Here is a 48,301-nt window from a genome sequence, read left to right on the forward strand (position 1 = left end):
CGGCCGGGGGGCTGCTACGCCAATGTTACGTTTGTGTGGCCCACGCCGGGGCCCCGGGCCGCCACCGGCCGCGCCTTGGGGGCCCGGTGCAGGCTGCATAAACGTTTTAGCGGAATGATACGGGGTAAATTCGCAATTTTCTGTACCTTCCGCCTCGAAATTGTCCTTTCTTCTCCTCTTTCCCTCCCCTCCTATCCCCGCCCACTTATGAGCCAGGTTCCCGAAGCGCCGTCCCGGCGCGATTTTGTTAAGAAAAGTACGTTGGCCGCGGCCTCCTTTTTCATTGTGCCGCGCTTCGTGCTGGGCGGCAAGGGCTACACCGCCCCCAGCGACCAGCTACTAGTGGCCGGCATCGGCGTGGGGGGCAAGGGCGAAAGCGACATTGCCATGTTTGCCAAAACCGGCAAGGCCCGCATCGCCTTCCTCTGCGACGTGGACGACCGCCGCGCGGCCAACTCGCGCAAGGCGTTTCCGCAGGCCAAGTACTACAAGGACTGGCGGAAGATGCTGGAGAAGGAGCACAAGCACATCGACGCGGTGTCGGTGTCGACGCCCGACCACAACCACGCTATGCCGGCCCTGGCGGCCATGCAAATGGGTAAGCACGTGTACGTGCAAAAGCCACTGACCCACGACATTGCCGAGGCGCGCGCCCTCACCGACGCGGCCAAGCGCTACCCCAAAGTAGTGACCCAGATGGGCAATCAGGGCTCCTCCAACGACGGCGTGCGCCAGCTGATGGAGTGGTACGACGCCGGCACCATTGGCGATGTGCACACCGTGTACTGCTGGACAGATCGGCCCGTCTGGCCCCAGGGCATTGCCTGGCCCACCACCACGGCCACCCCGCCCGCCGAGCTCGACTGGGACTTGTGGCTGGGCACGGCCCCCAAGCGCGATTATGTGGACCACCTCATTCCCTTCAACTGGCGCGGCTGGTGGCCCTACGGCACGGGGGCCCTCGGCGACATGGGCTGCCACCTGATGGAGGCCCCCTTCCGGGTGCTCGACCTGGAGTACGCCAACGCGGTGCAGGCCAGCGTGGGCAGCGTGTACGTGGACGAGTTTAAGCGCGGCTACTTCCCCGAGAGCTGCCCGCCCAGCAGCCACGTCACGCTCACGTTTCCCAAAACCGCCAAAACCAAGCAGGACATCACCATGCATTGGATGGACGGCGGCATCCAGCCCGAGCGCCCCGACGAGCTGGGCGCCAACGAGCTGTTTGGCGACGGCGGCAACGGCATCCTCTTCATCGGCGACAAGGGCAAGATGATGGCCAGCACCTACGCCGAAAACCCGCGCCTGCTGCCCCTCTCCCGCAACCAGGAGGTGAGCGTGCCCCAGACCCTGGCCCGCGTGCCGGGCCAGGCCAACGGCCACTACGGCCAGTGGGTGGAAGCCTGCCTGGCCGGCGCCGGCAAAACGAAGCTCAGCTCGCCCTTCGCGCTGGCGGGCCCCCTCACCGAGGCCCTGCTGATGGCCAACCTGGCCGTGCGCGGCTACGACCTGCAAAAGCCTAAGGCCGCGGGCCAGGGCTTCGACTACCCCGGCCGCGGTCGCAAGCTGCTCTGGGACAACCAGCAAATGCGCATCACCAACCTCGACGAAGTAAACCAGTTCGTGAAGCGCGATTACCGCACCGGTTGGTAAGCCCGCGGCGCGCCGCGGGGCCCCAGCGCGGGGCGTTTGCGGCGGCCGCCGTATGTTTGCCAGCACTTGGGGGATTAGCTCAGCTGGCTAGAGCGGTTGCTCCGCAAGCAACAGGTCATCGGTTCGACTCCGATATTCTCCACTGAAAAAGCCCCGGCCGGTTGGTCGGGGCTTTTTTGTGAGCGGCGGGCCCGCAGCGCGCTGAATACTAACGATCTATCATTAACGTTGCTTCCCCATGAAGCACTTGTTACTCCTGCCGCTGGCCCTCGCCAGCCTGACTGATGCGGCCGCTCAGAGCGCACCGCCCGCCGTGCTATACCCCCGGCTCAGCAAGACGCTCGATAGCCTGGCCTACGCCGACCAGTGGCCCATGCAGCAGATGTTCAAGCAGCAGCCCGACAGCGCCGGCCGGGACTTGGTAGAAGTTGAAAAGGAGAACTTTGCCCGCCACCAGCCCATCCTGGAAAGAATTGTGCGCCAGTACGGATACCCCGGTTTCCGACAGGTAGGCCCCAAAAGCGCCAACAATTTCTGGCTGCTGGTGCAGCACGCCGACGCGCACCCCGACTTCCAGCGCCAAGTGCTTCACCTGATGCTGCCCGAAGTAAAGCACAAAAACGCGGCCCCTTCCAATTACGCCTACCTCACCGACCGGGTAGCGGTAAACGCGGGCCAACCCGAGGAATACGGCACCCAGGTTGAGTACCAGGGTCCTGGCCTGGGCAAAGCAGTGCCCAAGTCCCTGCGCGACCCCGCCCACGTCAACCAGCGCCGCGCCGCCATCGGCATGGAACCGTTGGAAGAGTACCTGAGCAGCATGACCAAGATGCACGTGGAAATGAATACACCGAAAGTACCAGGCGTCTAATTACGGCCTCACGCACTTGCAGCCCCGGAGGGGCGGCCTGAAATAGGGGCCCAGGCCCGCGCTGGGGGCCCTATTTCTCCACGTAGTAGCGCAGGTTTTCCTTGGTGATGATGTCGAGCGGGAGGTACTTCAGCGGGGGGACTTCCTTTTTGAAAACCAGCTGGTCGGCCAGCGCGAAAACGCCTTGGTAGCCCTGCTCGTGCGGGTTTTGGTTGATGAGGAAATCAATCACGTCCTCGTGGAGGAAGTGGATGTTTTTCTCCAGCAGGTCGTAGCCCACCAGGCGGATGTCCTCGCGGTGGTAGGCTTGCAGGTAGGGCGCAATTTCGTAGGCCTTGGAAGTGCTCACGAAAATGCCGCGCAGGTTCACCGTTTCGTCGTCAAGCAGGCGGTTGAGCTGCCGGGCAAACGACGGGTCGGATGGGTCGGGCAGGTCGATGCTAACCACGGCATCGGGGGCCAGCTGGGGCCCCGGGGCTCCCTCGGCCCGGGCGGCCCGCTGGGCAAAGTAGTCGCGGAAGCCGCGCTCCTTCTGCGTCACGTGCACCGAGTTGGCAATGTCTTCGGCGATGTGCGCGATGAGGTAGGTGCCCGGCTGGGCCTGCCCGAACTGCACCAGCTTGCCCGCCAGAAACCCGCTTTGGTACGAGTCCTGCCCCACGTAGCTCAGCGAGGGCAGCTCGGCGATGTAGGTATTGAAGAGCACGTAGGGAATGCGCTGCGCCTGCCAGCGCTCAAAAAACGCCAGCGACTCGCGGTAGAACAGCGGCGCGACGAGGATGCCGTCGGGCGCGGAGCGCGTGGCCGCCTCGGCCTGCGCCACAAACGAGGCCACCTCCGTCAGCTCGTAGGGGTACATCGTGACGGTGACGCCGTACTGCTTGAGCTCCTTGGCCGCCTTGCCGATGCCGTCCCACGGGGCCTGCCAGTAGGGGTCGATGAGGTGGTCGGGCTGCACCACGGCCAGCTGGTAGGTGCGGTTCGAGCCCAGGGTGCGGGCAATCAGGTTGGGCTCGTAGTCCAGCTCCTGCATCATGAGCAGCACTTTCTGCCGCACTTTTTCCGACACCCGGCCCCGGTTGTGGAGCACCCGATCCACGGTTCCTACCGACACATTGGCCTTGGCGGCAATGTCCTTGATGCGTACCGCAATTTTTTCCATACTCTAACTACTCTCTCTGCACGGCGCGCCAGCTGGTAGACGGCGCCCGGCGCGCGGGTTCGCGCTTACGGGTAAACACCCCAAAGTTATCACGTAACCCCGCGGTAATGCTGCGCTGGGGGCCCTGCCCTACCGCCGCAGTGCCGGGTTAGTCTTACCCGCGGGTGGCAAGCGCTGGCCTAATGACCACGGACTGCCCCTGTGGTTGCCGCGCGTCTATTTTTTCTTCGCTTGGGGGCCTCAGGTGCATGGTGCAGCTTATCACGTCGCGCAAAGTGCCGTGTGTGCGCACACTTCGGACATTTTTTTTTGCGTGTGCGCACACATTTTTTTGTCAAATGCTTGCTTTGCTTGCGCGGCGGACTTAAGTTTGAACCGGACAAACTATTATTTACTACTATTATTCTATTAAGCTGTGCTCGCCCTCGGCTAGTCGGCCCCTATCAAACCCCACGATTATTGCTGCACTAATTCTAGTTTGCCGCTGCGAAAATGGTCCTTGGGGCCCTAATTTCTCACCAGCCGCTCCTTCCTGCTTCGCTTTAAAAATCAGCCATTTTTACGCTCGAAATCCAGCCATGGAAGTACTGAATTACTCGGAAACCACGTTTGAAAAACTGCCGGTCACCGTTTTTGAAACGTCGCAGGAGGGCGCCATTTACGTGGCCCACGAAATTGCCGAGCTGATCCGGGCCAAGCAGGCCAAGGGCAAGCAGGCCGTGCTGGGCCTGGCCACCGGCTCGTCGCCCATTGGCGTGTACCAGGAGCTGGTGCGCTTGCACCGCGAGGAGGGCCTCAGCTTCCAGAACGTGGTCACCTTCAACCTTGACGAGTATTACCCCATGCAGCCCGACGAGCTCCAGAGCTACGTCTACTTCATGCACGAGCAGCTATTCGACCACGTGGACATCCGGCCCGAAAACGTGCACATCCCGGACGGCACGCTGCCCATCGAGCAAGTAAAAGCCTACTGCCAGGCCTACGACAAGCTGATTGAGGCGTGCGGCGGCCTCGACTTGCAGCTGCTCGGCATCGGGCGCACCGGCCACATCGGCTTCAACGAGCCGGGCTCGGCCAGTACCTCGACCACACGCCTGGTAAAGCTTGACCCGCTGACGATTACCGATGCGGCCAAGGACTTCATCAAGGAAGAATACGTGCCGCTCCGGGCCCTCACCATGGGCGTGGGCACCATCACCAAGGCCCGCCAGATCATCCTGCTGGCCTGGGGCGAGGGCAAGGCCAAAATCCTGAAGGAAACGGTGGAGGGCAAGATTTCGGACGCCGTGCCGGCCTCCTTCCTCCAGCAGCACCCCCACACCCGCGTGGTGGTGGACCAGTGGGCCGCCCTGGAACTGACGCGCATCAAAACGCCCTGGCTGGTGGGCATGTGCGCCTGGGACGACGCCCTGATCCGGCGGGCTGTTATCTGGCTGAGCCTCAAGATGCAGAAACCCATCCTCAAGCTCATCGACGAAGACTACAAAGATGGCAGCCTGAGCGACCTGCTCGTAGAATCGGGCAACGCCTACAGCCTCAACATCCGGGTGTTCAACGGCATCCAGCACACCATCACGGGCTGGCCGGGCGGCAAGCCCAACTCGAACGACGACAAGCGGCCCGAGCGGGCCCTGCCGGCCCACAAGCGGGTGCTCATCTTCAGCCCCCACCCCGACGACGACGTGATTTCGATGGGCGGCACGCTGCTGCGCCTCGTGGACCAGGGCCACGACGTGCACGTGGCCTACCAGACCTCGGGCAACATCGCCGTGTTTGACGACGACGCCCGCCGCTTCGCGGACTTTGCCCTGGACTTCGCCGAGAAATCAGACGTGGGCGCCGCCCAGATGCAGCGCGAGCACGCCGAAGTGGTGGATTTCCTCGGCCGCAAAAAGTTGGGCGAGGAAGACAGCCCGCTGGTGCAGGACATCAAGGCCCTGATTCGCAAGGGCGAGGCCGCCGCCGCCTGCCGCTTCTGCGGCGTGCAGGACGCCAACGTGCACTTCATGAACATGCCATTCTACGAAACCGGGCAGGTGAAGAAGAAGCCGCTGGGCGAGGAAGACATCCAGGAGGTGGTGAACATTTTGCAGGAAATCCGGCCCCACCAAATCTTCGCCGCCGGCGATTTGCGCGACCCGCACGGCACGCACAAAGTGTGCCTCGACGCCATTTTTGCCGCCCTCTCGCGCCTCAAGGGCAAAGAAGCCTGGCTCGACGACTGCTACCTGTGGCTGTACCGCGGGGCCTGGCAGGAGTGGGACGTGGAGGACATTGAGATGGCCGTGCCCATCAGCCCCGAGGAGCTGATGCGCAAGCGCCAGGCCATTTTTAAGCACCAGTCGCAGAAGGACAGCGCCGTATTCCCTGGCAACGACAAGCGCGAGTTCTGGCAGCGCTCGGAAGACCGCAACCGCGCCACCGCCGAGCGCTACGACGAGCTCGGCCTGGCCGAGTACGAGGCCATGGAGGCCTTCGTGCGCTACCGGTTTTAGGGCCCCCGGGCCACTGCCGGGGCCCCCGCCCGCGTTCAGGCGCTAGCCGGGGCCCCACCCCGCCCCCGGGCGAACCCTCCCCTATCTTTTCTTGATTATCGCATGAAAGACAGCAAAGCCACCGTCGTTCCGCCCTTGGTCATCATCGGGGCCCTGTTTTTCATCTTTGGGTTCATCACCTGGCTCAACGGCACGCTGATTCCGTTCCTGAAAATTGCCTGCGACCTGACCTACGCGCAGGCATTGCTGGTGACGTTCGCCTTCTACATCGCCTACGTGTTTTTGGCCATCCCCTCGTCGCTGATTTTGCGCCGCACGGGCTTCAAAAACGGCATGGCGCTGGGCTTGGTCGTGATGGCAGCGGGGGCCCTGGTGTTCGTGCCGGCGGCGCAGGCCCGCTCGTTTGGTCTGTTTCTGGCGGGCTTGTTTGTGCAGGGCGCCGGTTTGGCGCTGCTCCAAACCGCCTCCAACCCCTACGCCACCGTGCTGGGGCCCATCGAGAGCGCCGCCAAGCGCATCAGCATCATGGGCATCTGCAACAAGGTGGCCGGGGTGCTGAGTCCGTTCATCATCGGGGCGGTGGTGCTGAAGGGCGCTTCGGAGCTGGAGAGCCAGCTGGCCCGCACCGCGTCGCCGGCCGCCAAAGCCGTGCTGCTCCAGCAGCTGGCCGACCGCGTAATTTTCCCTTACCTCATCATGGCGGGGGCCCTGGTGGTACTCGCTGGCCTGATTAAGATCTCCGGCTTGCCGGAAATTACGACCGAAGAAACCGCACCCACGCCGGCGGCCGGGGCCCCAGCAACCGCCGGAAAGGGCCTTTTCCAGTACCCACACCTGGCCCTGGGCGTGCTGGCACTGTTTTGCTGCGTGGGCGTGGAGGTCATTGCCGGCGACACCATCATCCAGTACGGCCGGGCGCAGGGCATCAGCCTCGACGTGGCCCGGAATTTTACCTCCCTCACGCTGGCGGCCATGCTGGTGGGGTATTTTGTGGGCGTGTGGGCCATTCCGCGCTACGTAACCCAGCAGCGGGCCCTGGCCATTTGCGCCGTGGTGGGGGCCGTGCTCACGGTGGGCATTTTGCTCACGCAGGGCTTCACCTCGGTGCTGCTGGTGGCGCTGCTGGGCCTGGCCAACTCGCTGATGTGGCCGGCCATTTTTCCGCTCAGCATCCGGGGCTTGGGCAGCTACACCGAGCACGGCTCGGCGCTGCTCATCATGGGCATTGGGGGCGGGGCGGTGCTGCCCTACGTGTACGGCAAGCTCAGCGAAGGGCTGGGCTTGCAGCAGGCCTACGTGCTGCTCATTCCCTGCTACTTATACATTTTGTTCTTCGCCCTCAAGGGTCACGCCTACCAACCTAAAACCACGGTAGCCTACGCCGTGCCGGTAGTTTAATTAATTCGTACGGACGCCCCTGTGGTGGGGCCCCGGGCGGGCGCGGCGGGCCCTATTTACCGCAAGCCGCTGGTCACCAAAGCATCTTCTTTACCTTTTTGGCAAGTGGCTTTTAATTAACTCCCGGCAAAATTACTTTCGGCGCTTTGCTTACTGATTAATCAAATTTGACTGATTTGTTAACTAAATAATTAGGTCCTTTTATCGAATTGATTACTTCCCCTGCAAGGCAGAAAATAGCTAACGAAATTCTCTCCCGCGCTCTTTCCCAACCTTTTGCAATTCGATTGACCCTCACCAAAAACCCCTGAATCCATGATGAAAAAAACCTTACACCTAATAGTTTTACTCTTGCTGCTTTGCCGAGGGTATAGCTATGCCCAGGCAACCAAGATTGCGGGCAGAGTAACCGGTTCGGACAGCGCACCCCTCATCGGGGTGAGCATCCAGGTGGGCGGCACCACGCAGGGCACCACCACCGACGTGGACGGCAACTATGCCATCGCGGCCCCGGACAACGCCTCGCTGGTGTTCTCCTACGTGGGCTACTTGCCGCAGACGGTGGCCGTGGGCGGCCGCACGACCATCAACGTGGTGCTGGCCAACGACAACAAGGAGCTGGGCGAAGTCGTGGTGACGGCCCTCGGCATCAAAAAGGACGAGCGCAAGCTGGGCTACTCCGTCACGAAAGTAGACGGGGGCCTGCTCAACGTAGCCCGCGAAACCAACGTGGCCAGCTCGCTGCAAGGCCGCGTGGCGGGCCTGAACGTGGCGGGCGCCAGCGGCGGTCCCGGCTCGTCGGTGCGCCTCAACATTCGCGGGGTTACGTCCTTTTCGGGCACTTCTTCGCCCCTCATCGTCATCAACGGCGTGCCGATGGACAACACCGTGCGGGGCAGCGCCGGCGAATGGGGCGGCTCCGACCTGGGCGACGGCATCAGCAACATCAACCCCGACGACATTGAGAATGTGACGGTGCTTAAAGGCTCGACCGCCTCGGCCCTGTACGGGGCCCGGGCGGCCAACGGCGTGGTGCAGATAACGACCAAGAGCGGCTCGCGCACCAAAACCACGATTGAGTACAACACCAACCTCCAGATGGATCGAGCGGTTGACAACACTGATTTCCAGAGCGAGTACGGCCAGGGCAGCCAGAACCTGCGCCCGACCGACATCGCCTCGGCCATTGTGTCGGGCAACACGGCCTGGGGCCAGCGCCTCGACGGCGCGCCCACCGTCGGCATCGACGGCCAGCAGCACGCCTACTCGAAGGTGAACGGCAACATCAACAACTTCTACCGCACGGCGCCTTCCTGGACCAACACGGTGGCCATTTCGGGTGGCGGCGACAAGGGCACCTACCGCCTGTCGCTGTCGAACCTGGACGGCCAGTCCATCCTGCGCAACAGCGGCCTGACGCGCCGCACGGTCAACTTCAACACGGCTTACGACCTGACCAAGAAGCTGAGCTTCAACCTGACGGCCAGCTACGTCGACCAGAACGATAAGAACCGCGCCCAGCTCAGCGACTCGCCCCTGAACGCCAACAACATCCTGTTCCTGGCGCCCAACATCGACCAGGCCACCCTGAACCCCGGCTTCGACCCGAACAACAACGGCCTGGAAACGGCCTGGAACGTGGATAGCTACGCCACTAACCCCTGGTTTGTGGTGAACCAGTTCGTGAACAACGTGTCGCGCAAGCGCCTCCTCAGCACAATTTCGGGCCGGTACCAGTTCACCGACTACCTCTCCTTCCTGGCGCGCGTGGGCTACGACTACTCCAGCGACCGCCGCTTCGGCGTGACGCCCTACGGTACGCTGTACTCGAACGCCGGCGAGGGGGGCCTGGACAACCTGACGTTGGGCAGCCGCCTGGAAATGAACTCCGACGCCCTCCTGTCGTTCAACAAGCAGCTCAACCCAGACTTCTCCATCAGCGCCAGCCTGGGGGCCAACTACCGCCGCAACACGTTTGAGAGCAGCCGCTTGTACGGGGGCAACTTCATTGTGCCCTACCTGTACACGCCCACCAACCTGCGCACCCGCAACCTGGAGTACCAGTCGACGGAGCTCATCACACCCTCGGCCTACTACACCGCCGACTTCACGTACAAGTTCCTGACCCTGAGCACGACCGGCCGCTACGACCGGTTTTCCACGCTTCCTAACGGCAACCGCAGCATCTTCACGCCGTCGGTGGCGGGCAGCTTCATCTTCTCGGACCTGCTCGACTCGCCGGCCCTGAGCTACGGCAAGCTGCGCGCCTCCTACGCCAAAACCAGCGGCGAGGCCGCCAACCCCTACCTCACGTCGCAGTACTACAACATCGGCAACCCCATCAATGGCGTGCCGCGCGCTTCGTACAGCTCAACGCTGCCCAACGCCAACCTGCGGCCTTACAACCTGCGCGAATTTGAAATCGGCACGGAGCTGAAGTTCCTCAACAACCGCATCGGGGTGGACCTGGCCTACTTCAACCGCAAAACCAGCGGCGAGATTGTGAACGCGGCCCTCTCGGTAGCGACGGGCTACGAGGGCACGACGGTGAACCTGGGCTCGACCCTGAACCGCGGCATCGAGCTCGCCCTGACGGTGGTGCCCGTGAAGCGCGGCGTGTTCACCTGGACCTCGTCGTTCAACTTCACCAAGCTGCACAACGAAGTGCTGGATATTGACGGCGGCGCCAACAACCCGCTGCAAACCGGCACCTACCGCCCCATGAACGGCAACATCGGCATCGTGAAGGGCCTCGCCATTTCCCAAGTGCGGGCCTACGACTACAAGCGCGATGCCAGCGGCAACGTGATTGTGGGCGCCGACGGCATTCCGCTGCGCGGCGACCTGAAGCCGATGGGCTCGGGCATCGCCAACCTGTACGGCGGCTGGAACAACGATTTCACCTTCGGCAACTTCAACTTGTCGGCGCTAATTGACTACAAGTTCAACAACAAGATTCTGTCGGCCACCGAGTACTATTCTTACACCCGCGGCCTCAACAAGGCCACGCTCACCGGCCGCGAAACCGGCGTAGTAGCAGTTGGCGTTACGGAGAGCGGCGCCGTCAACACCGTATCGGTACCGGCCTACACCTACTACCCCACGCTGGCGGCCAACGTGTCGGCCCTGTCGGTGCTCGACGGTAGCTTCATCAAGTTCCGCCAGCTTGCCTTCGGTTACACCTTCAACCAGAAGCTGCTGGCACGCACGCCATTGCAGTCCGTTACCCTGTCGCTGGTGGGCCGCAACCTGTTCACCATCCTGAAGCACACCGACAACATCGACCCCGAAAACACCATCTCGCCCCTGGTGTCCTACGCCGGGGTAGAGGGCGGCTCGCTGCCCTTTGCCCGCACGTACGGCGCTACCCTCAATGTCAAATTCAAATAAGCCAGCACGATGAGAAAGACAATTATTTATGCGGCTTTAACGACCGTTCTGTTCAGCACGTCCTGTTCGGAAAAGTACCTGGACGAGGTAAACACCAACCCCAACGCCGCCTCGGCTGCCAACCTCAACCCCAACTACCTGCTCACCGATGGCCAGGTGACGTTTGCCAACGCGGGCTACGCCCAGCTGTTGTACCCGGCTACTGCCATTCAGGGGCTGGCCAGCACGTTCAACTACTACGGCAACGGCGACAAGTACACCAACTCGGGCGGCTTCACCGGCTACCAGGGCCTCATCTTCGGCCAGGGCTACACGGCGCTCAGCCGCTTGCAGCAGGCCATCGACGTGGCCAACGCCCAGAGCGCGACGCGCTTTGTGAACGTGATTGCCATCAGCAATATCATGAAAGTCATGATATTCCAGCGCATCACCGATACCTACGGCGACATCCCGTACTCGCAGGCGTTGCAGGCGGGGCAGGGCATCAACACGCCGCAGTACGACAAGCAGGAGGATATTTATCCGGCCCTGCTCACGCAGCTCGATGCTGCCATCGCCAGCCTCAGCACTACGGGCCCCACGGCCTCGGGCGACCTGGTGTACGGCGGCGACGTGACCAAGTGGAAAAAGCTGGGCTACTCGCTGATGGTGCGCGTGGCCATGCGCATGACCAAGGCGAACCCCACCCTGGCCAAAACCTACGCCGAGAAAGCCGCCGCCGGCGGCACCATGGCCAGCTACGCCGACAATGCCTTCGTGCGCGGCGACATTGCCTTCGGCGACACCCAAAACGCCACGACCAACGCCCTGCTCACCACCGACGACTTTCGGGAAGTGAAGTGGAGCAAGACCCTGATTGACTACCTGCGCACCACCAACGACCCCCGCCTGGGGGCCATTGCCGAAGTGCCGCAGGCCGGCGCCCTCAACAACGCCAACCAGGCGCTGCCGGGCGACAACACGCCGGCGCTCCAGCGGGGCCTGCCCAACGGCTACGACCTGACGGGCGGCTCGCTTGACATTCGCAAGCGCAGCGACTACCCCGGCGCCACGGGCTCGGGCGCCGACGTGGCCCCGCTCGGCGGCTACTCGCGGCCGCGCCTGGCCGTGTACATTCAGCGCGCCGCGCCCAACTTCTTGCTGACCTACGCCGAAACCGAGCTCTTGCTGGCCGAAGCCGCCAGCCGCGGTTGGAGCGTGGGCGCCAACGCCGCTACGCACTACGCCAACGGCGTGGGTGGCGCCATGCTGTCGCTGTCGCAGATTAACGCGGCGGCCACCATCAGCCAGGCTACCGTCGACGCCTACGTACTGGCCAACCCCCTGGGTGCTACCCCGCTCAAGCAAATTAACGAGCAGTACTGGCTGGAGGCCACCACCACCTTCGACTTCATCGAGGCCTGGAACAACTGGCGCCGCTCGGGCTACCCCGCCCTGACGCCCGTGGTGTACCCCGGCAACGTGACCAACGGCACCATTCCGCGCCGCCTGATCTACCCGGTTACGGAAGTATCGAACAACCCCACCGGCTACGCCTCAGGCGTGGCCAGCCTCACCGGCGGCGACCTGCTGACCTCGCGCGTGTGGTGGGATAAATAATTAATTAAATCAGTAAATAATGGGGGCTTCACACCAAACAGGCTTGGGGTGAAGCCCTTTTTTTGACCGGACGTTCAACCCCACCCAACGCCCCTTCTCCCGGCCTCCGCTGCGCACCAAGCAGGCCGGAGAAGGGGCCCCGGTGGAGGACGATACAAACCACGCACAACCCTTCCTGCACTTCATCGCCACCGCTGCGCTGGGGCCCTAAAAATCAAGTTTTGCTGTACTATGCTGTGCAGCTAATAGGAACTAAGGGGGCCCCGGGCGGGTGTTGTATATTTTAGCCTGTAAAGCCTTTTTTACGGTCTTAATCTATTAATTTCTTGAGCGCCCTCATCACCAATTTATTTGCGCACGTGCGCCAGCTGCGCGCTGGCTACCGGCTGGTGCTCACGCTCCTGGGCCTGGGCAGCGCGCTGAGCAGCCAGGCGCAGCAGCCGTTGTTTAGCCTGCTCAATGCGCAGGAAACGGGCATTGCGTTTAATAATGCCGTGAGCGAAAACGAGGCGCTCAATATTCTATCCTACGAGTATTTTTATAATGGCGGCGGCGTAGCGGTTGGCGACGTTAACAACGACGGCTTGCCGGACCTGATGTTTACCGGCAACATGCGGCCCAACAAGCTGTACCTCAACCTAGGGGGCTGCAAGTTTAAGGACGTTACCGACCAGGCCAGCCCGGCGCTGGGCGGGCGCAAAGACGGCTGGAAAACCGGCGTCACGATGGCCGACGTCAACGGCGACGGCCTGCTGGATATCTACATCTGCTACTCCGGCAAAAAGGCCGACGACGTGCGCCGCAATCAATTATTCATCAACCAGGGCGGTGCCAAATTCAAGGAGGAGGCCAGCCAATATGGCCTCGATGACCCCGGTTACAGCACGCAGGCCGCCTTTTTCGATTATGACAACGACGGCGACCTAGACATGTTTTTGCTCAATCATAACATTAAAAAGATTGACAACATGGAATTTGCCCGCTACAAGGGCGAAGTAGATGCGCTGGCTGGCAATAAATTATTCAAGAACGAAGGCGGCCATTTCACCGACGTTTCCAAAGCCGCCGGCATTGTGCAAAGTCCGCTCACGTTTGGACTGGGCATTGCCGTGGCCGATATTAATAAGGATGGCTGGCAGGACGTGTACGTCACCAACGACTACAACGAGCCCGATTACTTATACCTGAATAATAAGAACGGCACGTTTACCAACCAAGCCCAGCAAATGCTGCGGCACCATTCCCACTTTTCGATGGGCGTGGACATTGCAGATTTCAACAACGATGCGCAGCCGGACATTTTCACCCTCGACATGCTGCCGGCGGATAACCATCGCCAAAAATCGCTGCAATTAGAGGAAAACTACGAGGTATTTGAGTTGATGCAGCAGCAGGGATTATACCCGCAGTACATGCGCAACATGCTGCACCTCAACAACGGCGACGGCACCTTTAGCGAGATTGGGCAGCTGGCGGGCGTGTCGAAAACCGACTGGAGCTGGTGCCCTTTAATTGCCGATTTCGACAACGACGGCTACAAGGACATCTACATCAGCAACGGCTACCTGCGCGATTACACCAACAAGGATTTTTTGCGCTACTGGGGCGATTACAAGATTAAAAAAGCAATGGCGCGGGAGCCGTTTCTGCTGATGGATTTGGTGACGGCCATGCCCGCCACGGCGGTGCCCGACTACATTTTCCGCAACGAGCACAACCTGACGTTTTCCAACAAGCAGCAGGAATGGGGCCTGAACCAAGCCAACATGTCGAACGGCGCCATTTATGCCGACCTGGACAACGACGGCGATTTGGATTTGGTCGTGAATACCCTCAACCAGCCGGCCAGCATTTACCGCAACCACAGCACCGACGCGCACCACACAAATTACCTGGCCCTAAAGCTGAAGGGCCCCGGCCCGAACACCCAGGCGGTGGGGGCCAAGGCCTACGTGTACACGCCCGGCCAGGTGCAGTACCAGGAAGTAAACCCCAACCGGGGCTACCTGTCGTGCGTGTCCACGGTCCTAAATTTTGGCCTGGGGCCCCACCAGCGGGCCGACTCGGTGCGCATCGTCTGGCCCAACCAAACCACGCAGCTGCTCACCAACGTGAAGGCCAACCAGCTGCTCCAATTGACCGGCCAGCCCAAGGACCGGCCGGTGGCCCCAGTTGCCAAGGTCACTAAAACGATGTTTAAGCCCGCCGCGCCGCTGTTTGCCTTTCAGCCGGAGGAAGTGACGCTGAACGACTTCAAGCGCCAGCTGCTCATGCTGTTCATGTACTCCAAAACGGCGCCAGTAATGGTGAAAGCCGACGTGAACAAGGACGGCCGGGAGGACCTGTTTGTGAGCGGCGCGAAGGACGAAGTGGGCCGGCTGTACTTACAGCAGCTGGGCGGCAAGTTTATCGAAGCGCCCCTGGGCCGCGCTACCCCCCGGCCGGCCGGCACCGTGGCGGCGGCCGCTTTCTTCGACGCCAACGGCGATGGGGCCCCCGACCTGTACCTGGCCAAAGGCGGCTACGCGCTGTACGAAGCCGGGCAGGACGAATTGCAGGACGAGCTGTACCTCAACGATGGCAAAGGCCACTTGAGCCTGGCCCCTACCGGCCTCCCCTCCCTCACTGCCGGCAGCAAAAGCTGCGTGCGGGCCGCCGATGCCGACAACGACGGCGATTTGGATCTTTTCGTGGGCGGGCGCGTCATTCCGGGCCGCTACCCGCTGGCTCCGCCCAGCTACCTGTTGCTCAACAATGGCAAGGGCACATTTACGGCCGCCGAGGTGCCATTTGCCCACGCCGGCATGGTGACGGATGCGCAGTGGGTGGACCTGAACCACGACGGCCGCCAGGACTTGGTGCTGTGCGGCGAGATGATGCCGCTGACCGTGTGGACCAACACCCCGCAAGGCTTTAAGGACCAGACCACCGACTACTTCGCCACGCCCCAAACCGGCCTCTGGTTCAGCCTGCACATGGCCGACGTGAACGCCGATGGGCAGCCCGACCTGGTGGCCGGCAACCTCGGCCTGAACAGCCCCCTGCGGGCCACCGCCCAGGAGCCGGCGGCGTTGTACTACGCCGACTTTGACGGCAACGGCTCCATCGATCCGTTTTTCAACTTCTACGTGGATGGCACCAGCTACCCCTTCGTGAGCCGTGACGAGCTGAACGACCTGATTTACCCCATGCGCCGCCGCTTCACCTCCTACAAAGCCTACGCCGACGCTAAAATGGCGGATATTTTCCCCGGCGATGAGCTGAGCAAGGCCAGCAAGCTGGAAGCCACCGAGCTGCGCACCATGCTCTACCTCAACAACAAAGGTAAACTCACGGCCGCGGAACTACCGGTGGAAGCGCAGTTTTCCGTCGTGACCCAGGTTACGAGTGGCGACTACAACCACGACGGCCACCCCGACCTGCTACTGCTCGGTAACCACACCGATAACCGCCTGAAAATGGGCAGTATCGATGCCGGCTACGGCTGCCTGTTGCAAGGCGATGGCCGGGGCCACTTTACTTATGTGAAGCAGCCGGTGGCCGGCATTTGCGTGGTTGGCGACGTGAAATCGGCGAGCGAGATCACGGTGGATAAGCAGCCCTACTTGGTGGTGGGCGTCAGCAACGGGCCCGTACAGTTTTATAAAGAATAATGAGGAGGCTCAAAATTATGCTGGCCGCGCTGGTGGCTGGGCCGCTGACTTACAACCCGGTAGCGGCCAGGGGGCCCCAGCAGGCCCAGCCGCTTGATCCCAGCAAGGCGCTCGATGCCATCAACATGACGATGGTGCACGATGTCATCAGCCCGCCGGCCGCGGCGCGCTACTACGCCTATAGCATGCTGGGGGCCTACAGCATTGTGGCGGCCCACAACAAAAGCCTGCCCCCAGCGCAGCATTTGGTAAAAGGCTTCACCACCAACCTGCGGCTGGATACCGTGAAGGCGGCCTACGACTACCAGGTGGCTGCCTACTACAGCATGCTCGAAACGTCCCGCCGGCTGCTGCCCTCGGGCGAAGACCTGGCCGAGGAAGAAGCCAGCTTTTTGCAGGGACTGGCCAAGCAGGGCATGAAGCCCGGGGTGCTGAGCCAGTCGGTACGAGTAGGCAAGCTGGCGGCGGCAGCCGTAGTTAATTTCTCTAAATCAGACCATTATGCGCAGCTGAGCACGCTCAAGCGCTACACGCCGGTGCGCGCCGAAGGCAGCTGGTACCCCACGCCCCCCGCCTACCTGGAGGCCGTGGAGCCCAACTGGGTAACGATTCGCCCGCTGGTTATCGACGCGGCTAGCGGGTTTCGGCCGGCGCTGCCCTGCGCCTTCAGCAAGGACACGGCCTCGGCCTTTTACCACCAGGTGCAAGCCGTGTACAAAGCCGGCAAGCAGCTGACGAGCGACCAGATCCAGATTGCCCAGTTCTGGGATTGCAACCCGTTTGCCGTCAGCACGGCGGGGCACATGGCCATTGGCTTCAAGAAAATCAGCCCCGGCGGGCACTGGATGAACATTGCCGCCCTGGTGGCGAAGCAGCAGAAAGTGGGGTTCGACAAAACCGCCTACGTACTTCTTGCAGAGGGCATTACGCTGATGGATGCCTTCATCAGCACCTGGGACGCCAAGTACCTGACCAACCGCATTCGTCCCGAAACCTACATCAACAAATACGTGGATGTGAAGTGGCAGCCCTTTTTGCAAACGCCGCCCTTTCCGGAATATACCAGCGGGCACGCCGTGATTTCCAACGCCTCGGCCGAGGTGCTCACCTACCTGCTGGGCGATAAAATCGCCTACGTCGACGACACCGAAATCCCGTTTGGCAGCGGCGAGCGGCCCTTCACCTCGTTCCGGCAAGCGGCGGCGGAGGCGTCCATCTCCCGCTTCTACGGCGGCATTCATTACCTGGACAGCGTGACCGACGGCAACGTGCAGGGGCAAAAAATCGGGCGCTACATCATTGCCAAAATACTGGCCAACAACCCCAAACACTTAACTAAGAAATAGCCTGTGTTCATGAAAAAAGTGACCCTCGCCCTTGCCTTGCTCGCCGCAGCCAGCGCCCTGCCGGCCCGGGCTCAGCAGCAGGGCATCCACCAGCAGTCGACGGAGTACGAAGCGCCCACCGACCCGCTGGTGCAGCAGAAGCTGGACCACTGGCAGGACCAGAAATTCGGGCTGATTTTGCACTGGGGCCTGTACGCCGTGCCAGGCATCATCGAGTCGTGGACCATCTGCTCGGAAGACTGGATTGAGCGCGACAGCACCGTGGCGTACGAGGATTACAAAAAGCACTACTGGGACTACAGCAAGCAGTTCAACCCCACCCAGTTCAACCCCGAGCAGTGGGCCAGCGTGGCAAAAAAAGCGGGCATGCGCTACCTGGTGTTCACCACCAAGCACCACGACGGCTTCAACATGTTCGACACCAAGGAGTCGGATTTTAAGATCAGCAACGGGCCGTTCAAAGACAACCCGCGGGCCGACGTTGCCAAGTACGTGTTCGACGCTTTCCGCAAGCAAGGCTTTATGATCGGGGCCTATTTCTCGAAGCCCGACTGGCACTCGCAGGATTTCTGGTGGTCGAAATACGCCACCCCCAACCGCAACGTCAACTACGACATCAAGAAGTACCCGTGGCGCTGGAAAAAGTACCAGGACTTCACCTACAACCAGATCGGGGAGCTGATGCACAACTACGGGAGCGTGGACATTCTGTGGCTCGACGGCGGCTGGGTGCGGCCCAAGGAAACCGTGAACGCGGAAGTGCGCTCGTGGGGGGCCCCATCCCAGAGTTCAGCCAGGACGTGAACATGCCCCGCATTGCGGCCATGGCGCGCCAGGCCCAGCCCGGCCTGCTGATGGTGGACCGCACCGTGCACGGCCCCTATGAGAACTACCAGACGCCCGAGCAAAAGGTACCCGAGGGCAAAATCGACAACCCCTGGGAGAGCTGCCTCACACTGGCCAACAACTGGGGCTACGTGCCCAACGACGTGTACAAGTCGCCCACCAAAATCATCCACACGCTGGTGGAGGTGGTGGCCAAGGGCGGCAGCCTGCTGCTGGGCGTGGGCCCCCGGCCCGACGGCACCCTCGACAACGAAGCCGTGAGCCGCCTGGCGGCCATTGGCAAGTGGCTGGATGTGAACGGGGCGGCTATTTACAGCACCCGGGCCACGGCGCGCTTCCAGGACGGCACCACCTACTTCACGCAGGGCAAAACCGGCACCCGCTACGCCATTGCCTGCCTGCCCGAAGGCCAGCCCGCCCCCGCCACCGTGGCCTGGACCGGCAACGTGCCCCGCAAAGGCAGCGCCGTGAAGCTGCTCCAAACCGGCAAAACCGTGAAGTGGACCGCCACCGGCGACAAAGTGACGCTGACCCTGCCCGCTACGCTGGCCAAGCAGGCCGGGGCGTACCCGGCGCTGGCTTTCGCCTTCGTGGCCAAGTAGGCTTTTTTATAAAACTGACTCCCTGCATGTTACATTCAACGCTTACCCGGGGCTTGCTGGCCTTGGGCCTGCTGCTGGCGGGGCCCCGGGGCCCAGGCCGAGCAAAAGCACACGTTTGAAATCAGGGACGGGCAGTTTCGCTACGATGGCCAGCCCACCCAGATTCACGCCGGCGAAATGCACTACGCCCGCGTGCCCCAGCAATATTGGCGGCACCGGCTCCGGATGCTCAAGGCCATGGGCCTCAACACGGTAGCCACCTACGTGTTCTGGAACTACCACCACCCCGCGCCCGGCGTGTGGGACTTCAAAACGGGCAGCCACAACCTGGCCGAGTTCCTGAAAACGGCCCAGGAAGAGGGCCTGTTCGTGATTCTGCGGCCGGGGCCCTACGCCTGCGCCGAGTGGGAGTTTGGCGGCTACCCGTGGTGGTTGCAGCAGAATAAGAACCTGGTTATCAGAGCCAATAACCAGCCGTTTTTGGATTCGTGCCGCGGGTATCTGCGCCGGCTGGCCGGCCAGGTGAAGGGCTACCAGGTGAGCCAGGGCGGGCCGATCATCATGACCCAGGTGGAGAACGAGTTTGGCTCGTACGTGTCGCAACGGCCCGATATCCCGCTGGCCGAGCACCGCCAGTACAACGCGGCCATTAAGCAGAGCTTGGTGGACGCGGGCTTCGAAGGGCCGTTTTTCACCTCCGACGGGGCTATGCTGTTTGAGGGCGGGGCGCTGCCGGGCGTGCTGCCCACTGCCAACGGCGAGGGCAACGTGGACAACCTGAAAAAGGCGGTTAACCAGTACCATGGCAACCAGGGGCCCTACATGGTGGCCGAGTTTTACCCCGGCTGGCTCGACCACTGGGGCGAGCCCTTCACCCGCATCAGCCCCGAGCAGACCACCAAACAGGCCGAAACCTACCTCAAAAACGGGGTGAACTTCAATATGTACATGGCCCACGGCGGCACCAACTTCGGCTTCACGGCGGGCGCGAACTATAACGAAGAGCACGAGATTCAGCCCGATATCACGAGCTACGACTACAATGCGCCCATCAGCGAGGCGGGGTGGGCCACGCCCAAGTACACCGCCCTGCGCGAGGTGCTGACGCGCTACGTGAAGTACCCCGTGCCGGCGGTGCCGGCCCCGCTGCCGGTTAGGGCCCTGCCGCCCATTGCGCTCAGCAAAGCCGTGGATTTGTTCGACCTGAAGAAGGACATTAAGCCCGTGACCAACGACGCGCCGCTCTCATTCGAAGCGCTGGGCCAGGGCCACGGCTACGTGCTGTACAGCAAGCGCTTCACGCAGCCCACGCAGGGCAAATTGCAGGTGAAGGGCCTGCGCGACTACGCCACGGTGTACGTGAACGGCAAGCGGGTGGGCGAGCTGAACCGGCAGCAAACCCAGTACGGGCTGGACGTGCAGATTCCCTTCAACGGCACCCTGGAGCTGCTGGTGGAGAACATGGGGCGCATCAACTACGGCGCTGACATTGTGCACAATACCAAGGGCATTATCTCCCCGGTCATCATCAACGGCTTCGAGATTACCGGCGATTGGAGCATGTACAAGCTGCCCTTCGAGCAGGTGCCCGATCTGGCCAAGTACACCGCCAAAAACAAGGTGGGCAAGCCCACTTTGTACACCGCCGCCTTTACGGTAACGCAGCCCGCCGACGTGTTCCTCGACATGCGCGGCTGGGGCAAGGGCATCGTGTTCGTGAACGGCCACCACCTGGGGCGCTACTGGAAAGTGGGGCCTCAGCAAACCCTGTACCTACCCGGCTGCTGGCTGAATAAAGGCCAAAACGAAGTCGTGATTCTGGAGCAGCAGAACGACGTGCTGCACACGGAGCTGAAGACGGCGGATAAGCCGATTTTAGAGGACTTGCAGTAGGTTTTACTCGCTTGCTGGCCTTGGCAAGGCAACTGATTGATAATTGATCTGATTCTTTTCCCATGACAAAATACCTCGCGCTCGGGCTGGGCCTGTTCAGCGCCACCGCCCTGGCACAACCCACCGGCCCGCCGCTCTACAAAAACGCCCGGGCCCCCACCGAGACCCGGGTGCAGGACCTGCTGGGCCGGATGACACGGGAGGAGAAAGTGGGCCAGCTCTCGACCCTGCTTGGGTGGAAAATGTACGACAAGCAGGGGCCCCGGGTGGCCGTCAGCGCGGCGTACCGCAAGGCCGTAGACGAGCGCCACATCGGCATGCTGTGGGCCACGCTGCGCGCCGACCCGTGGACCCAGAAAACGCTCCTCACCGGCCTGAACCCGACCTTGGCGGCGGAGGCCACCAACGCCCTGCAGAAGTACGCCCGGGAGCACACGCGGCTGGGCATTCCGCTGCTGCTGGCCGAGGAGTGCCCGCACGGCCACATGGCAATCGGCACCACGGTATTCCCCACCTCCATCGGTCAAAGCAGCACCTGGGACCCCGCCCTGATCGAGCAAATGGCCGGCGCCATTGCCGCCGAGGCCCGCGCCCAGGGGGCCCACGTGGGCTACGGCCCGGTGCTGGACCTGGCCCGCGAACCGCGCTGGTCGCGGGTGGAGGAAACCTACGGCGAAGACCCCGTGCTGAACAGCGCGATGGGCGTGGCGATGGTGCGCGGCTTCCAGGGCCCCAACCCAGGTCCGGTAAGCGGGCCCCACATCATCTCCACGCTCAAGCACTTCACGGCCTACGGCGTGCCCGAGGGCGGCCACAACGGGGGCAGCATCAGCACGGGGCCCCGCGAGCTGTACCAGAGCTTTTTACCGCCGTTCCGAGCCGCCGTGAAGGCGGGGGCCCTGTCGGTGATGACGGCCTATAACTCCGTGGATGGCGTGCCGTGCTCAGCCAACGAGTTCTTGCTGACGGACTTGCTGCGCAAGCAGTGGGGCTTCCAGGGCTTCACGGTGTCGGATTTGGGCAGTATTTCGGGGCTAGTGGGCGGGCACCGCGTGGCGGCCACCCCGGCGGCGGCGGCGGCGCTGGCCATCAACGCCGGCCTCGACACCGACCTAAGCGGCTACGGCTACGACAAAGACCTGCTGGCAGCTGTGGCCGACGGGTCGGTGTCGGGCGCGGTGCTGGACCGGGCCGTGGGCCGGCTGCTGCGCCAAAAGTTTGAAATGGGCCTGTTTGAAAACCCATACGTGGTGGTAAAAAACGCGGCCAAGCAGGTCCGCACCCCCGCCCACGTGCAGCTGGCGCGCCGCGTGGCGCAGGAATCAGTGGTGCTGCTGAAGAACGAGCGCGACCTGCTACCGCTCAGCAAAACCCTGAAAACCATTGCCGTTATCGGCCCGAACGCCGACAACATTTACAACCAGCTCGGCGACTACACCGCGCCCCAGCCCGACGACAACATCGTGACGGTGCTGGAAGGCATCCGGACCAAGGTAGCGGCCACAACGAAAGTGACGTACGTGAAGGGCTGCGCCATCCGCGACACCACGAGCGCCGATATTGCCGGGGCGGTGGCGGCGGCCCGGGGGGCCCAGGTGGCGGTGGTGGTGGTGGGCGGCTCCAGCGCCCGCGACTTCAAAACCGAGTACCAAAGCACCGGCGCGGCCACCGTGACGGCCGCCGCGGGGGGCCAGGTCGTCAGCGACATGGAGAGCGGCGAGGGGTTCGACCGGGCCACGCTGGATTTGCTGGGCAAGCAGCTCCAGCTGGTGCAGGCCGTGGTGGCCACCGGCACGCCAACGGTAGTGGTGCTCATCAAGGGCCGCCCGCTGAACCTGAACTGGTTGGCCGCCCACGTGCCCGCCGTGCTCGATGCCTGGTACCCGGGCCAGGAAGGAGGCAACGCCGTGGCCGACGTGCTGTTTGGCGACGTGAACCCCGCCGGCCGCCTGCCCATTTCGGTGCCCAAAAGCGTGGGCCAGCTGCCCATCTACTACAACTACAAAACCCCGGCCCGGCACGACTACGTGGAAATGGACGCCAAGCCGCTCTACGCCTTCGGCTACGGGCTGAGCTACGCCAAGTTCGTCTACGCCGACCTGCGCACCGCCGTGGTGGAAAGCGCCGGCACCGTGCAGGTGAAGGTCAGCTTCAAGGTGAAAAACACCAGCGCCCGCGCCGGCGACGAGGTGGCTCAGCTCTACCTCCGCGATAACGTGAGTTCCGTGGTGACGCCCGCCAAGCAGCTCAAGAAATTCCAGCGCTTCGCCCTAAAAGCCGGCGAGGAAAAAACGGTCGAATTCACCCTGGGCCCCGACGACCTGATGCTGCTGGGGCCCCAAATGCAGTGGGTGGTGGAGCCGGGGGCTTTCACCGCAATGGTGGGCGCCGCCTCGGACGATATCCGGCTGGAGCAGCAGTTCACGCTCCGCAACGGCCTTAATCTGCCCGTCGGCCAGTAATTAATTAAATAGGTTTTAATCTCCTATTTAAATAGGAACTGTCATACCGAATGGGAACTGTCATGCTGACGAAGGAAGCATCTTTTCACCGCTGCACGAACCGTATCTACCCTGATAAGATGCTTCCTTCGTCAGCATGACAGTTCCCATTTAAACAGGTTTAAGCATCAATAAGAACGTCATGCAGAACGCAACGAAGCATGACGTTCTTAACTAATAATTACCCCCCTGGGGCCCCTACCAATGACCTACCGACTTCCGCTCTGCTTCCTTTTTTTACTATTGCTCCGTTTGCCGCTGTGGGCCCAAACCCAGCGCGAGCTGAACACGGGCTGGCAGTGCCTGCCGGCGGCGAAGGCCGGGGCCGATGGGCTAGTGCTTTCGCAGCCCTCGCACGCGCTGGTGGGGTGGGCCCCGGCGGTGGTGCCGGGCACCGTGCTGACCACCCAACTCGTTAACAAGCAGGTAGCTGACCCATTTTATGGGATGAACAATAAGTACATTCCGGACATTTACAATATCGGTCGCGACTACTACACCTACTGGTTCGTACAGGACTTTACGGAGGCGCCAGCGGCCGGCCAGGAGCAGGTTTGGCTGCACTTGCGGGGCGTGAATTACAGCTGCGACGTGTTCCTGAACGGGCAGAAAATTAATAAGCAGACGCACCACGGCATGTTCCTGCGCCAGCAGTACAACGTGACGCCCTACCTGGCCCGCGACGGGAAGAACCGCCTAGCCATCATCGTATTTCCGGCCGACCCGGTGGGCAACCCCAACGGCGGCCAGGGCGGCGACGGCCGCATTGCCAAGAGCGTGGCCACCCAGTACACGGCCGGCTGGGACTGGATCCAGCCCATCCGCGACCGCAACACGGGCATCTGGGACAAGGTGGTGCTGGAGCGCACCGGGGCCGTCAACCTGAAAAACCCGCACGTGGTGACCCGCGTGCCCGGGGTGCGGCTGCCCGAGGGGCCCCAGGCCCCGGCCACGGTGCAGGTATCGGCCGAGCTGGAAAACCCCACGGCCAAGGCCATTGCGGGGGCCCTCACCTACACCCTCGACGGCCACACGGTATCGCAGGCGGTGCGCATTCCGGCGCAGTCCACGCAGGTGGTCACCCTCAAAGATTTGAGCTTGCCCAACCCCAAGCTGTGGTGGCCCAACGGCTACGGGGCCCAGCCGCTGTACCAGCTGAAAATGCAGTTCCTCGTCGGCAAAACCGTGTCGGACGTGGAAACTGTGGCGGTGGGCGTGCGCGAAATTCAGACCCAGTGGAATCCCAAAACCCAGAGCCGGCAGGTGCTGGTGAACGGCCAGAAGGTATTCATCAAGGGCGGCAACTGGATTATTTCGGACGCCATGCTGCGCTTTACCGACGCGCGCTACGACGCCGAAATCCGGTTCCACCGCGACATGAACCTGAACCTGATTCGCATTTGGGGTGGGGCCCTGGTGGAGCGGCCCGAGTTTTACGCGGCCTGCGACAAGTACGGTATGCTCGTTATTCAGGACTTTTGGGTGTCGGGCGATGCCAACGGCCGCTGGCTCGACCCCCAAAAGGCCGATGACCAGTGGACGCGCCGCCGCTACCCCGACGACCACCGGCTATTTATTAATTCGGCAGCCGACCAGGTGAAGATGGTGCGCAACCACGCCTCGCTGGCCATGTGGTGCGGCGGCAACGAAATCACCCCCCCGAAGGACATCTTCGATGCCCTGGCCGATTCCATCCTGCCCCGGCTGGACGGCACGCGCTGGCTCATCCCGTATTCCAACTCTGATAGCCTGTCGTACAACCAGTTGGGTGGTAACGGCGACGGGCCCTACGGCATCCAGGACCCGCGCAGCTTCTGGGCCGTGCGCACGTACCCGTTCAACTCCGAAGTGGGCTCGGTGGGCGTAGGCGACTACGAATCGCTGGAGCGCTTCATCCCGAAGGCCAACCTAGTGGCGCCCCAGTACCTGGGCCCCAACAGCAAAAACGCCGAGAAAGCCGATTCCGTCTGGACCTACCACACCTACACCGGCGTGGGCTACAACCAGTACCTGCAACCCTACGGGGCCCCCAAGAACGTCCGGGATTTCGCCCTCAAGGCGCAGCTCGTGAACTACGACCAGTACCGGGCCCTGATGGAAGGCTTCAGCGCCCACATGTGGGAGTGGTACACGGGCACCATCATCTGGAAGACGCAAAACCCCTGGACGTCGATGCGCGGCCAGATGTACGACTACTACCTCGACCCCAACGCCTGCCTCTACGGCCTGCGCAGCGGCGCCGCCCCGCTGCACCCCATGTATAACCCCGTGGACAGCCTGGTGATGGTCGTCAACAACTCGTTTGCCGTGCAGCGCGACCTGATGCTGGTGGTGGACGCCTACGACCTGGCCGGCAAGAAAACCAACATCACGCAGGTCATCGTGGAGATTAATCCGTCGATGGCCAAGCGCATCCTGCCCATCGGCCCGGTGGTGAAGAAAATGGCCAAGGACAAGGGCATGTTCCTCTCCATTCAGCTGTTGAACCTAAATAAGCAGGTCGTGAGCAGCAATTTCTACTGGCTGGCCGATGCGAAGGGCGAATATTCGGGCCTGAAAACCATGGCCAAAACCACCGTGAAAGTGACCGCCAAGCAGCTGGCCAAGGATAAAATAGCCGTGACGCTGGCCAACCCGGCCAACGCCCCGGTGGCCTTTTTCAACCGCCTCGCCCTGGTGAACCCCGCCACCCAGCAGCGCCTACTGCCTGTGTTTTACAGCGACAACTACGTGTCGGTAATGCCCGGCGAAAGCACCACCGTGGTGATGGATTACACCCCCGGGGGCCCCACGCCCCTGGTCTCGGTAGAAGGCTGGAACGTGGAGAAACAACTGCTGCCCGTGGGGGGCAATTAAAGCGGTTTCGCATTCAGCACACAGGTGCTGAATGCGAAACCTCACCCCCGGCCCCTCTCCGGCGGAGAGGGGTGCCAGTACCTGACGTTATAGAATCGTTGAACGCACCCCTCTCCGCCGGAGAGGGGCCGGGGGTGAGGTTCCCCGGTCAGCAACCCGCACACCAATCCAGAAACTGCTAAATCTTACGCATGCCCAACCTCCTGCCGCCCACCCGAACGCTCCTGTGCCTGCTCTGCGCCTTGCTCCTCGGGCAAGTGGCAATAGCGCAGGGGCCCGGCGCGTACCCGCTGATTCCGTACCCCGCGGCGCTGGTGCCGGGGCCGGGAATCTTCCTGATCACCCGCGCCACCCGGCTGGCGCTGCCCGGCGCGGCCAAGGTGTTCCGGCAAGAGGCCGGGCAGCTGCAAAGCCTGCTGGCCAACGGCCTGGGGCAGCCACTGAAGCTGGCCGATAAGGCCGCGGCCAACACCATTGTGCTGGCCTACGATGCGGCCATTGGGGCCCCTGAGGGTTACCGCCTCACCGTCACGCCCCAGCGGGTAACGCTGGCGGCCCGGGAGCCGGCGGGCATGTTCCGGGCCGTGCAAACGGTGCGGCAGCTGCTGCCGCCCAGCATCGAGCGGGCCGGGCCGGGGGCCCCGCTGCAGCTGCCCGCCCTGCGCATCCAGGACCAGCCGGCCTACGCCTGGCGCGGCATGCACCTCGACGTGGCCCGCCACTTTTTCTCGGTTGCTTACCTCAAAAAGCACCTCGACCTACTCGCCCTCTACAAGTTCAACAAGCTGCATTTGCACCTGACCGACGACCAGGGCTGGCGCATCGAAATCAAGAAATACCCCGAGCTGACAGCCCAGGGCGCCTGGCGCACCTTCAACAGCCAGGATTCGAGCTGCATTAGAAAATCGAAGGACAACCCCGACTTTGCCCTCGACCCGCAGCACCTGCGCCAGCGCAACGGCCGCACCGAGTACGGCGGCTTTTACACCCAGGCGCAGCTCCGCGACGTCATTGCCTACGCCGGGGCCCGGCACATCGAAATCATCCCCGAAATCGACATGCCCGGCCACATGATGGCCGCCCTGCGCGCCTACCCCGACCTTTCGTGCACCGGCAGCGCCACCTGGGGCAAGGAGTTTTCGGTGCCGCTGTGCCCCTGCAACGAGGGCACCTACACCTTTGCCGAAAACGTGCTGAGCGAGGTGGCCGCCCTGTTTCCCAGCCCCTACGTCCACATTGGGGCCGACGAGGTGGAGAAAACCACCTGGGCCCAGGCGGGTGCCTGCACCGCGCTGATGCAGCGCGAGGGCATCAAGGACGTGAACGGGTTGCAAAGCTATTTTGTACGCCGCATCGAGCGGTTTTTGCAGTCGAAAGGCAAGAAAATGATTGGCTGGGACGAGGTGCTCGACGGCGGCGTGGACGCCAGCGCCACCGTGATGTACTGGCGCAGCTGGGTACCCGGGGCCCCGCCCGCGCCGCCCGCAACGGCAACCAGGTCATCATGACCACCAACAACCCGCTGTATTTTGATTACCTGCCCGACAAGAACTCCCTCGCCAACGTGTACCGCTTCCAGCCCACGCCGCCGGAGCTGAGCCAGGCAGAAGCCAAGGCCATTCTGGGGGCCCAGGCCAACCTCTGGACCGAGACCGTGCCCACGGAAAACCGCGCCGACTACCTGGTAATGCCCCGCATGACGGCCCTGGCCGAAGTGGTGTGGACCAACCGGCCCGACTACGCCGGCTACCTGCAACGGCTGAAGGCGCACTACGCCCGGCTGGCCTGGCTCGGGGTGCACTACCGCGTGCCCGACCTGGCCGGCTTTGCCGAGGAAAGCGTCTTCACCACCAGCACCACCCTGGCCGTGCAAAAGCCGCTCGATAACCTGACGCTGCGCTACACCACCGACGGCAGCGCCCCCACCTCCGCCTCCCCGGTACTAGCCAAGTCGCTGCCCATCAGCCAGTCCACCACCGTGAAGCTGGCCGCCTACACGCCCGAGGGCCTGAAAGGTGACACCTACACCATCCGCTACCAGCAGCAGGACTACGCCGCCCCGGTTAGCGGCAAAACGCCCGCGCCGGGCCTCACTGCCACCTACTTCGACGGCTACTTCCCCACCGCCGCCCGCATGCAGGGGGCCCCGGCCAAAGGCAGCGCCACCGTAACGGCCGTAGCCGTGCCCAAAGCCGCCGAGGCCGACAAGTTCGGGGTGCAATTCCGCGGGTACCTGGACGTGCCGGCCACAGGTATCTACACCTTCTACCTCACCTGCGACGACGGCGGCACCCTGCGCATCGCCGACCGGATGGTAGTCGACAACGACGGCCTGCACTCGGCCATCGAGAAAAGCGGGCAAGTAGCACTGGCCCAAGGCCTCCAGCCCCTGGCGCTTGATTTCGTGGAAGGCGGCGGCGGCTACACGCTCCTGCTCCAATACAGCAAAGACGGCGGGGCCCCGCAGCCCGTGCCGGCCAGCTGGCTCAAGCATTAGGGGCCCCGGGCAATTAATTAATTAATTAATCCTGCTAATTAATTACTCAAAAGAGAACATCATTCTACCGCTTTCTGAACGGCATTCTACCTTTTTTCTGATTCAGAAACAAACCTCAAACACACTGTATGAAGCTTCCCACCCAATTCTTACTCCCGACGGCTGCGCTGGCCTGTGGCCTGGCTGCGCTGGCGGCCTGCAACGGCACCGAAACCACTGCTACTACTGAGGCCGCCAGCCCGGGGCCCCGGGGCCTCACGCAGTACGTGGACCCTCACATTGGTACGGGCTTGCACGGCCACGTATTCATGGGGGCCAACGTGCCGTTTGGCGCGGTGCAACTGGGGCCCGCCAACATCTCGGAGGGGTGGGACTGGTGCTCGGGCTACAATTATTCCGACTCTACCATCGTCGGCTTTGCGCACACGCACCTCAGCGGCACGGGCATTGGCGACCTGGGCGATATTTCGGTGATGCCCACCACCGGCCCGGTGCGCGTAATTAAAGGCACGGCTAAAAACCCCGAGCAAGGCTACGTTTCCCTGTTCTCGCACCGCGACGAGCAGGCCCGGCCCGGCTACTACTCGGTGCTGCTGAAGCGCTACGGCGTGCGCGCCGAGCTGACGGCCACCGAGCGGGTGGGCTTCCACCAGTACACCTTCCCCGAGTCCGACGAGGCGCACATAATTATCGACCTGCAAGAAGGAATTGGCTGGGACCTGGCCACCGAAACGGCCATCGAGCAAGCCAACGACAGCACCCTCACCGGCTACCGCTTTTCGAAGGGCTGGGCCCCTGACCAGCGTATTTATTTCGCGGCGGTTTTTTCCAAGCCCATCCGCAAATTCAGCAGCTACCAGGTCACCGATTCGCTGGGCAATACCGTGGCGGCATCCAAGGGCAACCGCATTAAAGGCGTGGTAACTTTCGCGACGCAGGCCGGTGAAAAAGTAAAGCTGAAAGTTGGCATTTCGCCTGTGAGCACGGCCAACGCGCTGGCGAATATCCGGGCCGAAATTCCGCACTGGAATTTCGCTAAAACAGTAGCCGATGCCGATGCCTCCTGGGAGAAGGAATTGCAGAAAGTGCGCGTGAAAATGACCGACTCGGCGCAGCAAAAGGTGTTCTACACCGCGCTGTACCACACCATGATTGCGCCCTCGATTTTCAACGACCACAACGGCGATTACCGCGGCACCGACAAGCAGGTCCACTCGGGCGCGAAGTTCACCAACTTCACCACGTTCTCGCTCTGGGACACGTACCGGGCGGCGAACCCGCTCTTTACGCTGCTGCAGCCGAGCCGCGTGAACGACATGGTGAGCTCCATGCTGGCCATTTACCAGCAGCAGGGCAAGCTGCCCGTGTGGCCCCTGATGGGCAACGAAACCAACACGATGGTGGGCTACAGCGGCGTGCCGGTGGTGGTGGATGCGTATTTGAAAGGCTTCACGGGCTTCGATGCGGCGCTGGCCTACGAGGCCGTGAAAACCACCGCCATGCGCGACGAGCAGGGCCTGAAAGCCGTGAAGGAATTCGGCTTCATTCCGGCCGACAGCCAGACCGAAAGCGTGGCCAAGGGCCTGGAATACGCCATCGACGACTGGTGCATTGCCCAAATGGCCAAGAAAATGGGCAAAACTGCCGACTACGCCTACTTCAGCAAGCGGGCCAAAAACTACGAGAATTACTTCAACAAACCAACGCGCTTTATGCGCGGCCGCCTCTCCCAAACCACGTGGCGCACGCCGTTCGACCCGTTCGTGTCGCGCCACATGAAGGACGATTTTACCGAAGGCAACGCCTGGCAATACACGTGGCTAGTGCCGCAGGATGTGGAGGGATTAATTAATTTATTGGGCGGCGAAAAACCCTTTAGCCTGAAGCTGGATTCGCTGTTTGTGGCGAAGGGCGACATGGGCAACGAAGCGTCCAACGACATCACCGGCCTGATTGGGCAATACGCCCACGGCAACGAGCCCAGCCACCACATTACCTACCTGTACAGCTACGTGGGCCAGCCCTGGAAAACGGCCGATAAGGTGCGCACCGTGATGGCCAATTTCTACACCACTGCGCCCACCGGCATCATCGGCAACGAGGACGTGGGGCAGATGTCGGCGTGGTACGTTTTCTCGGCCCTGGGCTTCTACCCGCTCAACCCGGCCAACGGGGCCTACGTGCTGGGCAGCCCAATCATCAACCAGGCCGATTTAACGCTGGCCGGTGGCAAGGCGCTCTCCATAAGCGTTGAAAACAACAGCGCGGCGAATAAATACATCCAGAGCGTGCGCGTAAACGGCCAGCCGTACCGCAAGTCGTACTTCCTGCACAAAGATTTATTAGCCGGCGGCAAAATAGTTATCGTGATGGGGCCCCAGCCCAGCTCCACCTGGGGCGTAGCCGCCGCCGACCGGCCCAAGTCGGTAATGAATTAAGTAGCATTGCTATTATTTAACGATGGTTTAAACCGGGGTGGTCCGGCGACTTTTTCCGTCGTCGGACCACTCTTACTTCAAACCGAAGCCGCTGTTCTTTAGCCAGAGTGGCCAGACGAAGCCCTTCGGGCAATTCGCCGGACCACCCCGTTTTTGACTGCCTGCTACTTTCTTTTGCACGTTCCCCCAACCCGCTTTTCTCACTCCTTGCCCCTTCCCTTATGCCGATGTTCCCTGCCCGCTTTGGTACCCTGCTCGCCACCGGCCTCCTGCTGGGGGCCCCCGCCATTGCCCAGCAAGCTGGCCCGCCGCTGGGCCTGGTGCCGCTGCCCCGCGCGGTGCAAACCAGCGCCGGCACCTACGCTTTGCCCCAGCAGGTGAGCGTGTACGCCGCCGGCCCGGCCGCCCAAAACGTGGCCGAGCTGCTCAAGGGTTTCCTGGCGCCGCTGGGCAAAACCGTGGCCCTCACCACCAACCGCCAGGCCGCCCAAATCCGGCTGCTGCCGGCCGCGGCGGGGGCCTCCGGGGGCCCCGAGGCCTACCAGCTGGTGGTGGACAAGAGCGGCGTGAGCATCACGGCGGCCGGCGGCGCGGGCCTGTTCTACGGCACCCAGACGCTGTTGCAGCTGCTGCCGGCCAAGGCCGCGGCCGCCGCGCGCGTGCCCTACGTGCGCATTGCCGACGCGCCGGCCTTTGGGTGGCGCGGGGGCATGCTCGACGTGAGCCGGCACTTCTTCCCGGTGTCGTTCGTGAAGAAGTATATCGACTTTCTGGCCGCCTATAAGCTCAACACCTTCCACTGGCACCTGACCGACGACCAGGGCTGGCGCATCGAAATCAAGAAGTACCCCAAGCTCACGCAAGTCAGCGCCTTCCGCAAGCAAACGCTGATTGGGGCCCAGCAGACCTTCAAAACGCCCGCCGATTTCAAGTACGACGGCACGCCCACCGGCGGCTTTTACACCCAGGACCAGGTGCGCGAGGTGGTGGCCTACGCCCAGAAGCGGTACGTCACCATCGTGCCCGAGATTGAGATGCCGGGCCACTCGGTGGCCGTGCTGGCCGCCTACCCCGAGCTGGCCTGCAAGCCGGGGCCCTACGAAACCTGGACGATGTGGGGCGTCATCGACGACATTGTGTGCCCCACGGAGCCCACGTTCAAGTTCTTCGAGGATGTGCTAACGGAGGTGTGCGGCCTGTTTCCGGGGCCCTACGTGCACATCGGGGGCGACGAAGCACCGAAAACCCGCTGGAAGGAAAGCGCGGCGGTGCAGGAAATAATGAAGAAAGAGGGCTACACCGACGTGGAGAAGGTGCAGGGCTGGTTCAACCGCCGCATTGAGGCGTTTTTGGCGGGCAAGGGCAAAAAGATGGTTGGCTGGGACGAGATTCTGGAGGGCGGCATCGACAACAAGGCCACTGTGATGAGCTGGCGCGGCGAAAAGGGAGGCATTGAGGCCGCCCAACACGGCAACGACGTGGTGATGACGCCCGCCGGTTACCTCTACCTCGACGCCGGCCAGAACCCCAGGCCCCACAGCCCCGACGAGCCGCTGATGATCAGCGGCTACCTGCCCCTGGAGAAGGTGTACGGCTACAACCCGCTGCCCAAGGAGCTGACGCCGGCGCAGCAAAAGCACGTGCTGGGGCCCCAGGCCAACCTCTGGACGGAGTACATCACGACGCCGGCCAAGGCCGAGTACATGCTGTTCCCGCGGCTGCTGGCCGTGGCCGAAGTGGCCTGGACGCCCGCGGCCCAGAAGAACTACGCCGCGTTCCTGCCCCGCATGGGCCAGCAATTTGCCTACCTTGACGCCCACAACATCAACTACCGCGTGCCCGAGCCCGTGGGCCTCGACAGCCTCAGCATGCGGCAGCAGGGCGGCCAGGCCGTGTTCACGCTCCGCTCGCTGGTGCCGGGGGCCCGCATCCACTACACCCTCGATGGGCACATGCCCGACGAAACCACCGAACTGTACACCAAGCCGCTGGCCGTGCCGCAGGGCGCGCGCCTGCGGGTGCGGGCCGTCACCATCGCCCCCAACGGCCGCAAGAGCCCCCCCGCCGAGCTGCTGGTGCGCTAGCTAGGGCCCCGGCCGGCGGGGGCCCCTGGCCACCTTGGGCGTAAATGCCTGGGGGCCCCGGGCGGTTCGGTCCGGGTAGGATCATTTTGGGCTGAAGCCAGTGGCCAAGTGAGCCAGCCGTTGGCTTCAGCCCCAAAATTATCCCGCACCTTTGCAGAACCTATGCCCGATTATTCTTCCCGCTACGCCCGCGCGCTGGCCTGGTTCGACCACGTTTTCATTCAGCCGCTGTACACGGCGCGGGTACGGCGCCTCATCTTGCAAAGCTTTCCCTTCTGGATTGCCTCGCTGCTGACCGGGCTGATGGCCGTGGGCTACGAAAAAGTGTTTGGCTGGGCCGAGGAAGTGAGCTTTGCCTGGCTGCGCCGCGAGCCGCTGCTGGCCTTCGGGCTCACGCCCATTGCCTTTCTGGTTTCGTGGGCGCTGGTGAAGTGGCTGGCCCCGGCGGCGCGGGGCAGCGGCATTCCGCAGGTAATGGCCGGCATCGAGCTATCCAACCCTGCCCAGCACCGCTACACGGCCTATTTGCTGAGCCTGCGGGTGGCCAGCGTGAAGGTGGCCAGCAGCGTGGTGCTGCTACTCGGGGGCGGCGTGATCGGGCGCGAGGGCCCCACCATTCAGGTGGCGGCGGCCATTTTCCGGGCCATCAACCGCTTGCAGCCGGCGGGCTGGCCGCAGCTCTCGCGCCAGATTGCGCTGGTAACGGGCGGCGCGGCGGGCCTGGCGGCGGCCTTTAATACCCCGCTGGGCGGCATCGTGTTCGTGGTGGAGGAGCTGACGCAGATTCACCTCTCGCGCTTTCGCATGGCCGTGTTCAGCGCCGTGATTATTGCCGGCCTCACGGCCCAGCAGTTCCTGGGGCCCTACCTGTACCTGGGCTTCCCGAAGGTGACCTCGCCCGCCGGCTGGTACCAGGCGCTGGTGATGGTGGCGGCCGTGGTCTGCGGCCTGGCGGGAGCGTTTTTCGCCAAGTCCCTGCTCTGGATCAACGCCTACCGCAAGCACTTTGCCACGCCGCTGGCGCAGGCGGGCTGGGTGGGGGGCTGCGGGCTGCTGCTGGCGATAATGGCTTATTGGGTGGGCCCCGACGGCGTGGGCACGGGCAAGCCCATCATCAACCGGCTGCTGTTCCAGAACAGCGGCCTCACGCCGGGCTACCTGTTTCCGGTGCGCTTCATCGGCATGGCCCTGAGCTACAGCAGCGGCGGGGCGGGCGGCGTGTTTGCCACCTCCCTCAGCGCGGGCGCGCTGCTCGGCGACGCGGTGGCCCGGCTGGCCGAGGTGGCCGTGGCCGACCGCAACCTGATTATTCTGGTGAGCATGGTGGGCTTTCTGACGGGGGTGGTGCGCTCGCCGTTCACGGCGGCCATACTGGTGCTGGAAATGACGGACCGGCACTCGGCCATCTTCCAGCTGCTCATTGGGGCCCTGCTGGCCCAGGCCGTGGCCTCGCTCGTCGATCCGCACTCGCTGTATGAGCACCTGCGCCAGGGCTTCATCCGCGAGACCCTGCACCGCAACGACGAGCCCGCCCGGCCATAACCTCGGCCGTCGGGAGCCGTTAAACCACGGAATGAGTTTATTTTCTTTTGCAGCCACGCTGCTCACGCTGGCGGCTTTGTTTTCGTATTTGAATGCCCGTTTTTTTCGCCAGCCGGCGGGCATCATGTTTTTGCTGCTGGGCGTGGCGGCGGCGGTGGGCGTGCTGGCCGGCGGCCACGTCGTGCCGGGCTTTACCAACGTGGTGCGGGGGGCCCTGGTGCAGTTCGATTTCACGGAGTTCCTCATGGGCTCGGTGCTGAGCTTTTTGCTCTTCGCCGGCTCGCTGCACGTGCGGGTGGATGCCCTGAAGGCGGTGTGGCGCAGCATTGCGGCCTACTCCACGGTGGGCGTGCTGCTGGCCACCGGGCTGGTGGGCGTGGGCACCTACGAGCTGCTGCACCTGTCCGGCGTTGAGCTGCCGCTGCTGCCCTGCTTGCTGTTTGGGGCCCTCATCGCGCCCACCGACCCCATCGCGGTGCTGGGCATCCTCAAAACCACCAACCTCGACAAGAAAATTGAAACCAACCTGGCCGGCGAGTCGCTCTTCAACGACGGCTTCGGGGTAGTGGTGTTCGCCACCCTGCTGGAGTTGGCCACCCCGGGCGAAGCCCCCAGCGCGGGCTCGGCGGCCCTGCTGCTGCTGCGCGAGGCCGGCGGCGGGCTGCTGGCCGGGGCGGTGCTGGGCTACGCGGGCTACCGCCTGATTCGCACGGTAGACCACTTTCAGACCGAAGTAATTGTGACGCTGGCCCTGGTGATGGGCGGCTACGCGCTGTGCCACGCCCTGGGCGTATCGGGGCCCCTGGCCATGGTGGTGGCGGGCCTGGCCATCGGCAACGTGAGCCGCAGCGAAGCCGTGTCGGACACCACCCGCGATTACCTGGAGAAGTTCTGGGAGGCGCTCGACGAGGTGCTCAACGCTGTGCTGTTTGTGCTCATGGGCCTGGAGCTGGTCGTGATTGGGTTCAGCCCGTTTTTCCTGGGGCTGGGCGTGGCGGCGGCCGTGCTGGCGCTGCTGGTGCGCTACGTGGCGCTGGCGCTGCCCACCCGGTTGGTGGGCCTTTCGAAAAAGCTGCCGCCGCGCACGCTGGCCATTCTCAGCTGGGGCGGGTTGCGCGGGGGCATCTCGCTGGCCCTGGCCCTAGGCCTACCGGCCAGTATGCACCCCGAGGTATTTGTGCCCATGACGTTTGCTGTGGTGCTGTTTTCGGCCGTGGTGCAAGGCCTCACGTTGAAGCGCTTACTGGGCTGGCTCGCCCCCGTGCCCGCCTAGTACCTGCTTAAGGGGCCCGGGGCCCCGTCGCTGCTTTTCCTGTCGCCCCCATGTCGCCCACCCTCCATTACTTTTCCAATGCCGTCGGCTCGGTCGATTACGTGCCCGCCGATGGCTACCTGTACCTGCACTGGTCGGGCGTGCCCATGACCGGGCCGGAGTTTCGCGCCCTCTACATCCACGCCCACAACCTGCTGCGGCGCTACCCGCTGCGCGGCATCCTGGCCGACCACCGCGCCATGCCCGCCGCCCCGGCCGTGGTCGACCGCGACTGGCTGCTGGGCACCTGGCTGCCGGCCGTGCTGGCCGATACCCACTTCGAGCGCTACGCCGTGGTGCCCGCCCTGGAGCCCGCCCACCGCCTGCACACGCCCGCCGTGGCCGAGCAGTTGCAACGGGCTATTACCACCGCTTTCTTTGGGGACATTCCGCCCGCCGTCGATTGGCTACTGGCCGGGCCGGCTGGGCCGGTGGCCACCTAATTTCTTACCCTCCGCCGCCCCATGCTGGATACCTTCTGGCGCTTCCTGCGCACCCGCTTCCTGCTCACGGACGACATGGCCGACCCGGCCGAGATTCAGGCCGACGTGGAGGCCGGCATTCCGTTTCAGGGCACCAACCTGTGGGTTCTGATTTTTGCCATTCTGGTGGCTTCCGTGGGGCTGAACGTCAATTCCACGGCCGTCATCATCGGGGCCATGTTGATTTCGCCGCTCATGGGGCCCATCGTGGGCATCGGCTACGGGGCCGCCACCATGGAGCTGGGCCTCATCCGGCGCGGGGCCAGGAGCCTGCTCACGGCCACCGTGCTCAGCCTGGCCGTGTCGGCGCTCTACTTTCGCCTCACGCCCCTCACCGATGCCGGCTCTGAGCTGCTGGGCCGCACCCAGCCCACCACCTGGGACGTGCTCATTGCCCTGTTTGGCGGGGCGGCCGGGGCCGTGGGCCTCACCCGCCGCGAGCATAGCAACGTGATTCCCGGCGTGGCCATTGCCACGGCCCTCATGCCGCCGCTGTGCACGGCCGGCTACGGGCTGGCCACCGCGCACTGGGCCTACTTTTTTGGGGCCCTGTACCTGTTCTCGATCAACTGCGTGTTCATCAGCTTGTCTACCTTTTTGGTTATTCAAATCCTGCCGCTGCCGCACCACGAGTTCGAAACGGTGGCCGGGGCCCGGCGTGTGCGCAACATTATCTGGCTGCTGGCTTTGCTCACGGCCGCGCCCAGCGTGTACCTGGCCGTGGGCATCGTGCGCAACGGCACCTTTACCCACAATGCCCAGCGCTTCATCGACGAGCAGCTCAACCTGCCCGGCACGTACGTGGTCACCTCCCGCATCGGCGCCACGGCCCACACCGTCAACGTATTGCTGGCCGGCCAGCAGCTCACCCCAACCCAGCTCCGGACGGCCCGGGCAAAGCTGTCCAAGTACCGCCTTGGCAATGCCCAGCTCACCGTGCGCCAGGGCCTGGCCCGCGTCGACTCGGCCGATGCCCAGGCCCTGCGGGCCAGCGTGCTCGAAGACGTGCGCAGCCGCAACGAGCAAACCCTGGTGAGCTACGAGGGCCGCCTGGTGCAGCTCCAGCAGCAGCTGGCCCACGCCGACAGCGTTGCCAAGCCCGGCCTGCCCCTGGCGGCCACCCTGCTGCGCGAGGTGCAGGCCGAGCACCCCGCCGTGCAGCAGCTCGGCCTAAGCCGCCTCCTGCGCCCGGCCACCGACTCGCTGCGCTCCGATACCACCGTGGTAGTGGCCCTGCGCGTGCGCCAGGCCCTGCCCACGGCCGAGCAGCAGCGCCTGGCCACCTGGCTGCGGGTGCGCACCGGGGCCCGCCAGCCGGTGCAGCTGCTTATCACCGCCGATGCCCCGGCCCGACCCGCTAAGCGCTAGGCCATTGCCCACAGTAGCAGCGCGGGCCTGTTGAATTTTAACAACTATAACATGTATTTATCGTTGAGTTTATTAACTAATTCTCTTTTTCAATAAATACTCTTTGGTTATGAACAGTTTTTTTTCCTTCGCTGCCTGTGCTGTAATTGGTTTAACGCTGAGCAGCTGTTCGCTGGGCCACTCGGCCAGCGATGACGTCACGTCCAGCAATCCCGCCGTGGCCCTCCAAGCCCAGAAAGTAGTTGATCTTCAGCGGCAGGTAGACGCACAAAAGCAGGCCTACAAAAGCCGCAAGGAAGTGGTGAAAGACCGGGAGCAGGCCGTGGACAACCAGAAGGAGCAGGCCGACATTGAAAAGAAAAAGCTTGAAGGCCTGGAGCAGCAGCTCGACGGCGCGAAGCAGAACCTGAAGGGTGTGAAAACCCAGGCCAAAACGCAATAGTAAGCCGGCCCCGGCTTTCGGTACAATCGCAGCGCCCTGGGCGGCAGCTGCCAGGTTAACACTTTCTTGCGGTGCCAATGAGGCATTTTTTGACTGGCCTACGCTACTTGCTGGCTACCCTGAGCGCGCTGGCGTTGCTCCTGACGCTGGTTTCGCTGGTACCGTCCAACAAATGGTGGGTGCAGGCAGCGGGCTTTCCCCGGCTCCAGGTGCTGGTAGTGCTGGGGCTGGGGTTGTTGTGCTGGCTGGCCCTGGGCTGGCCCACGCACCGGCGGCTGCGCCAGGGGCTGCTTTTGGGGCTGGGCCTTGGCATGGGCGCGCAGGCTTTTTTCCTGTGGCCCTACCTGCCCTTTATGCCCAAGGCCGTGCCAGCGGCTGGCCCCGGCGCAACCACCCGGCTGCGCATCCTAGTCATCAACGTGCTCATTTCTAACCGCCAGGACGCCCGCTTGCGGCAAATGGTAACCGAGGCCCAGCCCGACGTGCTGCTGGTCTTGGAGCCCGATGCCTGGTGGGCCCGGGCGCTGGGGCCCCTGCGGCCCGGCTACCCCTACCGCGTGGAGCTGCCCCGCGACGATGCCTACGGAATGATCCTGTACTCGCGCCTGCCGCTGGCCCAGACGCAGGTGCAGAACCTACTCCAGGACGGGGTACCGTCCATTCGCACGCGGCTGCGGCTGCGTGATGGCCAGCAGGTCACGTTCTTCGGTATCCACCCCACGCCGCCCATCCCCGACTCGTACCCCGATGGCGTGGGCCTGCGCGGCGCGGCGCTGCAAAAAGTGACCGACGTGGTGCGCGAAAGCGAGCGGCCCGCCATCGTAGCCGGCGACTTCAACGACGTGAGCTGGTCGAGCACCATTCACCAGCTCACCCGCGCTGGCGAGCTGGACGACGTGAGCATTGGGCGGGGCCTTTTCAACACGTTTGATGCCCGCTCGCACCTGGCCCGCTGGCCCCTCGACCACTTTTTCGTCAGCACGCCGTTTGAGGTAGTGGATTTGAAGCGCCTACCCGATGTGGGCTCCGACCACTTTCCGCTGTACATTGAGCTGGCGCTCCCGGCTAAATAAGCGGGGCCCTACCAGCCAAGTTTTTACCTTTTTTTAACCCACCCGAATGATGCCTACTTCTCCTTTCGTTGCAGCCTTGCTGCTGGCCGGCACCCTGGCTTTCAGCAGCTGCCAATCCGACACTGAAGCCCCCGTAGCCGCCGACCTCAACTCGGCCAACCCCGCCGTGGCCGAGCAAGCCCGCAAAGTGCAGGAGCTATCCACCCAGATAGCGCGCCAGAAAGCCGTTATCGAAACCGAACAAGCCAAGCTCACCGCCCTGGAGCAGCAGCTGCAAGGCTCGCAGCAAAACCTGGACGGCATTAAAAACGAAGTAAAGGCCAATCCGTAGGGCCCCAGGAGCCCCCTGGGGCCCCTTATTCCTTCGGCCGGTTGGCCGGGCGGTTGCGGTCGAACACGAGGCCCAGCGATAGGTTCTGGCTGTACTGGAAGCCCTGGTCCTGGTTGTAGTCGTAGAGCAAAATACCGCCCAGGCTCACGTTGAGCCAGGTATTGACCTTGGCCGTGAGGGTGAGGTCGAGGCGGTGCGAGTTATCCACCGGGCGCGGCCTGGCGTAGTCGATAAACAACACGTAGCGCACCTTGAGGTCGGCGTTGGGGCCCAGGGGCTGCTCGATCTGGGCCAGGGCCTGGAAGCCCACTTGCCAAAAGGTGGAGCGGCCGGGCCGCACCCCGTAGACGGTGGTATCGGCCGGCACGCGGAAGCGGTCGGGGTCGCGCACAATTGTCACGCGCGGGGCCACCGGGGCCAGGCGCAGGTTAAACCGCTCGCTGGGGTGGTACTCGGCGCCAATCGAGCTGGTGAGGTAGCCAGGGGCCAGAAAATCGGAAATGAGCGTGGAGCTGCCGTCGTCGGCGTAGTTGTAGCCGGGGGCAAACTGCGAGAGCAGGTTCAGGGCGGTGAACAGGCCCCACTTTTTGGTAAGGTCGTAGCCGTACTTGGTGTCGAGGTAGAGGCGGTCGTTGGTTTTGCGGTAGCCCCCCTCCTCGCCCTGCGTGTACTGGCCGGCGTAGAGAAAATCAGCTTCCCCGTTCCAGTTGTGGTGGCCGCGCTGGTAGCGGGCCGTGCCATTGAACAACATGCTGAGGCCGAGCGAGCTGGTGCCGCCGCTCTTCCAGTTCTTGGAAATAAGCGCTTCGTTGGCATTGAGGCTCGTTCGCAGGTGCGTGGCCCAGTAGCGGATGCTATCGGCGGGCAACGCGGCGGGGGCGGTTTGAGCCGCAACGGGCAGGCCCAGAGCCAAGAGCCCGAGGGTAAAACGTTTACGCATAGGGCAGGAAAACAGGCGGCGAGCGGCGCGATAAGCCCGGAGCACTTGCCGGCTGATGTGCCCTCTTTGGGGTAAGCCAGCGAGGAAAGGCCTCTGTGGAATTAGCAGGAAAAATACAACCTTTTGCCCTTTTTTTGGCTAAAAGGCTACGTAGCACTCTAGTTATAGACTCGAAGTAGGCTATCTTTCAATTTAATAATACTTGGCTTTGGCCGTGGCGGGTGGCCCTGCACCAGTGCTTTTTTTTACCTTCCTCCCCCCTATGGATTTTTCAATTGCCTGGCAGAAAATCAACCAGATGGGCCGCGACTTCATGTCCATCCTCCCCAACCTGCTATTCGGGGTGGTGGTGTTCGTGGTGTTCATTTTCATTGCCCGCGGCGTAAAATCGCTGGTGGAGCGGCTGCTGGAAAACCGCGAGCAGAGCGTGAGCCTCAAGCTGCTGCTGAGCCGCCTCTCCTACGTGGCCACGCTGATTCTGGGCGTGCTGGTCACGGTCACCATTATGGTGCCGAGCTTCACGCCGGCCAGCCTGCTGAGCGCGCTGGGCGTGGGCGGCGTGGCCATCGGCTTTGCTTTTAAGGATATCTTTCAGAACTTCCTGGCCGGTATTCTGCTGCTGCTCACCGAGCCTTTCAAAATCAACGACCAGATTCAGTACAAGGATTTTGAGGGCACCGTTGAAACGATCCAGACCCGTGCCACCACCATCAAAACCTACGACGGCCGCCGGGTGGTTATCCCCAATGCCGAGCTGTTCATCAATGCCGTGATTGTGAACACGGCCTACGAAATGCGCCGCCTGCAATACGACATCGGCATTGGCTACGGCGATAGTATTGAGGAGGCCCGCAAATTCATTTTAGAGGCCGTGCGCGGCGTGGACGGGGTATTAACCGAACCCGCCCCCGAAGCGCTGGTGGTGGACCTGGCCGGTAGCAGCGTCAACATCCGCGCCCGCTGGTGGATAAACCCGCCCCGCCGCGCCGACATCATGGGGGCCCAGGACCGGGTGCTGGAGGCCATCAAAAATACGCTCACTGCCAACGGCATCGACCTGCCATTCCCTACCCAGCAGATTCTGCTGCACGACCAGACCGAGGTGACCGACGGCGACCGCAAAACCCAGCGCGAAGGCTGGCCCGCCGGCGAGGGCGATGTGCCCAAGTCGCGGGCCACGGTGCGGCAGGAGCAGCAGGAAGCCGCCCAAAAGGCGCAATTGGCGCAGCAAGCCACCGCGCCGGCACCGGGGGCCCCAGCGCCAGTAAAGCAGGCGGCGGGCTAAAGGCGGGCGGGGCCCCACCTTTGGCCCGGGCCTTGCGCAACGAATGGCCAACACCGGGCCGCCTGCCCATGGGGCCCCACTCCTACTTTCTATTGCATGATTGAAATTCGCCGCACATTTGAGCTGCTTTCGCACAAGCTGATCGGGTGGTTAGAGCAGTTTATTCTGCTACTGCCCAACCTGGTCATTACCTTGCTACTGCTCACGGCCACGGTATTTGTTGCCCGGCTCACGCGGCGGGCATTGGCCAGCGTTCTGCCCCGGGTGTCGCCGGGCGCGGTCACCCTGCACAGCCTCATCAGCACGCTGGCCTACGTGGCGGTGCTACTGATGGGCACCTTTTTTGGGCTTGAAGTGCTGGGGCTGGACAAGACGGTGACCTCGCTGCTGGCGGGTGTGGGCATCATTGGGCTGGCGCTAGGCTTTGCGTTTCAAGACATTGCGGCCAATTTCATCAGCGGCATCATCATCGCCGTGCAACGGCCCTTCACGGTGGGCGACGTCATCCAGACCGACGCCTTTTTCGGTACCATCGAGCGCATCAACCTGCGCACCCTCGACCTGCGCCAGGTAACCGGCGAGCTGGTGCGCGTGCCCAACCGCAGGGTGTTCGAGAGTGCCGTCACCAACTTTACCGTCACTACCCGGCGCCGCGTGGACGTGGAGTGCGGCGTGGCCTACAACTCCGACCTGGCCCAGGTGCGCGACGTGGTGCTGGCCGCCATGGTCGACTTCCCCGAGTTGCTCACCGAGCAACCGCCGCAGGTCATGTTCACCAGCTTCGCCGACAGCGCCATCACCTTCAGCCTGCGCTTCTGGATTCCGTACCGCCGGCAGGTGGATTACGTGGGGGCCAAAAGCGAGGCCATCATGCGCATCAAGCGGGCCTTCGATGCGGCCGGCATTGTTATTCCCTTCCCCATGCGCACCCTTGAACTACCGGCCGAGGTACTGGCCCGGCTGGGTACCGCGGAGTAGCCCGCTGGGGCCCATCCCGCCGGGGGCCCCAGCTTAGATATCAAACAGCTGCGCTTGCAGCTTCCGGTACCGGGCGTGCACCTGGTCGAGGTCGTAGGCGATGGTTAGGTTGTCTTCGGAAGCGGCCAGGGCCAGGTCGGCCTGCTGGCGCAAGGCAGCGCGGCCGGTTGCGGTGGTGGGGCCCTGGGCGGCTACGGTGGCCAGGGCCTCCAGCAGGCGCAGGTAAATGGCCAGGGCCTCCTTTGCATTGGCCCGAATCTGGTCGAAGGCCGTGGCCAGGTAACTGTCGAAATCAGGGTCGGCGGTGAGCACGAGCACCCGCCCGTCATCGGCGCGCACGGAGCTGGCCAGTTGCCGGCCGGCCAGGGTGCACAGCAGCGAGCCGAGGCGGTCCACGCACATCACGGCGGTCGTCACGTCGTTGATGCCGGGCGAGAGCGCCTTGAGGGCAATGTCCACCAGTTGGCGCAGCCCGAAGCCCACGTCCTGGTCGAGGGTGCGCTGGTTGCCCAGGCGGTAGCAATCGGCCAGCTGCTTGGTGAGCTCCTTGTCATCGGGCAGGGGCTGGCCCTGGAGGGGGGCTACCGAGGCCAGGGCACTGCCCATCACCACGAAGCTGCCGATGGCGTACTCCATGCGCACCACCACGCCCGCGTGCTGCGCGAAGGCCAGCAGCGCGTCGCGGTCGACGCCCTGCACGTAGCCCGTGGTGGGGGCGGGCAGCGGGTGCCAGTGCAGGTCGGGGCCCGCGGCCAGCTCGGCGCGCTCGGCGGCAGTAGCAGCGTCACCCAGGCGCTTGGGGAATACCTTATTGAGCAGCTTCTCGGTTTCTTCCGCCACCCCGGCCACGATGTTGGCCGCCTGAATGGACGAGGCGATGTGGTGAATGAAAAAAATCAGCATCCCGATGCTCACCAAGGCCAGCAGCAGCCCAAAGGCAATGGCCAGCGACGGCACGAAGCTGCCTTCGTCGCCGCCCCGAATGGTGCGCAGCACCGCTAGGCAGTACACGAAAATGCTCACGAAAAAGCCCATTACCACCTGGTTGGTGCGGTCGCGCATGAAGTTGCGCAGCAGGCGCGAGGTGTACTGGCTGGCCACCTGGGCCAGCGTGGCCAGCGTGAGCGAGAAAATCAGGCCCGCTACGGTAATCATGGAGCTGGCAATGGCCGAGAGCATGCCCCGGGCCCCCGCCGCGCCCGCCCCAAACAGCAGCGGGAAGCGCCCCGTCCAGGCCCCGCCCACGTAGAGGTCGAGGTGCACCAGCCCGTAAGCGGCCCCCAGGGCGGCCACCACCATCAACGTGGGCACAAACCACAGGCTGGAATTAAGTGTCAGCCAGAGAGCTTTTAATTTATTCATACTTCCGCCTGTACTCCGCAGCCGGGCTTACGGTTGTGTGGCGGTGCCAACGAGCGGGGCGGGCGGCACGGTGCGGCCGGCCTCGGCCCCGGTGCGGGTGGCGCGGTAGTGGAGCGACATGATTTCGACCCCGGCGCGGGTAAACTCGTCCTGGATGTGCTGGTGCAGCAGCGAGTACAGCCCGGCCTGGCGGTGCGGCAGCTGGGTGTAGGCATTGAGTTGCTAGGCCACGTAGAAGTCGTCGAGGCTGGTTTGCAGCACGAAGGGCGTGGCCTCCACGCCCGCCGTGGCGCGGGCGGCGGCCAGCAGCAGCGCGTGCACCTGCGGCCAGGCCACGTCGTAGCCAATGGTGACGGTGGCGTGCAGAATCAGGCCCTCGTGGCCAGCAGCGGCCGTGTAGTTGGTGGTGTGCCCCCCCCAGGATGTTGGAGTTGGGAATGGTCACGTCCTCGTTCTTGATGGTGCACAGGCGCGTGACGAGCAGGTTTTTCTCGAGCACGTCGCCTGTCACGTCCCCGATTTTCTCCCAGTCGCCCACCTTGTAGGGCCGCATGTAGGTGATGACGATGCCGGCAATGACGTTGCCGATGGCCGAGGTAGAGCCAAAGGAGATAATGAAGCCCAGCAGCACCGAACCCCCCTGAAACACCGGCGAATCGGAGCCCGGCAGGTAGGGGAAAATGACGATGAACATGAACACGTAGAGCGCAAACCGCAGCAGGTTGAACGTGGGCAGCGCCCAATCGGGGTAGAAGCCTTCGATGACCAGCTCGCCCGCCGCCACCTCGCCCGCCAGAAAGCGCAGAAAGCGTACGGCGTAGGTCGTAAAGAAGTAGATGACGAAGATGGTGAGCAGGTTGGGCACGTAGTGCCCCACGCCCAGCAGCACCTGCTGCACCGGCCCCAGCACGTAGCCCAGCAGCTTCCGCGAGATGCCCTCCGTCCACGGAAACCGGCTAAACAGCAGCGGCAGCGCCAGGTAGAGCGTGAGCACCACCAGCGCCACGCGCAGCAGCTTGAGGGCCATCTGCAGCACTTCCATCTGCCGCTCCTGGGTCAGCAACTCGTAGCCGTTGATGCGCCAGGGCCGCAGCGGGCTGCCCCGCCACCGCAGAATGCGCTGGTTGATGGTGCGAAAAAAGCGGTTCAGCCTGTAGATCAGGGCCCCCAGCATCACCAGCGTGAGGGCGGCCAGGCCCCCGCGCTTCAGTAGTTCGGGCAGGCTGTTGGCCTACCGGACCGCTACCAGGTGGGTGCGCAGCGTGGCCAGGGTACTACTGGGCCACGGCCGGCCGGGCCCAGGGCCTGCGCCTCGGGGCCCCCACGCTCAGCAGCTGCTGGTCGCCGTACACGATTTCCGAATCCTACTCGGCATTGACCACCAGCAGCGAGTCGGGCGCAAACAGCGGCGCGCTCAGCAGGCCATCGAGCCGGCGCTGAATGGCCTCGGCCCGCTCCCAGAACCCAAACCCACCCGGCCGTACACCCGAAACAGGGTATCCGGCGGGCGAGAGCACCACCGGGGCCCCGGCGGGCGGTATGGATACCAGCGAATCGGTGGTTTGGGCCGCCGCCCTCATCCAAACCAGCAAAAAGCAAAGGCAAGCAACGAATGGGTATCTCATGTATCGGAAGCGGGGGTAGCGCGCACTGGCATGCGTTGAAAGCAGCCGGGAAGATTAACCGGCCGCGGGCGGGAAGCGCTAGGGAGCGGCGCTTTTCGGGCGTTGCGGCGGGGCCGGGGGCCCTGGTTTTGCTAGTTGTTGCTGTTGCGCGGCGGGCATTGAGGCCCCCGGGGGAACCTCTGGGGATTTCAATTACCTTAAAACCGCCGCATCTACCCACCCGTGTAGCCACCGAAACCGCCGCCGCGGCCCCGCTCCCGTGGCCCACCGAGCTGGCCAAACAAATCCAAACTGTGCGCGACTTGGTAACCCAGGGCCCCCTCACCCCCAAGCAAGTAGCCGCCCGGTTCGCCGGCGCCGGCCCCGCCAAAGTGCAGCCCATCCTCGACACCCTGGCCGCCCTCTCGCTGCTGCGCTGGGTAGAAACCGAAAACGCCTACGCCGCGCAGCGCCCAGCTAAACAGCCGAGTTGTCATTCCGACGAAGGAGGAATCTGAATAAAACCACCCAGCAGTAGTCTAAAACGGGGTGGTCCGGCGACTTTTTCAGTCGTCGGACCACCCTTACGAGTGCCCGAGGCCGCTGTTCTTTAGTGAGAGTGGCCCGACGACTGAAAAAGTCGCCGGACCACCCCGCTAAACCACTGCTAACCACCCAAGGCCCACCCTCAGATTCCTCCTTCGCAGGAATTACAACCCCGCTGTTCAGCTAGGTGCCCCAGCCCACCCAAACAAAAAACCCCGTTTCCAGATTGGAAACGGGGTTTTCGTGGGCCCACTTGGAATCGAACCAAGGACCTGCTGATTCACTTTCCTCCGGTTTCCCGAAGTAGTTGGACTATCTCATCACCGTATCCGCCAGGGCGGGGTTAGGTGGGGGGCGTTGGTGGAAGCGTATTGCATGGTCTGCTCACTTCCTAGTCTCTGCACCTTCCGGGTACTATCATGACCGTTCCCCGGCTTGGCTCAGGATTGCCATCGGGGCCAGTTGCCCCGAACAGGTTTCCCTGAGTTAACCCCCTGCTCATCCCGTCGTTTCCGGCCGGGAGGCACCGCTTAGTATTCGCTGAATATTCTGAAACGTCAGCTCTGGATGATGCACTTCGGCGTGGCAATTGGAGCAAAGCAACTCACATTTACTAGCTTCTGCCACAATAACATCCCAGTTCCGATTAGAAAGCACCCGCATGTCAAGCTTGATGCTTTTCATGGTCGGGTCGGAATGATGGAAATGTAAAGCGGCTGCATTGGCTTGGTAGCCACATTTCTGACACCCCCCACCGAACTGCTCAATCAATTGAAGCTTACGCTTTAACGACCGCAGTGTCTGCGAGTGGTACGTGTTGGTTTGTGCCTTTGCCCGATGGTAATGGTCTTTCTGCTTACAAGTATTACCGCAATACTTCTGATTCTGACCAGCAATGGGTTGTGCGCAAACCACACAATGTTTCATAAATTCAAAGAACGCTAGTTGATGAGTCAGCTGCTCTAACCGATTGAGCTATAGGCCCGTTGCCAGCGCACCAACCGTAGCCGGCGGGTGATAACAGGACGAAAGTACGACCTTTGCCGGAAATTTCCGGTAATTCCTTATGCTTCCCCATTTACTTTTCGACTTCGGCGGCGTCCTCATCGACATCGATTACGACCGCACCCCCGCCGCCTTCCGCCGCCTGAGCCGGGCGGGCAGCACCGTCGAGTACAGCCAGGCCACGCAGGCCGAGCTGTTCGACCAGCTCGAAACCGGCCAGCTCACGCCGGCCGAGTTCCGCGACGGGCTGCGCGCGGCTTACGACCTGGAGGCCACCGACGAGCAGATTGACCAGGCCTGGCACGCGCTGCTGCTCGACGTGCCCGCCGAGCGCCTGGCCCTGGTGGCCGAGCTGCGCCGCCAGGGCCACCAAACGGCCCTGCTCTCCAACACCAACGCGCTGCACATTGCCGAAATCAACCGGCGGCTGGCGGCGCAGTACGGGCTGAAGCACGGCATTGCCGACTGCCTCGACCGTGTGTTTTACTCGCAGGAGGTGGGGCTGCGCAAGCCGGGCGAGGCGTTTTTCCAGCACGCGCTGCGCGAAATGAACTGGCGGGCCGAAGACGTGTTATTCATCGAAGACAGCCCCCAGCACGTGGCCACCGCCCGCCGCCTGGGGCTGCGGGTGCTGCACCTGGCCCCGCCGCTCACCCTCACCACCGCCCTGCCTGAAGCCCTCCGTGCCTTTCCCCGAGAATACGCCCCCCTTGCCTAATGCCCCCGCGCCGGGGCCGGGCCCCGGGGCCC

Annotated in this window: 34 protein-coding genes and 1 tRNA gene; 29 read left to right on the forward strand and 6 right to left on the reverse strand. The window is 63.2% G+C overall.

Features of this window, described 5'->3' with window-relative positions; all coding sequences use genetic code 11:
- The first annotated feature begins 207 nt into the window (after positions 1 to 207).
- The 3 genes from BEN49_RS10585 (at position 208) to BEN49_RS10595 (ending at position 2,521) form a co-directional block, all read left to right on the forward strand.
- A complete protein-coding gene (locus tag BEN49_RS10585) occupies positions 208 to 1,650 on the forward strand; it encodes a Gfo/Idh/MocA family protein (RefSeq protein WP_070743089.1) in 1,443 nt (480 codons plus the stop codon).
- Positions 1,651 to 1,718: 68 nt separating this feature from the next.
- Positions 1,719 to 1,792 (forward strand) — tRNA-Ala (locus tag BEN49_RS10590).
- Positions 1,793 to 1,888: 96 nt separating this feature from the next.
- Complete coding sequence (locus BEN49_RS10595) at positions 1,889 to 2,521, forward strand: DUF6624 domain-containing protein (protein WP_070743091.1); 633 nt, start codon at positions 1,889 to 1,891, stop codon at positions 2,519 to 2,521.
- Between the two features lie 70 nt (positions 2,522 to 2,591).
- Here the strand turns inward: BEN49_RS10595 and BEN49_RS10600 are convergent, their stop codons facing one another.
- A complete protein-coding gene (locus BEN49_RS10600) occupies positions 2,592 to 3,683 on the reverse strand; it encodes a LacI family DNA-binding transcriptional regulator (RefSeq protein ID WP_070743093.1) in 1,092 nt (363 codons plus the stop codon).
- 578 nt (positions 3,684 to 4,261) lie between these two features.
- On the opposite strand from BEN49_RS10600, the gene nagB reads away from it, so the two are divergent.
- The 22 genes from nagB to BEN49_RS10700 all read left to right on the forward strand — a co-directional run bounded on the left by nagB (position 4,262) and on the right by BEN49_RS10700 (position 39,831).
- Positions 4,262 to 6,178, forward strand: coding sequence for a glucosamine-6-phosphate deaminase (gene nagB / locus BEN49_RS10605; protein WP_070743095.1), 1,917 nt, complete (start codon positions 4,262 to 4,264; stop codon positions 6,176 to 6,178).
- Positions 6,179 to 6,280: 102 nt separating this feature from the next.
- Entirely contained in the window at positions 6,281 to 7,576 is a 1,296-nt protein-coding gene (locus BEN49_RS10610) for a sugar MFS transporter (protein WP_070743097.1), read from the forward strand.
- A gap of 318 nt (positions 7,577 to 7,894) precedes the next feature.
- On the forward strand, positions 7,895 to 10,966 hold the full coding sequence (locus BEN49_RS10615) for a SusC/RagA family TonB-linked outer membrane protein (RefSeq protein ID WP_070743145.1): 3,072 nt from the start codon (positions 7,895 to 7,897) through the stop codon (positions 10,964 to 10,966).
- 9 nt (positions 10,967 to 10,975) lie between these two features.
- Positions 10,976 to 12,565 (forward strand): SusD/RagB family nutrient-binding outer membrane lipoprotein, encoded by a 1,590-nt coding sequence (locus tag BEN49_RS10620; protein WP_070743099.1) that lies wholly within the window; start codon positions 10,976 to 10,978, stop codon positions 12,563 to 12,565.
- A 389-nt stretch (positions 12,566 to 12,954) separates the two neighbouring features.
- Positions 12,955 to 16,218 carry a VCBS repeat-containing protein gene (locus BEN49_RS10625; protein WP_239691905.1) on the forward strand — a complete coding sequence of 1,088 codons (3,264 nt, stop codon included), beginning with the start codon at positions 12,955 to 12,957 and terminating at the stop codon, positions 16,216 to 16,218.
- Positions 16,218 to 17,564 carry a vanadium-dependent haloperoxidase gene (locus BEN49_RS10630; protein ID WP_070743101.1) on the forward strand — a complete coding sequence of 449 codons (1,347 nt, stop codon included), beginning with the start codon at positions 16,218 to 16,220 and terminating at the stop codon, positions 17,562 to 17,564. Before BEN49_RS10625 ends, BEN49_RS10630 begins: the two co-directional genes overlap by 1 nt.
- Before the next feature lie 9 nt (positions 17,565 to 17,573).
- Entirely contained in the window at positions 17,574 to 18,368 is a 795-nt protein-coding gene (locus tag BEN49_RS30500) for an alpha-L-fucosidase (protein ID WP_317040432.1), read from the forward strand.
- Positions 18,369 to 18,370: 2 nt separating this feature from the next.
- Entirely contained in the window at positions 18,371 to 19,012 is a 642-nt protein-coding gene (locus tag BEN49_RS30505) for an alpha-L-fucosidase (RefSeq protein WP_317040433.1), read from the forward strand.
- Positions 19,013 to 19,132: 120 nt separating this feature from the next.
- Complete coding sequence (locus BEN49_RS10640; RefSeq protein ID WP_262490197.1) at positions 19,133 to 20,905, forward strand: glycoside hydrolase family 35 protein; 1,773 nt, start codon at positions 19,133 to 19,135, stop codon at positions 20,903 to 20,905.
- 62 nt (positions 20,906 to 20,967) lie between these two features.
- Positions 20,968 to 23,367, forward strand: coding sequence for a glycoside hydrolase family 3 N-terminal domain-containing protein (locus tag BEN49_RS10645; RefSeq protein WP_070743105.1), 2,400 nt, complete (start codon positions 20,968 to 20,970; stop codon positions 23,365 to 23,367).
- Positions 23,368 to 23,649: 282 nt separating this feature from the next.
- Positions 23,650 to 26,262, forward strand: coding sequence for a glycoside hydrolase family 2 protein (locus BEN49_RS10650; RefSeq protein WP_239691904.1), 2,613 nt, complete (start codon positions 23,650 to 23,652; stop codon positions 26,260 to 26,262).
- Between the two features lie 191 nt (positions 26,263 to 26,453).
- Complete coding sequence (locus tag BEN49_RS10655) at positions 26,454 to 27,770, forward strand: beta-N-acetylhexosaminidase (protein WP_262490195.1); 1,317 nt, start codon at positions 26,454 to 26,456, stop codon at positions 27,768 to 27,770.
- Positions 27,767 to 28,759 (forward strand): family 20 glycosylhydrolase, encoded by a 993-nt coding sequence (locus BEN49_RS30130; RefSeq protein ID WP_262490196.1) that lies wholly within the window; start codon positions 27,767 to 27,769, stop codon positions 28,757 to 28,759. The genes BEN49_RS10655 and BEN49_RS30130 overlap by 4 nt, the downstream gene beginning before the upstream one ends.
- A gap of 128 nt (positions 28,760 to 28,887) precedes the next feature.
- Positions 28,888 to 31,197: a GH92 family glycosyl hydrolase gene (locus BEN49_RS10660; RefSeq protein ID WP_070743111.1), complete on the forward strand. Its 2,310-nt coding sequence runs from the start codon at positions 28,888 to 28,890 to the stop codon at positions 31,195 to 31,197.
- Between the two features lie 227 nt (positions 31,198 to 31,424).
- Positions 31,425 to 33,281, forward strand: a complete 1,857-nt coding sequence (locus BEN49_RS10665) for a beta-N-acetylhexosaminidase (RefSeq protein ID WP_070743113.1) — start codon at positions 31,425 to 31,427, stop codon at positions 33,279 to 33,281.
- 162 nt (positions 33,282 to 33,443) lie between these two features.
- Positions 33,444 to 34,823, forward strand: coding sequence for a chloride channel protein (locus BEN49_RS10670; RefSeq protein ID WP_070743115.1), 1,380 nt, complete (start codon positions 33,444 to 33,446; stop codon positions 34,821 to 34,823).
- A gap of 31 nt (positions 34,824 to 34,854) precedes the next feature.
- Positions 34,855 to 36,096, forward strand: a complete 1,242-nt coding sequence (locus tag BEN49_RS10675; RefSeq protein WP_070743116.1) for a cation:proton antiporter — start codon at positions 34,855 to 34,857, stop codon at positions 36,094 to 36,096.
- A 50-nt stretch (positions 36,097 to 36,146) separates the two neighbouring features.
- Positions 36,147 to 36,578, forward strand: a complete 432-nt coding sequence (locus tag BEN49_RS10680) for a hypothetical protein (protein WP_070743118.1) — start codon at positions 36,147 to 36,149, stop codon at positions 36,576 to 36,578.
- A 21-nt stretch (positions 36,579 to 36,599) separates the two neighbouring features.
- Positions 36,600 to 37,985: a DUF389 domain-containing protein gene (locus tag BEN49_RS10685; RefSeq protein WP_070743121.1), complete on the forward strand. Its 1,386-nt coding sequence runs from the start codon at positions 36,600 to 36,602 to the stop codon at positions 37,983 to 37,985.
- A 109-nt stretch (positions 37,986 to 38,094) separates the two neighbouring features.
- Positions 38,095 to 38,427, forward strand: a complete 333-nt coding sequence (locus tag BEN49_RS10690; RefSeq protein ID WP_070743123.1) for a hypothetical protein — start codon at positions 38,095 to 38,097, stop codon at positions 38,425 to 38,427.
- A gap of 77 nt (positions 38,428 to 38,504) precedes the next feature.
- Entirely contained in the window at positions 38,505 to 39,500 is a 996-nt protein-coding gene (locus BEN49_RS10695) for an endonuclease/exonuclease/phosphatase family protein (protein ID WP_070743125.1), read from the forward strand.
- Between the two features lie 49 nt (positions 39,501 to 39,549).
- Positions 39,550 to 39,831, forward strand: coding sequence for a hypothetical protein (locus tag BEN49_RS10700; protein ID WP_125916729.1), 282 nt, complete (start codon positions 39,550 to 39,552; stop codon positions 39,829 to 39,831).
- A 25-nt stretch (positions 39,832 to 39,856) separates the two neighbouring features.
- Here the strand turns inward: BEN49_RS10700 and BEN49_RS10705 are convergent, their stop codons facing one another.
- Positions 39,857 to 40,771 (reverse strand): DUF3078 domain-containing protein, encoded by a 915-nt coding sequence (locus BEN49_RS10705; RefSeq protein ID WP_070743130.1) that lies wholly within the window; start codon positions 40,769 to 40,771, stop codon positions 39,857 to 39,859.
- Between the two features lie 262 nt (positions 40,772 to 41,033).
- Between BEN49_RS10705 and BEN49_RS10710 the strand changes: the two genes are divergently transcribed.
- A complete protein-coding gene (locus tag BEN49_RS10710; RefSeq protein ID WP_070743132.1) occupies positions 41,034 to 42,056 on the forward strand; it encodes a mechanosensitive ion channel family protein in 1,023 nt (340 codons plus the stop codon).
- Between the two features lie 96 nt (positions 42,057 to 42,152).
- Entirely contained in the window at positions 42,153 to 43,034 is an 882-nt protein-coding gene (locus BEN49_RS10715; protein WP_070743134.1) for a mechanosensitive ion channel family protein, read from the forward strand.
- 33 nt (positions 43,035 to 43,067) lie between these two features.
- Here BEN49_RS10715 and BEN49_RS10720 read toward each other — a convergent pair whose 3' ends face one another.
- The 3 genes from BEN49_RS10720 to BEN49_RS10730 all read right to left on the reverse strand — a co-directional run bounded on the left by BEN49_RS10720 (position 43,068) and on the right by BEN49_RS10730 (position 45,976).
- Positions 43,068 to 44,396 carry a DUF2254 domain-containing protein gene (locus BEN49_RS10720; RefSeq protein WP_070743136.1) on the reverse strand — a complete coding sequence of 443 codons (1,329 nt, stop codon included), beginning with the start codon at positions 44,394 to 44,396 and terminating at the stop codon, positions 43,068 to 43,070.
- Entirely contained in the window at positions 44,389 to 45,570 is a 1,182-nt protein-coding gene (locus BEN49_RS10725; protein WP_070743138.1) for a mechanosensitive ion channel family protein, read from the reverse strand. Before BEN49_RS10725 ends, BEN49_RS10720 begins: the two co-directional genes overlap by 8 nt.
- 190 nt (positions 45,571 to 45,760) lie before the next feature.
- Positions 45,761 to 45,976, reverse strand: coding sequence for a hypothetical protein (locus BEN49_RS10730; RefSeq protein ID WP_070743139.1), 216 nt, complete (start codon positions 45,974 to 45,976; stop codon positions 45,761 to 45,763).
- A 338-nt stretch (positions 45,977 to 46,314) separates the two neighbouring features.
- Here BEN49_RS10730 and BEN49_RS26790 point away from each other — a divergent pair, with 338 nt between their 5' ends.
- The gene (locus BEN49_RS26790) at positions 46,315 to 46,518 is read left to right on the forward strand and encodes a dimerization domain-containing protein (RefSeq protein ID WP_125916731.1); all 204 of its coding nucleotides are present in this window, start codon (positions 46,315 to 46,317) and stop codon (positions 46,516 to 46,518) included.
- Between the two features lie 526 nt (positions 46,519 to 47,044).
- Here BEN49_RS26790 and BEN49_RS26795 read toward each other — a convergent pair.
- Positions 47,045 to 47,230 carry a hypothetical protein gene (locus BEN49_RS26795; protein ID WP_125916732.1) on the reverse strand — a complete coding sequence of 62 codons (186 nt, stop codon included), beginning with the start codon at positions 47,228 to 47,230 and terminating at the stop codon, positions 47,045 to 47,047.
- A gap of 382 nt (positions 47,231 to 47,612) precedes the next feature.
- Between BEN49_RS26795 and BEN49_RS10740 the strand changes: the two genes are divergently transcribed.
- Entirely contained in the window at positions 47,613 to 48,269 is a 657-nt protein-coding gene (locus BEN49_RS10740; RefSeq protein ID WP_070743143.1) for an HAD family hydrolase, read from the forward strand.
- Positions 48,270 to 48,301: the final 32 nt, after the last annotated feature.

Source organism: Hymenobacter coccineus (genome assembly GCF_001816125.1).
GTDB classification, from domain to species: Bacteria; Bacteroidota; Bacteroidia; order Cytophagales; family Hymenobacteraceae; genus Hymenobacter; species Hymenobacter coccineus.

Coding starts and splice junctions, on each gene's coding strand:
- BEN49_RS10660 (WP_070743111.1), top strand. CDS start 28,888: ATGAAGCTTCCCACCCAATTCTTACTCCCGACGGCTGCGCTGGCCTGT.
- BEN49_RS10630 (WP_070743101.1), top strand. CDS start 16,218: ATGAGGAGGCTCAAAATTATGCTGGCCGCGCTGGTGGCTGGGCCGCTG.
- BEN49_RS10710 (WP_070743132.1), top strand. CDS start 41,034: ATGGATTTTTCAATTGCCTGGCAGAAAATCAACCAGATGGGCCGCGAC.
- BEN49_RS10720 (WP_070743136.1), bottom strand. CDS start 44,396: ATGAATAAATTAAAAGCTCTCTGGCTGACACTTAATTCCAGCCTGTGG.
- BEN49_RS10670 (WP_070743115.1), top strand. CDS start 33,444: ATGCCCGATTATTCTTCCCGCTACGCCCGCGCGCTGGCCTGGTTCGAC.
- BEN49_RS10740 (WP_070743143.1), top strand. CDS start 47,613: ATGCTTCCCCATTTACTTTTCGACTTCGGCGGCGTCCTCATCGACATC.
- BEN49_RS10685 (WP_070743121.1), top strand. CDS start 36,600: ATGCTGGATACCTTCTGGCGCTTCCTGCGCACCCGCTTCCTGCTCACG.
- BEN49_RS26795 (WP_125916732.1), bottom strand. CDS start 47,230: ATGAAAAGCATCAAGCTTGACATGCGGGTGCTTTCTAATCGGAACTGG.
- BEN49_RS10595 (WP_070743091.1), top strand. CDS start 1,889: ATGAAGCACTTGTTACTCCTGCCGCTGGCCCTCGCCAGCCTGACTGAT.
- BEN49_RS30500 (WP_317040432.1), top strand. CDS start 17,574: ATGAAAAAAGTGACCCTCGCCCTTGCCTTGCTCGCCGCAGCCAGCGCC.
- BEN49_RS10585 (WP_070743089.1), top strand. CDS start 208: ATGAGCCAGGTTCCCGAAGCGCCGTCCCGGCGCGATTTTGTTAAGAAA.
- BEN49_RS10615 (WP_070743145.1), top strand. CDS start 7,895: ATGAAAAAAACCTTACACCTAATAGTTTTACTCTTGCTGCTTTGCCGA.
- BEN49_RS10645 (WP_070743105.1), top strand. CDS start 20,968: ATGACAAAATACCTCGCGCTCGGGCTGGGCCTGTTCAGCGCCACCGCC.
- nagB (WP_070743095.1), top strand. CDS start 4,262: ATGGAAGTACTGAATTACTCGGAAACCACGTTTGAAAAACTGCCGGTC.
- BEN49_RS10725 (WP_070743138.1), bottom strand. CDS start 45,570: ATGCTGGGGGCCCTGATCTACAGGCTGAACCGCTTTTTTCGCACCATC.
- BEN49_RS10695 (WP_070743125.1), top strand. CDS start 38,505: ATGAGGCATTTTTTGACTGGCCTACGCTACTTGCTGGCTACCCTGAGC.
- BEN49_RS10610 (WP_070743097.1), top strand. CDS start 6,281: ATGAAAGACAGCAAAGCCACCGTCGTTCCGCCCTTGGTCATCATCGGG.
- BEN49_RS10690 (WP_070743123.1), top strand. CDS start 38,095: ATGAACAGTTTTTTTTCCTTCGCTGCCTGTGCTGTAATTGGTTTAACG.
- BEN49_RS10620 (WP_070743099.1), top strand. CDS start 10,976: ATGAGAAAGACAATTATTTATGCGGCTTTAACGACCGTTCTGTTCAGC.
- BEN49_RS10675 (WP_070743116.1), top strand. CDS start 34,855: ATGAGTTTATTTTCTTTTGCAGCCACGCTGCTCACGCTGGCGGCTTTG.
- BEN49_RS10655 (WP_262490195.1), top strand. CDS start 26,454: ATGCCCAACCTCCTGCCGCCCACCCGAACGCTCCTGTGCCTGCTCTGC.
- BEN49_RS10715 (WP_070743134.1), top strand. CDS start 42,153: ATGATTGAAATTCGCCGCACATTTGAGCTGCTTTCGCACAAGCTGATC.
- BEN49_RS10665 (WP_070743113.1), top strand. CDS start 31,425: ATGTTCCCTGCCCGCTTTGGTACCCTGCTCGCCACCGGCCTCCTGCTG.
- BEN49_RS10680 (WP_070743118.1), top strand. CDS start 36,147: ATGTCGCCCACCCTCCATTACTTTTCCAATGCCGTCGGCTCGGTCGAT.
- BEN49_RS10730 (WP_070743139.1), bottom strand. CDS start 45,976: ATGAGGGCGGCGGCCCAAACCACCGATTCGCTGGTATCCATACCGCCC.
- BEN49_RS10705 (WP_070743130.1), bottom strand. CDS start 40,771: ATGCGTAAACGTTTTACCCTCGGGCTCTTGGCTCTGGGCCTGCCCGTT.
- BEN49_RS30505 (WP_317040433.1), top strand. CDS start 18,371: ATGCCCCGCATTGCGGCCATGGCGCGCCAGGCCCAGCCCGGCCTGCTG.
- BEN49_RS10600 (WP_070743093.1), bottom strand. CDS start 3,683: ATGGAAAAAATTGCGGTACGCATCAAGGACATTGCCGCCAAGGCCAAT.
- BEN49_RS30130 (WP_262490196.1), top strand. CDS start 27,767: ATGACCACCAACAACCCGCTGTATTTTGATTACCTGCCCGACAAGAAC.
- BEN49_RS10700 (WP_125916729.1), top strand. CDS start 39,550: ATGCCTACTTCTCCTTTCGTTGCAGCCTTGCTGCTGGCCGGCACCCTG.